At 38.3% G+C, this 53,581-nt stretch carries 41 protein-coding genes and 3 riboswitches; of the genes, 34 read left to right on the top strand and 7 right to left on the bottom strand.

Features of this window, described 5'->3' with window-relative positions; translation table 11 throughout:
- The first annotated feature begins 475 nt into the window (after positions 1–475).
- From EO115_RS07700 to sufU, 7 genes are all read left to right on the top strand, one after another.
- The gene (locus tag EO115_RS07700; RefSeq protein ID WP_126938374.1) at positions 476–895 is read left to right on the top strand and encodes a DoxX family protein; all 420 of its coding nucleotides are present in this window, start codon (positions 476–478) and stop codon (positions 893–895) included.
- A 567-nt stretch (positions 896–1,462) separates the two neighbouring features.
- Entirely contained in the window at positions 1,463–2,716 is a 1,254-nt protein-coding gene (locus EO115_RS07695) for a diaminopimelate decarboxylase (RefSeq protein WP_126938376.1), read from the top strand.
- 537 nt (positions 2,717–3,253) lie between these two features.
- Complete coding sequence (gene sufC / locus EO115_RS07690) at positions 3,254–3,997, top strand: Fe-S cluster assembly ATPase SufC (RefSeq protein ID WP_126938373.1); 744 nt, start codon at positions 3,254–3,256, stop codon at positions 3,995–3,997.
- 9 nt (positions 3,998–4,006) lie between these two features.
- On the top strand, positions 4,007–5,416 hold the full coding sequence (gene sufB / locus EO115_RS07685; protein WP_126938372.1) for a Fe-S cluster assembly protein SufB: 1,410 nt from the start codon (positions 4,007–4,009) through the stop codon (positions 5,414–5,416).
- A 9-nt stretch (positions 5,417–5,425) separates the two neighbouring features.
- Entirely contained in the window at positions 5,426–6,475 is a 1,050-nt protein-coding gene (locus EO115_RS07680; protein ID WP_126938371.1) for a SufD family Fe-S cluster assembly protein, read from the top strand.
- 14 nt (positions 6,476–6,489) lie between these two features.
- The gene (locus EO115_RS07675; RefSeq protein WP_126938370.1) at positions 6,490–7,719 is read left to right on the top strand and encodes an aminotransferase class V-fold PLP-dependent enzyme; all 1,230 of its coding nucleotides are present in this window, start codon (positions 6,490–6,492) and stop codon (positions 7,717–7,719) included.
- A 13-nt stretch (positions 7,720–7,732) separates the two neighbouring features.
- The gene (gene sufU / locus EO115_RS07670; protein WP_126938369.1) at positions 7,733–8,158 is read left to right on the top strand and encodes a Fe-S cluster assembly sulfur transfer protein SufU; all 426 of its coding nucleotides are present in this window, start codon (positions 7,733–7,735) and stop codon (positions 8,156–8,158) included.
- Between the two features lie 109 nt (positions 8,159–8,267).
- Here sufU and EO115_RS07665 read toward each other — a convergent pair whose 3' ends face one another.
- Positions 8,268–8,492 carry a (2Fe-2S)-binding protein gene (locus EO115_RS07665; RefSeq protein ID WP_009353629.1) on the bottom strand — a complete coding sequence of 75 codons (225 nt, stop codon included), beginning with the start codon at positions 8,490–8,492 and terminating at the stop codon, positions 8,268–8,270.
- Positions 8,493–8,765: 273 nt separating this feature from the next.
- Between EO115_RS07665 and EO115_RS07660 the strand changes: the two genes are divergently transcribed.
- Positions 8,766–9,437 carry an HAD hydrolase-like protein gene (locus tag EO115_RS07660; protein ID WP_126938368.1) on the top strand — a complete coding sequence of 224 codons (672 nt, stop codon included), beginning with the start codon at positions 8,766–8,768 and terminating at the stop codon, positions 9,435–9,437.
- Between the two features lie 235 nt (positions 9,438–9,672).
- Here EO115_RS07660 and EO115_RS07655 read toward each other — a convergent pair whose 3' ends face one another.
- Positions 9,673–10,899, bottom strand: coding sequence for an aminopeptidase (locus EO115_RS07655; RefSeq protein WP_126938367.1), 1,227 nt, complete (start codon positions 10,897–10,899; stop codon positions 9,673–9,675).
- Between the two features lie 178 nt (positions 10,900–11,077).
- Between EO115_RS07655 and EO115_RS07650 the strand changes: the two genes are divergently transcribed.
- Genes EO115_RS07650 through EO115_RS07620 form a run of 7 tightly spaced genes read left to right on the top strand, consistent with a single transcriptional unit; the run spans position 11,078 to position 22,739 of the window.
- Complete coding sequence (locus EO115_RS07650; RefSeq protein WP_164724087.1) at positions 11,078–11,578, top strand: helix-hairpin-helix domain-containing protein; 501 nt, start codon at positions 11,078–11,080, stop codon at positions 11,576–11,578.
- Positions 11,575–13,788, top strand: a complete 2,214-nt coding sequence (locus EO115_RS07645; protein ID WP_126938365.1) for a ComEC/Rec2 family competence protein — start codon at positions 11,575–11,577, stop codon at positions 13,786–13,788. Before EO115_RS07650 ends, EO115_RS07645 begins: the two co-directional genes overlap by 4 nt.
- A 10-nt stretch (positions 13,789–13,798) precedes the next feature.
- Positions 13,799–14,767, top strand: a complete 969-nt coding sequence (gene holA / locus EO115_RS07640) for a DNA polymerase III subunit delta (RefSeq protein WP_126938364.1) — start codon at positions 13,799–13,801, stop codon at positions 14,765–14,767.
- A 7-nt stretch (positions 14,768–14,774) separates the two neighbouring features.
- Positions 14,775–16,196 carry a VanW family protein gene (locus EO115_RS07635; protein ID WP_126938363.1) on the top strand — a complete coding sequence of 474 codons (1,422 nt, stop codon included), beginning with the start codon at positions 14,775–14,777 and terminating at the stop codon, positions 16,194–16,196.
- A 17-nt stretch (positions 16,197–16,213) separates the two neighbouring features.
- Positions 16,214–19,834 (top strand): PolC-type DNA polymerase III, encoded by a 3,621-nt coding sequence (locus EO115_RS07630; RefSeq protein WP_126938362.1) that lies wholly within the window; start codon positions 16,214–16,216, stop codon positions 19,832–19,834.
- A gap of 13 nt (positions 19,835–19,847) precedes the next feature.
- Entirely contained in the window at positions 19,848–21,401 is a 1,554-nt protein-coding gene (locus EO115_RS07625) for a gluconokinase (protein ID WP_126938361.1), read from the top strand.
- A gap of 18 nt (positions 21,402–21,419) precedes the next feature.
- A complete protein-coding gene (locus EO115_RS07620; protein ID WP_126938360.1) occupies positions 21,420–22,739 on the top strand; it encodes a gluconate:H+ symporter in 1,320 nt (439 codons plus the stop codon).
- Positions 22,740–22,788: 49 nt separating this feature from the next.
- Here the strand turns inward: EO115_RS07620 and EO115_RS07615 are convergent, their stop codons facing one another.
- The 4 genes from EO115_RS07615 to pflB all read right to left on the bottom strand — a co-directional run bounded on the left by EO115_RS07615 (position 22,789) and on the right by pflB (position 27,357).
- The gene (locus EO115_RS07615) at positions 22,789–23,970 is read right to left on the bottom strand and encodes a sodium/glutamate symporter (protein ID WP_126938359.1); all 1,182 of its coding nucleotides are present in this window, start codon (positions 23,968–23,970) and stop codon (positions 22,789–22,791) included.
- 235 nt (positions 23,971–24,205) lie between these two features.
- The gene (gene pflA / locus EO115_RS07610; RefSeq protein WP_126938358.1) at positions 24,206–24,979 is read right to left on the bottom strand and encodes a pyruvate formate-lyase-activating protein; all 774 of its coding nucleotides are present in this window, start codon (positions 24,977–24,979) and stop codon (positions 24,206–24,208) included.
- A 6-nt stretch (positions 24,980–24,985) separates the two neighbouring features.
- Positions 24,986–25,225: an autonomous glycyl radical cofactor GrcA3 gene (gene grcA3 / locus EO115_RS08525; RefSeq protein ID WP_126938357.1), complete on the bottom strand. Its 240-nt coding sequence runs from the start codon at positions 25,223–25,225 to the stop codon at positions 24,986–24,988.
- Between the two features lie 2 nt (positions 25,226–25,227).
- Positions 25,228–27,357, bottom strand: a complete 2,130-nt coding sequence (gene pflB, locus EO115_RS07600) for a formate C-acetyltransferase (RefSeq protein WP_164724086.1) — start codon at positions 27,355–27,357, stop codon at positions 25,228–25,230.
- Between the two features lie 329 nt (positions 27,358–27,686).
- On the opposite strand from pflB, the gene EO115_RS07595 reads away from it, so the two are divergent.
- From EO115_RS07595 to EO115_RS07510, 19 genes are all read left to right on the top strand, one after another.
- Positions 27,687–31,244 (top strand): YadA-like family protein, encoded by a 3,558-nt coding sequence (locus EO115_RS07595; RefSeq protein ID WP_164724085.1) that lies wholly within the window; start codon positions 27,687–27,689, stop codon positions 31,242–31,244.
- Positions 31,245–31,378: 134 nt separating this feature from the next.
- A riboswitch (TPP riboswitch) is annotated at positions 31,379–31,486 on the top strand.
- The gene (locus EO115_RS08410) at positions 31,486–31,650 is read left to right on the top strand and encodes a hypothetical protein (protein WP_164724084.1); all 165 of its coding nucleotides are present in this window, start codon (positions 31,486–31,488) and stop codon (positions 31,648–31,650) included. Its footprint overlaps the riboswitch before it by 1 nt.
- Positions 31,651–31,832: 182 nt before the next feature.
- Positions 31,833–33,350 carry a putative porin gene (locus EO115_RS07590; protein WP_126938355.1) on the top strand — a complete coding sequence of 506 codons (1,518 nt, stop codon included), beginning with the start codon at positions 31,833–31,835 and terminating at the stop codon, positions 33,348–33,350.
- Positions 33,351–33,477: 127 nt separating this feature from the next.
- A riboswitch (TPP riboswitch) is annotated at positions 33,478–33,586 on the top strand.
- Positions 33,587–34,031: 445 nt separating this feature from the next.
- The gene (locus EO115_RS07585) at positions 34,032–35,543 is read left to right on the top strand and encodes an S-layer homology domain-containing protein (RefSeq protein ID WP_126938354.1); all 1,512 of its coding nucleotides are present in this window, start codon (positions 34,032–34,034) and stop codon (positions 35,541–35,543) included.
- A 256-nt stretch (positions 35,544–35,799) separates the two neighbouring features.
- Positions 35,800–35,907, top strand: a riboswitch (TPP riboswitch).
- Positions 35,908–35,983: 76 nt separating this feature from the next.
- Positions 35,984–37,288: a phosphomethylpyrimidine synthase ThiC gene (gene thiC / locus EO115_RS07580; protein ID WP_126938353.1), complete on the top strand. Its 1,305-nt coding sequence runs from the start codon at positions 35,984–35,986 to the stop codon at positions 37,286–37,288.
- Positions 37,289–37,479: 191 nt separating this feature from the next.
- Entirely contained in the window at positions 37,480–38,316 is an 837-nt protein-coding gene (locus tag EO115_RS07575; protein ID WP_126938352.1) for an Rpn family recombination-promoting nuclease/putative transposase, read from the top strand.
- A gap of 492 nt (positions 38,317–38,808) precedes the next feature.
- A complete protein-coding gene (locus EO115_RS07570) occupies positions 38,809–39,126 on the top strand; it encodes a hypothetical protein (protein WP_126938351.1) in 318 nt (105 codons plus the stop codon).
- Positions 39,127–39,349: 223 nt separating this feature from the next.
- On the top strand, positions 39,350–40,075 hold the full coding sequence (gene rpsB, locus EO115_RS07565) for a 30S ribosomal protein S2 (protein ID WP_126938350.1): 726 nt from the start codon (positions 39,350–39,352) through the stop codon (positions 40,073–40,075).
- A gap of 122 nt (positions 40,076–40,197) precedes the next feature.
- Complete coding sequence (tsf, locus tag EO115_RS07560; protein WP_126938349.1) at positions 40,198–40,881, top strand: translation elongation factor Ts; 684 nt, start codon at positions 40,198–40,200, stop codon at positions 40,879–40,881.
- A 76-nt stretch (positions 40,882–40,957) separates the two neighbouring features.
- The gene (gene pyrH / locus EO115_RS07555) at positions 40,958–41,677 is read left to right on the top strand and encodes a UMP kinase (RefSeq protein ID WP_126938348.1); all 720 of its coding nucleotides are present in this window, start codon (positions 40,958–40,960) and stop codon (positions 41,675–41,677) included.
- A 12-nt stretch (positions 41,678–41,689) separates the two neighbouring features.
- A complete protein-coding gene (frr, locus tag EO115_RS07550; RefSeq protein ID WP_126938347.1) occupies positions 41,690–42,250 on the top strand; it encodes a ribosome recycling factor in 561 nt (186 codons plus the stop codon).
- The gene (locus tag EO115_RS07545) at positions 42,250–42,522 is read left to right on the top strand and encodes a hypothetical protein (RefSeq protein ID WP_126938346.1); all 273 of its coding nucleotides are present in this window, start codon (positions 42,250–42,252) and stop codon (positions 42,520–42,522) included. The genes frr and EO115_RS07545 overlap by 1 nt, the downstream gene beginning before the upstream one ends.
- The gene (locus EO115_RS07540; protein ID WP_126938345.1) at positions 42,494–43,261 is read left to right on the top strand and encodes an isoprenyl transferase; all 768 of its coding nucleotides are present in this window, start codon (positions 42,494–42,496) and stop codon (positions 43,259–43,261) included. Before EO115_RS07545 ends, EO115_RS07540 begins: the two co-directional genes overlap by 29 nt.
- A 1-nt stretch (position 43,262) precedes the next feature.
- Positions 43,263–44,081, top strand: a complete 819-nt coding sequence (locus EO115_RS07535; protein ID WP_126938344.1) for a phosphatidate cytidylyltransferase — start codon at positions 43,263–43,265, stop codon at positions 44,079–44,081.
- Positions 44,082–44,105: 24 nt separating this feature from the next.
- Positions 44,106–45,266: a 1-deoxy-D-xylulose-5-phosphate reductoisomerase gene (locus tag EO115_RS07530; RefSeq protein WP_126938343.1), complete on the top strand. Its 1,161-nt coding sequence runs from the start codon at positions 44,106–44,108 to the stop codon at positions 45,264–45,266.
- Positions 45,260–46,279, top strand: coding sequence for an RIP metalloprotease RseP (gene rseP / locus EO115_RS07525; RefSeq protein ID WP_126938342.1), 1,020 nt, complete (start codon positions 45,260–45,262; stop codon positions 46,277–46,279). Before EO115_RS07530 ends, rseP begins: the two co-directional genes overlap by 7 nt.
- 9 nt (positions 46,280–46,288) lie before the next feature.
- Complete coding sequence (gene ispG, locus EO115_RS07520; protein ID WP_126938341.1) at positions 46,289–47,365, top strand: flavodoxin-dependent (E)-4-hydroxy-3-methylbut-2-enyl-diphosphate synthase; 1,077 nt, start codon at positions 46,289–46,291, stop codon at positions 47,363–47,365.
- A gap of 19 nt (positions 47,366–47,384) precedes the next feature.
- On the top strand, positions 47,385–49,121 hold the full coding sequence (locus EO115_RS07515; RefSeq protein WP_126938340.1) for a proline--tRNA ligase: 1,737 nt from the start codon (positions 47,385–47,387) through the stop codon (positions 49,119–49,121).
- A gap of 282 nt (positions 49,122–49,403) precedes the next feature.
- Positions 49,404–52,976: an autotransporter outer membrane beta-barrel domain-containing protein gene (locus tag EO115_RS07510; RefSeq protein WP_164724082.1), complete on the top strand. Its 3,573-nt coding sequence runs from the start codon at positions 49,404–49,406 to the stop codon at positions 52,974–52,976.
- 188 nt (positions 52,977–53,164) lie between these two features.
- On the opposite strand, the gene EO115_RS07505 is transcribed toward EO115_RS07510, so the two are convergent.
- Positions 53,165–53,581 (bottom strand): transposase (locus EO115_RS07505; RefSeq protein WP_164724081.1); only part of this gene is annotated, 417 nt, incomplete at its 5' end.

The following is a 53,581-nucleotide window of genomic DNA, read 5'->3' as shown; positions in this document are numbered from 1 at the left end:
CATATATGACTCACCCTTTCTTAATTGTGTGGTTACTTTTATGATACGGTTTGAGTTTGTATATGTCTATTTTATTGTAAAAAAAGAATGTTGGCGACTACTCTTATATGAGTAGCCCCAACATTTATTATAGAGCCCAAAGGTAGATTTAGGAATATGTCGTGCTCTTTTTGCGTTGTCATTACTTTAGCAAAGGGGAACACCATAGACTTCTACGAACAACTGCGTTCAAAGGTGTATAAATGATTCTTAAGATTACGACAGATTCCTCTATAAACTGATCAAACTAAGAGCGATCCGGAATATGTCGTATTTTTTGATATTAGCCTATATGTGACATTATTTGGTGTTAGTATAAAGTATATGAACACCATAGATGTAAGCTTTCAATCGTGGTTAGGATAGTAGAAGATAGTGTGGTATACTTAAGACTCTGATTAATAATAAAAAACTATAAGAAAGGAAGGATTTTTATATGATTCATTTTTTATTGCGTAGTAAACCTACGTATGTTAATTTTGGTATGTTGGTGTTACGATTAGCTCTTGGTATTTCTATGGCCTACCATGGATATTTAAAGTTCTTGAGTGGAGCAGAAGGTTTATATAAGGTAGGTTCAATGTTAGCGCCTTTGGGGGTAAGTGGCTCCTATGAATTACTGGGTACTTTTGCAGCTTTTAGTGAACTATTAGGAGGCATATTAGTTGCTTTAGGACTATTTACTCGGTTAGGTAGCCTACTATTAGTGGGAGTTTTATTTACAGCTACTATGTTACATGTAGACACAGGGTTCTTTTCCTGGGATTATCCGTCTCAAATGGGATTTGCGGCTTTAGCAATTTTCTTTATGGGCGGTGGACGCTATAGTATAGATGCAGCTCTATTTGGGAAGTAACTTGTTGTACTATGTAGCCTGTGGAGATCTAAACTGTATATGGCAAAGGGAAGCCCATGTCATACTCCTTCTCAAACGGTATTTCATAATATTTGTTGAGGAGCATGCCATGGGCTTTTTGTGTTTGTACAAATTAGATAGTAAGGAACGCCAGAAGTCTACTGCGCTCAATTGTGTTTCTTAAGGGGGAGCACGCCTTGGGCTTCTTGTATTTGTGTGATTTAGGTAGTAAGGGACGTCACAAGGCTACTACGTGCAACTTCTTTTTTTAGGTAAAGATTGTATTTTATAAGGTATATATTTTATTTTAATATATACATTCTATAGAATCTTTACAATTCTATAGAATGTATGTTACAATACGTTACGGTATTCATATACTATCGGTATTTGAGGACACATTAGTATCTCCATCTTTCATAGAGAGGAGATCTTGTTATAGTTTAGACTCAACTGTGTGAGCCTTATACTAAGATATTAAACATTGAATGCCTATTGTTTGACATATTGCTATGTTACAGAAAGAGGCTGTTGCATAGTGTATTACAAATAGATTGAGGAGTTATGATGAACGCAAAAACAACACCATTTACAAAAGAACAATTAGAAACGATTATTGCCCAATATCCAACGCCATTCCACATATATGATGCGAAGGGCATTATGGACAATATGTGCGCATTTTTAGATGCTTTCAGCTGGGCCCCTGGATTCAAACAATATTTTGCTGTGAAAGCAACACCAAATCCATACATTATGAAAATGATGAAAGAAATTGGTGTTGGTGCTGATTGCTCATCTATGGCAGAATTAATTCTAAGTGAAAAGGTAGGTATCACTGGAGATGATATTATGTTTTCCTCTAATGATACGCCATACGAAGAATATAAAAAAGCAATAGAATTAGGTGCTATTATCAATTTAGATGATATTACGCACATAGCTTACTTGGAACAGCATGGTGAGTTACCAGATCGATTCTGCTTCCGTTACAACCCAGGTTCTTTGAAAGAAGGTGGTAACACCATCATCGGCCTTCCAGAAGAAGCCAAATATGGGATGACAGAAGAACAGATTATGGAAGCCATCAACTACCTAAAAGGAAAAGGTATCACTAACTTTGGTTTACATACGATGGTAGTGTCTAATGAATTAGATATTGATGGATTAGTAGGTACAGCTGAATTAATGTTTAACCTAGCATTACGTGTGAAAGAACAAACGGGTGTTGAAGTATCCTTCATCGACCTTGGCGGTGGTATTGGTGTTGCCTATAAACCAGAACAAACCCCAGTAGATTACAAAGTGCTAAGTGCAGGCGTTAAAGAAGCGTATGATCGTTTGATTCTAGGTACAGGTCATAGTCCTATTCAATTAGCGTATGAATGTGGTCGTATGGTAACAGGACCTTATGGTTATTTAGTAGCTACGGCGATTCATAAAAAAGATATTTATAAACATTACATTGGTTTAGATGCATGTATGTCTAACTTGATGCGTCCAGCTTTATATGGATCTTATCATCATATTACAGTGATGGGTAAAGAAAATGAACCTGCTACAATGACCTATGATGTAACTGGATCTTTATGTGAAAATAACGATAAGTTTGCCATTGATCGTCAATTGCCAAAAATAGATATGGGCGACCGCATTGTGATTCATGATGCAGGTGCACATGGACATGCAATGGGCTTTAATTACAATGGTAAATTGCGCTCCGCTGAATTGTTATTACATGAAGATGGTAGCGTTACAGAAATTCGCCGTGCAGAAACGCTTGATGATTATTTTGCTACGTTAGATTTCTCTAAGTTATAATAGATATATTTATATGTTATCTGTAGAGTGAATTTCGTATACGGTTCATGAATGTAAATAGTATACATAGTGTACGTCGAATTGGAGGCAACTACTATTGTAGTCGCCCATGATGAGGAGTAGGTCTATGTATACTATTTTTTATTAAAGTTTTAGAATAAATTATAGTTATATCCCTAAAAATTAAAGGGAATAGCATTTACAATATTGAGAAAATTCAGTATAATAAATATTGTTGAGTCTCTTGGTAGAGAATTAAAATTTCAATATACTATAAATGAATAGGTGATATATAAAATTATCATCAATATCATAGTAAAATAGTAGAAATTAGCTTGCGGTTCCAGTCTATACACGGTATAATACAGATAGTATATTTACTATTTTAGATGTAAGCCAAAGTGGCGTTCTCATACTATGAATATGACAGCGGATTACACTTTGGTGGAATCCGTTTTTTTACGGCATTCGATACAATCTAAGACCTAACTAGTCTTCTTTTTTATATAATAGCTTATTTGATAAGGAGTGACATACGTGGCAGAATTACTTCGCGTAGACAATGTACGTGCCTCTATTGAAGAGAAAGAAATCTTAAAAGGCATCAATTTAACAATTAATAAAGGTGAGATCCATGTAGTAATGGGCACGAATGGTGCAGGTAAATCTACATTGGCCAATGTAATCATGGGCAACCCTGCTTATGAAGTAACAGAAGGTTCCATCGTATTCGACGGTGAAAACATTACAGAAGAAGCTGTAAACGATCGTGCAAAAAAAGGCATTTTCATGTCCTTCCAACATCCAATTTCTGTACCTGGTATTACAGTAGAAAACTTCATCCGTACAGCTAAAAATACAATTACTGGTGAAAACGTACGTGCTTTAGCTTTCAAAAAAGAATTGAAAGCTAAAATGGAAGAGTTATCCTTCGATACATCCTATGCAAATCGTTATGTAAATGAAGGCTTCTCTGGTGGCGAAAGAAAGAAAAATGAAATTCTTCAAATGTCCATTTTGAATCCTAAATTGGCTATCCTTGATGAAACTGACTCTGGCCTTGACGTAGATGCTGTTCGTATCGTATCTGAAGGTGTAAATCGTTTCCATAATGAAGAAAATGCAGTGCTAATCATTACTCACCATAATCAAATTCTTCAAAAATTACAACCTAACTATGTACACATCTTAATCGATGGTCGTATTGTAAAAACTGGTGGCCCTGAACTAGTTCGTGAAATCGAAGAAAAAGGCTACGACGCATACAAAAATTTAGCATAGGAGGATCTCATGGAAGCGAGAAAGAAAACTCAAATTGAGGAGATGGATCGCGGCGTCTATGACATTCGTAATGAATTTGAATTCTCCTATAAATCAGAAGCTGGTTTAACAGAAGATATCATTCGTGAAATGTGGGCCAATAAAAATGAACCACAATGGATGTTAGATTTCCGTTTAAAATCTCTTGAAATTTACAATAAACTAGATGTGCCTAACTGGGTACCTGATATTAGTGCTTTAAATATGGCCGATATCGTTACCTATGTAAAACCTAAAATTGATATGAAAGAAGACTGGAATGAAGTTCCAGATGACATTAAAGAGACATTTGACCGTCTTGGTATCCAAGAAGCTGAAAAAACTTCTTTGGCTGGCGTAGGCGCTCAATATGACTCTGAAGTTGTATATCATAGTATTCAAGAAGACTTGATTCGTCAAGGCGTTGTGTATACTGATATGCAGACAGCACTACACGAACATGAAGATATTGTAAAACAATATTTCATGACATTAGTGCCACCTACGGATCATAAATTTGCGGCTTTACATGGTGCAGTATGGTCTGGTGGTTCCTTCGTATATGTGCCAAAAGGGGTGACTGTGGATATTCCATTGCAGTCTTACTTCCGTTTGAATGCACCAGGAGCAGGTCAGTTCGAGCATACGTTAATCATCGTAGAAGAAGGGGCAAAAGCACACTTTATCGAAGGTTGTTCTGCTCCAAAATACAATGTAGCTAACTTACATGCTGGTTGCGTTGAATTATTTGTAAAAGATAATGCTACTTTGCGTTATTCTACTATCGAAAACTGGTCTAAAAATATGTACAACTTGAATACAAAACGTAGCCGAGTTGGTAAAAATGGTACTATTGAGTGGGTATCCGGTTCCTTTGGTTCTGCTGTATCTTGCTTGTATCCTATGAGTATCTTAGCTGGTGAAGGGGCGCATTGTGAATTTACAGGCGTTACATTTGCTGGTGAAGGTCAATACTTAGATACAGGAGCGAAAGTAATTCATGCGGCACCACATACAACAAGTAATGTAAACTCTAAATCTATTTCTAAGAGCGGTGGTACAGCGATTTACCGTGGTGTATTAAACATCGGTAAAAATGCAGACCATTCTAAAGCAACCGTATCTTGTGAATCTTTGATGTTGGACCAAGAATCTCAATCCGATACCATTCCATCTATCACTATTGAAAATGATAATGTCGATTTAGGACATGAAGCAAAAATCGGTCGTATTTCCGATGAGGCTATTTTCTACTTGATGACTCGTGGTATTAGTGAAGAAGAAGCGAGAGCTATGCTAGTGCGTGGTTTCGTGGAACCAATTTCTAAAGAATTACCATTGGAATACGCTGTTGAAATGAATAATTTAATTACCTTAGAACTTGAAGGTTCTATCGGTTAGGAGGTTAAGATGAGCAAGACATTACATTTTAATGAATTGCCTAGACCGACTTTCCGTTGGTTAAAGGTAAATCATACAGAAGGCAATGTATGGGCTGGTACGGAACGTGCAACGGTAACAGTAGAAGGATCCAAGCACATTGTAACAGACATTACAAATAAAGAATTATTAGAGTCCTCTTATGAAGGTGTTCATGCTGGTGCGTTGCGCGATGCATCTCATCACTTTACACATGGCTATCACATTCAAGTGCCAGCCGGTGCTAAAGAAGCATTGACGATTGTCCTTGATGTACAAGGTGCTGTCAGTGAAAGAACACGCCTACAAATTGAAGCTGAAAAAGACTCTACCTTAGAATTAACGCTTTGCTTGAAAGGTGAAGCTACTGATGGTCATGTGGGATTACTTTCAGAAATCGTATCCCACACAGGGGCCTCTGTAGTATTCAAAAAAGTGCAATTGTTGACTGGTAAAGTGCAACAATTTGAACATCGTTATACACGAGTAGAAGAATCTGGTCATGTAGAGTTCATCAACATCGAGTTGGGTGGATCTGAAAACTTCTTGAATTACCAAGAGGATTTAGTAGGTGACTACGCTGAAGTAGAACATGATTTGGGATACTGTGGCAATGATACACAAGTATTTGATATCGCTATGTTAATGAAACATATCGGTAGAAAAACAATTAGCAATATTAATAATTTAGGTGCATTGAATGGATCTTCCAAGAAATCATTCCGTGGAACCTTAGATTTCTTGCGTGGTAGTATCGCATCTGAAGGTGCAGAAGAAGATACATGTTTGTTACTAACACCTCAAGTTAAATCTATCTCTTTACCATTGTTATTATGTAAAGAAGATAATGTATCTGGTAATCACGCATCCAGTGCTGGTCAATTAGATCAAGCGAAATTATTCTATTTAATGAGCCGTGGTTTCAACGAAGAGGAAGCAAAACACATCATCGTAGAATCTATGTTACGACCATTGATTGATCGTATTGGCCATGAAGAAATGGAAGAAGCTGCCTTAGCAGTACTACAACAAAAAATATAATTGAGAGGGATAGTATGAAACCAATAGCAGAGGCATATAAAGATTTTCCAATTTTAACAAGAACCCATCGTGGTAAACGCATTGCATACTTGGATAGCGGTGCCACTACACAAATTCCAGTGCCAGTGATGAAAGCGTTAGAAACACATATGGCAAATCACAATGGGAATCCACATCGTGGGGCCCATGTGTTGGCTATGGAAGCATCCGAGGCCTATGAAGGTACTCGTGATGTGGTGCAACGATTTATTAATGCTCGTAAACGTGAAGAAATTATCTTCACTCGTAACACGACAGAAAGCTTGAACTTAATTGCTCATTCTTACGCTTTGAAACATATTAAGGCAGGCGATAAAATCGTCATTACTGTGGCAGAGCATCATGCGAATCTTGTGACTTGGCAGTTTGTATGCCGTGTGACAGGTGCAACATTGGAATATATGTACCTAGACGAAACTGGTCACATCAAAGATGGTGAAATGGATAAAATTGATGCATCTACTAAAATTGTATCCTTTGCCCATGTGAGTAATGTATTAGGTATGGAGTTTCCTGTAAAAGAGCTAGTGGAACGTGCTCATGCTGTTGGTGCTATCGCTATCCTAGACGGAGCGCAATCGGCTCCTCATCAAGCTATTGATGTACAAGCTTTAGATTGTGATTTCTTCGTTTTCTCAGGACATAAAATGTGTGCCTCTCAAGGTATTGGCGTTGTATATGGAAAATATCACTTACTAGAAGACATGGATCCATTCTTATTTGGTGGGGACATGATTGAATATGTGAAAGAACAAACTACCACATTCAATGAAGTACCTTATAAATTTGAGGCTGGCACACCTAATGCACATGGTGCTGTCACATTGAAAGCTGCTATTGAGTATTTGGAACAATTTGGTATGGATGCGATCCATGAATATGAACAAGAATTGGTGCGCTATGTATTACCAAAACTAGCGGCTATGCCTCATATTCATTTGCTAGGCAGTGCAAATCCAGAAGAAAAGCATGGCGTTATCGCTTTTACTGTGGATGACGTACATCCACATGATGTGGCAACAATTATGGATAGTCATGGGGTATGCTTACGTTCTGGACATCATTGTGCACAGCCATTAGGTGCATACTATGGTGTACCAGCATCCAACCGTATTAGTATGTACATATATACTAAAAAAGAAGATTTAGATCAATTTTTAGAAGCCCTGAAAACAGTTCGACCAACCATGGGCTTGTCAGAGTAAGGAGAACAATACCATGGAAATGGATCAAGTGTATACAGAACTGATTTTGGAGCACAACCAAGATAAGCGTAATAAACGTTTATTAGATGTTTTTACCGCTAGTGAGCATGGTCATAACCCAAGCTGTGGTGATGATTTAACATTGCAAGTGAATGTGGTAGATGGCATTGTAAAAGATGCTGCATATACAGGTTCTGGCTGTGCTATCAGCCAAGCATCGGCATCTATGATGATTGATGTCATTACTGGTAAATCTTTAGAAGAAGCATTCCAATTAGTGGATCTTTTCTTAGGAATGATTAAAAAAGAAGTGACAGATGAAGAAGAATTAGAAGCCTTAGAAGATGCCATAGCTTTACAAAATATTTCTAACATGCCTGCCCGTGTTAAATGTGCAGTGCTTGCTTGGCATACATTGCGTGAAGCATTGAAGAAATAAAAGGAAGGCTGCTACAGAATGACCTACATTCTTGAGCAGCCTTTTTTGTGTATCTAATAAAAAGATAGGCGATGTATATCGCCTATCCTATCATTTTTATGTTGATTGATTACCATTGTCCTTCTTGGTGCTCTTTTAAGAGTTTCACCACTCGAGGTCCACAACCTTTGCCACCGCATGCGCCGGTACCAGCACTAGTGCGCTCTCTAATTTTAGGGAATGTATCGCAGCCATCTAAGATTGCTTCTTTAATTGCTTTTCTTGTAATACTACGGCAAGTACAAACTTTTGTTAATTTATCTAAAATGGCCGTAGGAATTTGATTATCTTCCATACTGTCCTCCTATATATAGAAACTTTTCTATATATAGTATACTCTGCCATACAAGTATTGTAAAGAACTTTTAATGTGCATATGAAAGACAGTAGGGATATTATCGTATCGTAGTCTAAGAGAAGGCAATGGAGATATATTTAGCAGTAGGCATTGCCTAAATTGGTAGATACTATCGGGTGATATCATAGAAGACGAACCGAACAGTGGAAGTGATACAACAACTATAGATACCACATATAGTATTATGATAGATAATATATAGGAGTTATTATGATTTGTGTAATTTTTGATTTAGATGGAACCTTAACAGATTCTCGTGAGGGGATTCTTAAGTCTATTAAGTATGCTCTAGAAAAAATGGAGCAACCTATTCCCGATGAAAAAACATTGCAATTGTTTATTGGACCACCATTAACAGATTCTTTCCGGGATCACTGCCATATGACAGAAGAACAGATTGAAGAAGCCTATGGATATTTTAAAGAACGCTATGATGCTACTGGAAAATATGAAAATGCTGTGTACCCTCAAATTGAGGCTGCTTTGCAAGCATTGAGAAAAACAGGCGCTTATGTTGGTATTGCTACGGCAAAACCAGAGGAGCAAGCAAAAGATATTATTAAACATTTTAAATTAGACCAATACTTTGAAGTGATCCGAGGTGCGAATCGAGATATTGGTTTAATTCATAAGGAAGATATTTTACGCGAAGCTTTACAAGATATGAATACGATTACTGCACAGAAATATAAAATATCTCGTTGGTATATGGTGGGAGATAGAAAATATGATATGGAAGCAGCTAAACTTCACAACTGTGTAGCTATGGGAGTTTCCTATGGATATGGAAGTGTAGAAGAATTAGAGGCGGCAGGAGCTGATTATATTTGTGAGAATCCATCAGATTTAATAGTGAATATCGCTGTAGATACATTATTATAAATCAGATTTATGAGTAAGCCCATATATTCATAGTTTTGTATCTATTTTTGTGATACAATATATCGAATATATTTTTGTTTATTCTAAAACTATGGCAAAAGAAAATATGTTCGATATATAACCTGTAAGTAGAGTAGAAAATTTTATACGTACATACATATATATTGAAGAGCAATTCTGAAAAGAATAAAGAGGAAGGTTGAAACAAATTCAACCTTCCTCTTTTGGAATACATCTATACTTGTAAACGTCCATCAATCATGATAGGGACTTCTTTACCATCTTTTGTCAATCCCATTATCGTCATATGTTCATGACCAATCATAAAATCTGTATGGGCAAGGGATGTATTTAATCCATGATTACGCAATTCTTCTTGGCTCATACCATCGCTATTTTCCAGGCAAGTAGGATACGCAGCACCTAGTGCTAAATGACACGAAGCATTTTCATCATAAAGGGTCTCGAAGAAAATCATATTGGATTGGCTAATTGGAGAATAGTGATCTACAAGCGCTACTTCACCAAGGTAGCAAGAGTTTTCATCTGTTTCAATTAAATTAGTTAAATACTCTTTACCTTCTTTGGCACCATAATCTACAACTTTTCCATCTTTAAATGTAAAATAAAACTCCTCGATTTGATTGCCATCATAAATGAGTGGTTTTGTAGAATACACAGTTCCATTAGCACCTGCGTAATGAGGAGCTGTAAACACTTCCTCTGTAGGAATGTTAGCATCAAAGATAATCCCTTTTTTAGAGGCTTCTTTACCACCTAACCAAAGGTGACCATCGGGAAGGGCAATTGTCAAATCAGTACCATTTGGACATGTATAATGTAAGGATACTAACTGCAGATCATTTAATGTAGCTGTACGCTGTGCTAAACGGTTTAAATGGGTGGAGAAAGATTCATCTTCGGATACATTCTTCATACGACATAATGTAAAGATTGTATTCCATAGGCGATTTACTTTTTCATCATCAGTAGCTTCATAGCCTAATAGGTTAGCCCAAGTAAGGGTAGCCACAGAGGCAACACACCAAGTAAGACTAGAATCCATGATTGCTTCATGGTAAAATTTAGTTAATTTACTCATGCTGCGAGAAGATAAGGCAATTTTCTCAGAAGGAACGCCTTCGTAAGCAAATGGATTTGCACTAATTAAAGATAAAATACAAGCATTAGAGTCTACTATATGATGGTACATATCGGCGATCCAAGGAGCAGGATTAGCTAATACAGTATCCTTAGCGTGGGTTAAACGTGATTTTGCAGTGATAGTACTGCGCCAATTGATATGTACATCTTTTGCACCTAGTGCATAAGCTTCTTCTACCACAATATATACGAAGTCTTTGTTTTCAACATCTCCGTTGATAACTAACAACTGATCTTGTTGTAAATTAACTCCTTCTTGAAGCAATAAACGTGCATATTCTTGTAAATTTTCTTTCATATAACCTCCCAATATATACTGGTAGTAAATTTTAAAGGATACTACCGATGTATCACGAAATCTAACTAAGAAAGGTCGTGATACTATGAAACTATCAAGTAAAAAACGGAATATACTAATTGTAGTTATATTCCTAGTTTGTGTATGTGGGTACTATTCTATTATAGCAGATACATCGATGAAAGGCGATGCAGAATCAATTACAACAACTCATGAGGAAATTAGTAAAGAACATGGTAACAAAGAGAATCAGGATGCATCCAGTGAGAAGGGAAAAGTCTTAGTCTATGTTACAGGGGCTGTGGAAGAGCCTGGTTTGTATGAATTAACATCACCAGTCACAGTAAAAGCAGCCATAGAAGCGAGTAAAGGATTATTGCCGTATGCCGATGTCAATCGTTTGCATATGGAAGAGACTATTGATGAAAGCACACATCTCCATGTAGATTTTAACTTCCGTGGTAATCCAGAAGAATTGTTGAGAAGACAGAATATTTCAATTAATGATAGTTCAGAAGCAGAATTACAAAAGATATCTGGAATAGGGCCTAAGATGGCGAAAAAAATAGTGGACTATCGAAATGAACATGGACCATTCAAACAATTAGAAGATTTGAAACATGTAAAAGGGATAGGTCCTGCTTTGTATAAAAAGATTGTGGAGAAAGTACGATTATGAGACGTTGGATACCAAAACCAATTGATATAGGGAGCGGTAGCGTAATGGGGATGATATTAGGCATCTCCATAGCTCTTTATCATTATGAATATACTTCTTACTTGGCACAATGGGTTTGTATAGTTAGTATTTTGGGCATTGTATTCCAAATGAGCAAGTCATATTATGAACAGAGAACTGAACCAATTCGGACTAAGATTGCCTATTTGATGGGGATGTCAATGGTTGTCACAGTGTCGCTGGGTATGGGTTACATACGTGCAGATACTGTGATTAACTCGTATCATGAAGAGCGGCCCTTTTACTATGGAACACAGGGAATTTATCATATACAAGTAACTGGATCTCCTCAGGAGACAATGACTGTAGATGGCCTGATGACAGTTGTAGATGGCACTGTAGAAGGTCTCGCCATAGACAAAGAGAATAACTCTGAAACATTGCCAGCAAGTGGTAACATACGTGTTTATGTACGTGGAAGACCTTCTATCCATATAGGCGAACGATATCGGATAGAAGGTGTTGTTAAAGGTTTCACTTACTATGAACAGAGTGGTGCCATATCTATGAAAACGCGACATATTAACGATTCATTAGTAGGAACACTTTATGATGGTCAAATTGTAGGTTCATATAGAATAACGCCAACACGATGGGGGCATATCAAAGATAGTATCTTTGTCATATGGAATACAATGGATGAGATACATCATTGGATTGCTAAACAGTTTGAAGAACACTTAGATCCATCTATTGCTACTTTGGGAGCGTCCCTAGTCTTAGGTGGACAGTATGTCACATTACCAGAAGCAACAGTCAAGTTATTTAGTGAAACAGGCCTCATACATATTTTATCTGTATCAGGGTCACATATTGCACTATTATTTTTAATAATTTCATTCATTGTAAAACCGTTTTGTAAATCTAAGAGAACAGAGTTTTTAGTCACCACTAGTATGATACTTGTGTATTGTACAATTGTCGGATGGAGTCCACCTGTATTGCGAGCAGCTATGATGGGGATATTGGCTGGATATGTAGCTCTACATGGAGGAACATATAGAGCAATACAAGGGTTAGTACTTTCTGCGGTATGCTTACTATTGTGGAAACCTTTGTATGCTGTAGATATCAGTTTTATTTTATCCTTTGGATCCACCTTAGGAATTATTGGCTTATACCCTTATGTATATCGAATTTTTCCACCTAGTACTATTTCAAAAGCAATCGCCTTATGCATATCCGCACAGGTATTAATTTTTCCTGTGGAACTATATTATTTCTATAATGTGAGCTTCTTAAGTATTCTATCAAATCTTATAGTAGGTCCATTACTCGATATGGCAATTATTATAGGGCTTCTCTTGTCTGTACTTAATTCTATTGTTGTATGTACGTGGGGCTGGTGGGTTTTAGGCTTTATTCTGAAAGCAAGTGTAGCTCTTCTAGTGGCTATACGTGATTTAGGTGTATTATGGTCCCCGCCGATGCCAATTTGGTTAGTGTTACTATGGTATATGGGATTATCCTATGTATATTGGCTACTAGCACTAAAAGAACCAATACATCTGAGGTGGAATCGAATGGCTAGTGTTGGTTTGTTAGCATTGGGGGTACTACCACTAATGATATCCTATACGATGACTACAATTCACATAGTCCCTATCGCATTGCATTCAGGACCAGCTTGCATGGTGTATAAAACAGGTCTTCATAGAGAGGCGTATTTATATATAGACGCTAAGAATGGAGATATATCGCAACGTGATATGAAACAATGTGTAAATGTGTTACATCATAATGGATTTCAACAGTGGAATAGTCTATTCGTTGATGCCTATCAAAAGAGAAGTTCACATATAGATACATTGCGTACTTACTATGTGAAGGGACAAGAAAAAGAAGGAATACAATCTAACTGGTTAGTTGTATCTGAACATAAAAAAGATGGTTATGAAATCATAGTAAAAGGTAATCGTATATTTCATCTAAATCCAAGAAAAGAAGAGGAAAAAAGTACTGAAATAGTGTATAATACAAAGAGTAAAGCGAATACAATATATGGACTGACTTCTACAGAACGTTTATTAGAATATCAGCAAAAAGGGGCCAAACATTTTATAGTTTGGAATACATTGCACAGTCGGTTTGATGTGGAAGAAGGGGTATATATTGTAGGTAGTGACGAGGATAATATGTTTACACTATAAGAGGTGAAAGATGGTTACATTACTCTACGGAGATGAGCCACAGTTATTGGAAGAAAAAAAACAGAATCTCTTAAGTACCTATACAGATCGGACCTTGTTTACTTTACGTGAGGAACAAGGTCCTGATTATATTATGGGACAAGTGCAAGAAGTTTCTTTGTTTGGAGAGCCAAGAGTATTTCTACTTACTCATATACCTATCTTTGATAAGTCAAAGAAAAAGGCGAGCTCTGGATGGCAACAATTACGAGAGTTTCTCATACAATATGATGGTACAGATCCTATCCTTATTGTGTACCCTGAGTCCATCGATGGTCGATTGCAAGGGAATAAAGCATTTTTACAAGCTGTAGAATCCTATAAGTTTGAAAAGCTAGAAGGAGAGTCCCTCTTTCAGTGGATTCAAACCTATTGTAAAGAACATGGTAAAAAACTTGATACCCAAGGAATGTCTTACTTACGTGAAGTCGTAGATCTTTGGAAAGATGTTCCCTTAGGATTTTTACGAACTGATTTCGACCGTTTGTTTTTACTATTGGGTACGCATAAAAATATCACTAGAGAATTCTTAGAAGAACATTTGACAGATTTTGGAGACAAAAATATTTTTCGATTCAAAGAAGCTCTTATCAAAAAAGATGCTCGCACTTTGCTAGATTTATTTCCATCTATGTTAAAGAACAAATCTGTTGATATGGCGATGGCTTATGTTCATAATCAAATGCATTTGCAATTGATGGTAAGTGAATGTGCATTTTACGGATTATCACTGCCAGAAATTCAAAAGCTATTTAAGGAAAAGGGGATGCAAGTGAATCCGTACCCTGTTAAACTGGCATACGAAGCTAGGAAACATATTCAGATTCCAGCCGTGGCCCAGTTACTTCGTGAACTATACCGAATTACTTTAGGGAGTCGACAAGGTATGTTTGATATGAGTCAATTTCAAGACGTATGTTTAGCCTATTGTGCAAGTTAGGAGATTTATGAGAAAGCAAAAAATAGCAGCAATCGTAGCCGCATTTGCTCTATTAGGGGGCGCATCTGCAGCAGGAATTTTATGGCCTACAGGTCAAATTATTTATGGGTTACAGCTCAATGGACACTCTATATCTAATCAATCCCGTGAAGATGTAGAACAATATATTAAACAAGTGGAATCAGAAGCAAACACTAAATCCATCACAATTGTAGATTCAAGTGGCGGAAAGAAAACTATGAGTTTGCGTGAGTTGGGGATTACCGTAGATATAGTAGGGACCTTGACCGATAGTATTGATCATGGCTATGAATCTAATGTAGGTGAGTATGTATGGCATCGGATGCAAGCCATAGTGGGTGCAAAAAACTTGCCTATACGGTATAAAATGGATGGACCTACGGTTGAAAATTACCTGTTAGAATATGCAAAATCTATGGGGGAAACAGGATCAAATGCGACAATTACTTTAGAGGGTGATACCATTGTCCATCATTCTGCAAAAGTAGGTCGTAAGTTAGATATTCCAGCTACTATCAAACGATTGCAAGAACAGTTACAAGAAGGAAATGTAGAAACATTGGACCTTGTTATTAATGAAGCTGCACAGCCTACAATTCAGGATAAAGATTTAGAGAGCATTACCAATGTATTAGGGACATATACGACTCACTTTGATAGTTCCAATACCAATCGTGCTCATAATATTCACTTAGCAGGACAAAAAATTCATCAAACGTATATACCAGCAGGTGGTGTATTCTCCTTTAATGAAGTCGTAGGTGAGAGAACTGCAGAAGCTGGCTATGATGATGCGCCTGTGTTTGTTGGAGGACGTCTAGTGCCTGGTATTGGTGGAGGTATTTGTCAAATCAGTTCTACTTTGTTCAATAGTGCTTTATTGGCAGGTATGGATATTGTAGAAAGAGATACACATTTTGCTCCAGTATCCTATATCCCAGTAGGCCTTGATGCGACAGTAGCATGGGGGTATATTGACTTTAAATTTAAAAACCCATACTCACATCCTATTTATGTGATTACCGAAGAAGGTAATGGATATGTGAAAATTTCAATATTAGGAGCTAAAGAGGATGTTCCGCAGTCTGTGTCTATTACGAAAAGTAATGAACGTACAGTTCCAAATCAAGTGATAGAACGCGTAGATCCTAATGCCACAGAAGATGTTGTGGAATCAGCAGGACATGCAGGAATCTCTGTAGATACGACTAGAACAATTACCTATGGTGATGGTCGTACAGCTACGTATACATTTAACTCTTACTATGAACCAGTAGAATCTGTTGTGGTGAAAGCTGGTAAACCTAAGCAAAAAGATGTGAAAGAGGCGAAAGAAGATCAGAAACAAGAGGGGTCTCAAACAAAGGGAAAAGAGCAGCCTAAAAAGAGCGAAAACAATAAGCGATAAAGCATAATTGAGGTAGTATGAAACGATATCATTTGGTACGAAAAGGAAAAGGTCAAGCTGACTTTTACTTGTTTATAAAAGATGGAAAACTGCATATTGATCGTTCCAATCCTACCGATGAAATGATGAGTTTACACATACAAGACGTATATGCATCGATAGTACAGGATTGTAAGTTGGTGGAGACAGAAAAGGGCTATTGTATTCTACCAGTACAAACTGAATGGAATACGATGACTCATGATATAGAGATTGGTGCTCCTGAAAGCTTTGATTTAGATGCCTATGACCAGTATCTAGATGAAATGGACATGTATCTTGATTGCCAAGGAGAGGTTGAATCTTCAGCATATTTAGATAACCTATATGAAGAGCCGGTTGTGCGAGATAAGCCAATTCCAATGGTGCAGATTGAATCAACATCTCCGTATCCTCAGCGTAGAAAAAAAACTAGTACAGATGAGGGAATGCTATTAGGACAAGCATTTGACGAGCCAGATACGCATACAACAAATGATTTTTTTGTTAGAACCGGTGAAATTATCGTAGTATCTGGATCCTTTCACAATTTAGATATTCGTGAGTTACGACCTAAGGAAGATAGTAAAGCTGTACAAAAAGCTCGTGAAAAAGGTGAAGAGCCCAAAAAACGCTATTTGATTACGGGGCATCTGGTAGATGATCACAACAGTTTGTGTGTGAAACGATTTACGAGAGCCTCTGAAGATGGACCACAACTTTTTAAAATCCTAAAATCTGCTAAAAAAGTTCAGATTAAAGGAGAGGTCATCTATGATGAAGAGTATGTAAAGGATTATGTGTTGGATATGGAGTCTGTCCGACCGATTCCATCAGAATCTATAGAAGTACGCACTGAAAATCGTGAAGAAACACGAGTAGAATTACATTTACATACAAAAATGTCTGACAAAAATGCTCTTGTAGCGGTGAAAGATATTGTTAGCCTAGCTAAGGAGTGGGGGCACCCTGCTGTAGCCATTACAGATCACGGTGTTGTACAAGCGTTTCCAGAAGCACAAGCCTATGCCGCTGAAAAAGGAGTTAAAATTCTCTATGGAGTGGAAGGATATTTAATAGACCAAGAAGACCAAAAAACACCTAACCATATTATTATATTAGCTAAAAATATGGTGGGCCTTCGCAACCTGTATAAGATGATATCCATTAGTCATTTGAATTATTTTGACGAATATCCTCGGCTACCTCGAGAAGTCATTCTTGATCACAGAGAAGGCATCATTCTAGGCTCTGCTTGTAAAAAAGGAGAATTGATACAAGCGGTGGCACATGGAGCATCTGATGAAGAGCTACAGGATATTGCTAGATTTTATGACTATTTAGAAATTCAACCTCATGAATACTATAAAGACTTTATAAAGCTAGGACTATTGAAAACAGAAGAAGATTTGAAAGCAATCAATCATCGCATCGTTGATATAGGTCATGCTTTACAAATACCGGTGGCTGCCACGGGAAATGTACACTATTTACATCCAGAAGATAAACAATACCGTGAGATTATGCTAACGGCTTGTGATATAAAAGATGTAAAAGATAAGCCTTGTATGCACATGCGTACAACAGAAGAAATGTTACAGGAATTTTCGTATTTAGGGGAAGACATCGCTTACGAAGTGGTTGTGACCAATACAAGAGCAATTAATGATCGTATTGACCATATCGTGCCAATTCCTAATGGTACCTACTCGCCTAAAATTGAAGGGGCAGATAAAGCTCTTGAAGATATGTGCTATGCAAAAGCTAAGGCTATCTATGGAGACCCATTACCGAAAACAGTACAGGATCGGTTAGATTATGAATTAAAAAGTATCATTGGCAATGGCTTTGGTGTGTTGTATTATATCGCCCATAAATTAGTAAAAAAATCATTAGATGATGGATATTTAGTTGGTTCTCGTGGTTCCGTAGGTTCTTCTTTTGTAGCTACCATGGCTGATATTACAGAAGTAAACCCATTGGAGCCACATTATGTGTGTCCTCATTGCAAATGGAGTGAGTTTTATCTAAAAGGGGAATACGCTGGGGGCTTTGATTTACCACGTAGAGAGTGTCCAGAATGTGGTACACCACTCATAGCGAATGGTCATGATATTCCATTTGCTATTTTTATGGGGTTCCATGGAGACAAAGTGCCTGATATTGACTTGAACTTTTCTGGAGATTATCAGGGACGTGCACATAAATACACAGAAGAACTCTTTGGGCGCGATAATGTCTTTAGAGCGGGAACCATTGGTACGATAGCAGATAAAACAGCTGTAGGATATACATTTAAATATGCAGAAGCTAATGATTTACAAAAACGTCGCGCTTTTATTGAACGTTTGTCTACAGGATTTACGAAGGTAAAGAATACAACTGGGCAACATCCAGGGGGGATTATGGTTTGTCCTCGAGATATGGATGTACATCATTTTACGCCTGTCCAATATCCGGCTAATAAAAAAGAAAGTGGTATTATAACAACCCATTTTGATTATCACTCGATTGAAGGTCGTATGACTAAACTTGATATATTGGGTCATGATGATCCTACTATCATCAGGATGTTAGAAGATATGACAGGGGTACCTTCTACGAGTATTCCTTTCGATGACCCTGATACATTGAGTTTGTTTTCCTCTACGAAAGCATTAGGCTTAACCCCTGCACAATTACAAGGTGACAAAGTAGCAACGTTGGCTGTGCCAGAATCAGGAACAGGATTCGTACGGGCCATGTTGGAAGATTCAAAGCCACAAACGTTTTCTGATCTAGTTCGTATATCTGGATTCTCTCATGGGACCAATGTATGGGTGGATAATGCACAAACATTAATTAAAACAGGTACCTGTAAACTGAATGAAGCCATTTCGACTCGCGATGATATTATGAACTTTTTGCGCAATCATGGTGTAGCTGATAACGTAGCCTTTTCCGTTATGGAAAATGTGCGTAAGGGTAAAGGCATAGAGAAGCGAAATAAAGAAGGTGTAGCGCAAACAGATTATGAAGATCAAATGCGCGCCGCCAATGTACCAGAGTGGTTTATTGCTTCTTGTAAAAAGATTTCCTATTTATTCCCAAGAGCCCATGCTGTTGCGTATGTTATGATGGCATTCCGCATTGCTTGGTATAAGATCAACTATCCGTTGGCTTTTTATGCGTCGTATTTTTCGATTCGTGCGAAAGCATTTGACTTGAAAATTATGATGGGCTCTTTAGAAGAACAGCAACGAGAGTTTAAACGATTAAAGGCATTAGAGGCTAAGTATGAAGCATCTCCAAAGGAAAAAGATTTAATTTCAGCCTTAGAGGTATCCTTGGAAATGAAACAAAGAGGATATCATTTTGCAAATGTAGACTTAGCTACATCTGCCTCTAGACGATTTGCGATTAAAGATGAAACTTCTTTATTACCTCCATTTGTGGCTGTGGATAGTTTAGGTGAAAAAGTGGCAGATTTGATCGTAGAAGAGAGAGAAAAAGCAGACTTCTTATCGATTAAGGATCTGCGACGACGAACGAAGATGTCACAGACCATAGCGAATCGTATGGTAGAGCTAGGGTGTTTACAGGACTTGCCAGAAGATGAACAAATGAATTTATTTGGATAATAGGAGTTATGATATGTCAGAAGTTAGAGAAGCAGTATGGATAGGCGTTGATGTGGGAACCACAGGCGTACGTGCCATGGCATATACAGCACAAGGTAAATCGGTAGCTGTACGAGATGCTTTCTATCCACTAGAAACACCACAATATGATCGAGCAGAGCAAAATCCTCAACAAATTTATGATGCTGCAGAAGAAGTTATCGCTGGTGTAGTAAAAGAGTTACAATATAAATTAGTGACTATATCTGGGATTGCCTTAAGTTCTGTGATGCACAGTTTTATTCCTCAAGATAAACAGTTTGATTTATTAGGGAATATGATTACCTGGGCGGATAGCAGAAGCTCCAATATTGTGCACCGCATGGAACAAGACGAACAGTGTAAGCAATTCTACTTTAGAACAGGCTGTCCGCTACACGCGTCGTATCCATTGGCTAAAATCATATGGGTCAAAGAAAATCAGCCTGAAATCTTTGCTCGTATGGCTCATATTGGATCTATCAAAGATTATATGTTCCGATTGATGACAGGAGAGTGGGTAACGGATAAATCTGTGGCCTCTAGTTCTGGTTTATTTAATGCCTTCACAGAATCTTGGGATTCTGAAATTTTAGACTATGTAGGGATTCAAGAGGAACAACTGCCTAAGGTAGTATCCACAACCTATAGTGGTAAGTTAGTAGCAGGTGTAGCAGAGCGTTTAGGTTTACCTGTGGACACGCCAGTTGTCATCGGCGCCACTGATGGAGTGTTGGTAAATGTTGGTATTGGCGCTGTTTCTAAAGGACAGTTAAGTGCTACTATAGGTACCTCTGGTGCTATCCGTATGCTTACAGAAAAGCCACAAATGGATCCCAAAGGTCGTACTTGGTGCTATAATTTAACGGATACCATGTGGGTGGCTGGTGGAGCGATCAACAATGGTGGCATGATTTTGCGTTGGATGCGTGATCGGATTTTACATTATCATGGTTCACAAATGGAACAATTATCGGTGGACCCTTATGATTTAATGACTATGAAAGCAAGACATGTACCAGCTGGATCTGGTGGCTTGCTATTAATGCCATACTTTACTGGTGAACGAGCTCCTTATTGGAACTCTGATTTGCGTGGTGCATTCGTAGGCTTATCTTTAAATCATAGTCGCTCTTACATGATTCGCGCCACAATGGAAGGGATTTGTTATAGCTTGCGCTTTGTTCTTGATGCATTACGTGAGTTTGAAGAGGTGAAAGATATCCGCATTAGTGGTTCTTTCACTAAATCTGAATTATGGGTACAAATTATGAGTGATATATTCGGTGAACATATCACATTACCAAATAATAGTGAAGGTGCCTCCTTTGGCGCTGCTGTGTTAGGGTTTATTTCTGATGGAACTTTGTCGGATATTAAGGATACAGCAGAGCTAGTACAGCCTGAATGTATCTATCACCCTAAGGAGCAACATCAAGCCGTATATGAAGAACTTTTCTCTATTTATGAAAGTTTGTATATTCATATGAAAGACGATTTGGCACGTCTTGTTCAGTTCCAAAAGGAACATCCATTTAGTCGTTTATAATTTGAAAGGAGATTAGAAATGCCATTAATCATTCTTGCATTAGGAATTATTTTACTATTTTTCCTAATCGTAAAAGTAAAGATGAATAGCTTTTTATCATTGCTATTGGCCTGTGTATTATTAGCCTTTGGAGAAGGATTGCCAATCGATAAGATTTTCCCAACCATCCAAAAAGGCTTAGGAGCTACTTTAGGTAGTTTAACAATCGTAGTAGGCTTTGGTGCTATTTTAGGTAAATTGATGGCCGATAGTGGTGGAGCACAACGTATTGCTACTACTTTGATCAACATGTTTGGTCGTAATAATGTAAGATGGGCCGTATGTTTAACTGGATTCATTGTAGGTATTGCTTTATTCTATGAAATCGGTTTCGTCTTATTAATTCCTTTAATCTTTACCATTGCTAAATCTGCAGATATTCCATTGTTAGAGGTAGGTATGCCAATGGTAGCTGCCTTATCTGTAACACATGGTTTCTTGCCTCCACATCCAGGTCCAACAGCGATTTCTGTATTATTCAATGCAGATATTGGATTAACCTTGGTGTATGGTATTTTAATCGGTATTCCTACAGTTATTTTGGCAGGCCCATTGTTGTATAACACTGTGAAAGACATCAAAACAGATATCCCTGAAGGTCTTCACAATGATAAGGAATTTACAGAAGAGGAAATGCCATCCTTTGGAGTATCCATCTTTACAGCCTTAGTACCAGTTATCTTGATGGCAGCTACAGCGATCGGTAAAATGATGAATTTACCAAAAACATCTGCTATTATGGTAATTCTTAATTTTATTGGTGACCCATCTGTAGCATTGACAATTTCTATTATCATTGCTTTCTATACATTTGGATTTGCTCGTGGTAAATCTATGAAAGAGATTATGGCTACTTCCGAAAAAGCGATTTTAACAGTAGCTATGATTCTATTCGTTGTAGGCGCTGGTGGAGCATTAAAACAAGTATTGATCGATAGCGGTGTGGGTACTTACATCGGTGAACTTGTGATGCAAGTGAATGTATCTCCATTAGTATTAGCTTGGTTAATTGCTGTGGTGATTCGTATTGCTGTAGGCTCCGCTACAGTGGCAGCTATGACAGCTGGCGGTATCGTAGCACCGTTGATTCCATTAACAGGTGTTAGTCCTGAATTGATGGTAATCGCCGTAGGTGCTGGTTCAGTATTCTTTAGCCCACCCAATGATCCAGGATTCTGGTTGTTCAAAGAGTTTTTCGGATTATCTGTCAAACAAACATTACGCTCTTGGTGTATGGTGGAAACAGTCATTGCCGTATGTGGATTAATTGGTGTAGAAATCATTAATTTATTCTTATAATAAAAAATCCCCAGTCCAGTGAATGGATTGGGGATTTTATATTATATATTTACCAATAAAACTGCATGATCCAATGTAGAATAGGTATACCAAACACATTGATTAATACAGTAGCTGTAATAGGAACAACTAGGAAAGCTTTTACGGATTTTCTATAGCGACCACCGAGGGTAGCGATAGTTGCTACTGTGTTTGGTGTGATACCTAAGCCGTGACCAAGTAATGCAGCACCGATGACAACGCCGTCGTAATCTTTACACAGCACAGGGAACACAATAAATCGTGTAAACAGAATAATTGCAATGATTTGTACAACTAAAATTACAAGCATAGGTCCAGTCAAAGAATTTAATGCGATTACAGGTACGCTCATGAACACAGTAGTTAAGAAGATTGTAATACTAATTTGGCTAAACAAGGCAATGGCTTTAGAATTGATGAAAGTTTGGCCCATGGCATCGCCACCATTACGGATAGCAATGGCCAATAACATAGATACGATAAACGTAGGAATGTGCAAACCAAAGGTATCCAATAAGTAATGGGATCCACCAATACCAATGCTGACACAGATAAGAACTAACAATAAGTTTACGATAATCCCAACCGGTGTCGGTGCTGGTGAATCTGGTGGAGGAGGTGCTGTTTCATAGCGATTGAACTTTTCGATTAAATATTGTCCCATAGGACCACCGATGAATACACCGATAATGGTAGTGAACGCAATAATACCATGTGCTACAGTCTCACCGTTTAATGCATTTCCTAAATCATGACCTAAAGCAGATACGAAAGAGTAACTACTTTCAAGAGATAGAGAGCCTAATAAAATAGCATAGTGTTTGTCTAATCCAAATAGACTAGCTAGTCCTAAACCGATGCTGATTTGCATAACCACAAGCAAAGTACTCATGCCCCAGTAACGAGGGATGGCTTTCAGCGAAGATGTACAAATTTGCACGGGCGCTACTAGACCCATTGTGGCAAAGAATGCCACCATAGCGGGAACAAGAACAGCCTTGTCCAAGGTGATTAAAATAAGACCAGAAATTTGTAATAGGAATACAATTATTGCCACGGTTAAACCGCCAATAGCCGGAACTGGGATAGCCCAACGATGCAAGATATTGATGTGTTTGTGCATAAAGGTGCCCAGTAAAAAGGAAAACAGCGAGAGTATGACCGTCTCAACAGGGCCAAGGTGTAATTGTAGCATGTTCGACGATGCCATGAAATGCCTCCTAACTTTAGATACAAAAGACTATGATGGTGCAGAGTTGAGGATTCACTTGAACCTTAAATCATAGCGCGATAGTCTGAAATAATACTCCCTCATTATACAACTATTTATCTAATATGTAAAAGCTATCCATAAGAAATGAATATCAACATATGAACAAAAAAAGCGCACCATCCACGAAGGATAGTGCGCTTTTATAAAAATCAAGAAAAGTATTTGTATGAGCTTACGATTGTGGAGCATCCGTAATAGGACACCACAACCGTCTGCGGTAGTCGCGAATTCCTGATAGGACAACGCGGAGTGCACGCTGTGCGTCAGCTTTTGAGAGGGGAGGAACTCCATCTAAGCGATAGGAGATTCCAAGACTTTCATACTTATTCACCCCCATGACGTGGTACGGTAAACAATCTACGGCTTTCAAATGTTTGAAGGCCCCTAGAAAGAAACCAAGCCGATACCAGCGATCGCGATTATCTGTGATGGTTGGGACTACCACGTGGCGCACCCAAAAATCTGTTCCATGAGCGTCTACAAATTTAGCGAACGCTAGGACTGCATCATTAGGTTTGCCGGTTAGTGTTTCGTGTATAGAGGAATCGATCTCTTTCACATCAAGAATGACTAAATCTGTAACGGAAAGAAGCTTTTCGTACTCACTAGCCTGTTCTTGTGTGTAGCAAATCCCACTTGTGTCGAGACAAGTATGAATTCCTTTTTCCTTGAATAAGGTAAAGAGTTCGATAATAAAAGGGAGTTGCAACAATGCTTCGCCACCAGTAACAGTGATGCCACCAGTGATATAAAAGTCTCGATTCCTTTCAAATTGTGTCCACACATCTGCCACAGTCATTTCTTGGGCATACGTTGAGGGATCCCAAGTGTCTGGATTGTGGCAATAGGCACATCGCAATGGACAACCTTGAAGGAAGAGGACAAATCGCATGCCTGGTCCATCAACGGTTCCCATAGTCTCAATGGAATGAATACGACCTACCATACTAGATTACATGGATTGATGGAAAGTACGAGAAATAACTTCGTCTTGTTGTGCTTTCGTCAATTTGTTGAAATGTACAGCATAGCCAGAAACGCGAATTGTCAATTGTGGATACAATTCAGGATGTTTTTGTGCATCTAGTAATGTTTCACGATTGAATACGTTTACGTTTAAGTGATGGCCACCTTTTTTGCTGTAGCCGTCTAATAACTGTACTAAATTATCTACTTGTTGTTCGTTTGTCATAGTTACTCCTTTTCTTCAGGAATTGTAATATTAGGTTCACGGCACGCTAGATTTTCGCAACCATCTGCCAAGGCATGTTCAATATTGCCTAGGTCCAAGTCTAAATCTAGGTCGCCTAAAGTTACCATCGACTCGCCAGATTTACCAAGGGAATCTGGGATGATGGAGAAGGTATTAGAAATACCATCGCAACAATCTCGCCATGGCATTTTAGCAACGGATGCTAAGGAAGAAATTGCGCCATGTTCATCGCGTCCGTGCATAGGGTTTGCACCTGGAGCAAATGGAATACCTGCTTTACGTCCATCAGGTGTAGCACCAGTGGCATTGCCGTATACCACATTTGATGTAATCGTTAAGAGTGACATAGTTGGTACAGATTGACGATAGGTAGGATGTTTACGAATTTTATTCATAAATCCAGATACCACAGTGGCAGCCAATTGGTCTACCCGGTCATCATCATTACCATATTTAGGGAAGTCACCTTCGATTTCAAAGTCTACAGCAATACCATTATCATCACGAATCGGTTTTACTTTCGCATATTTAATAGCAGATAGAGAATCGGCTACTACGGAAAGACCAGCGATACCTGTAGCGAACCAACGTGTCACCTTGCGGTCATGCAATGCCATTTCCAATTTTTCATAAGCATATTTATCATGCATATAATGAATGATGTTCAAGGCATTCACATAGACACCAGCTAACCATTCCGTCATATCTTCAAAGCGTTCCATGACTTCGTCGAAGTCAAGGTATTCTGAAGTAATAGGGCGGTATTTTGGACCTACTTGTTTTTTCAGCTTTTCATCTACGCCACCATTGATTGCGTACAGTAATGCTTTTGCTAAGTTGCAGCGAGCACCAAAGAATTGCATTTCTTTACCAATACGCATTGGAGATACGCAGCAAGCGATCGCATAATCATCGCCAGAGTTAGGGCGCATGATTTCATCATTTTCATATTGAATAGAAGATGTTGCAATAGAGAGCTTCGCACAGAACTTTTTAAATCCTTCAGGGAGGGAAGGGGACCAAAGTACTGTCAAGTTAGGCTCTGGAGCAGGACCAAGATTTTGCAACGTATGTAAAATACGGAATGCAGTTTTAGACACTAATGTACGTCCGTCAGTACCCATACCACCGATAGACTCAGTTGTCCACACAGGGTCACCTGTAAATAAATTGTTGTATTCATGGATACGTGCGAAACGAACCATGCGCAATTTCATAATAAAGTGATCCACCATTTCTTGGATTTGTTCTTCTGTATATTTACCAGATTTCAAATCACGTTCTGCATAAATGTCCAAGAAAGTGGAGTTACGTCCGATGGACATAGCTGCACCGTTTTGTTCTTTGATAGCGCCCAAATAGCCAAAGTATAGCCATTGGATAGCTTCTTTTACATCAGTAGCAGGTTTGGAGATGTCAAATCCATAGGACGCAGCCATTTCTTTTAACTCTTTTAAAGAACGGATTTGATCTCGAATTTCTTCGCGGTCACGAATGACATCTGGCATCATATCGCCCATGGTGATGTTGAATTGATCTTCTTTGTCTTTGATCAAATAATCAATACCATATAAGGCTACACGGCGATAATCACCGATAATTCGGCCGCGACTATACGCGTCAGGTAGGCCCGTAATAATGTGAGCAGAGCGAGCAGCTCTCATCTCAGGTGTATATACATCAAATACACCATCATTGTGTGTCTTACGATGAGTTTTAAAGAAGCTTTCAAGAGTTGGATCCATTTTGTAACCATACTCTTCGATAGCACTTTTAGCAGTTCGTAAACCACCATAAGGGAACATGGCACGTTTTAAAGGATAATCAGTTTGAAGACCTACAATTTGTTCATCTTCTTTAATAATATATCCAGGGGCATGTGCCGTAATATGAGTTGCTACATCAGTATCTGCATCGATGACAGAACCTTTTTGTCGTTCTTCCTCATATAAATCTAATACCCGTTGCCAAAGTCTAGTAGTTCGTTCTGTAGGACCTACTAGAAAAGAATCATCGCCTACATAAGGCACATAGTTTCGTTGGATAAAATCGCGTACGTCCACGGATTTATCCCATACACCTGTATTGAAGTCTTTCCATGCTTGTTGCATAATATACCTCCAAATACACATTAAAACGTAACCCATAGGGTTAACTTTATTGTAATCTATAACGATTATCATTACAATATAATTTTTAGCATGGGTTATATCGTTTTTGAAAGTGGTGTATGAGTAAATGGTCAAACATTTGAAAGTAGTGTATGGCTAAACAATTAAACATAGTGTAAATGTTATGATGAAAGTATGCAATTTTAGCATAAGCTATGAGCATTATCCTATTGATTTACTAGTATAGATTGGGTAAAATTATGAGTATGTTTTACATAAAAACAATTGAGTATATGATGCGTGTGACAATGAAGGAAAAAGGAAGAGTTATGCAACACAAACGATTGACAGTATTGACAGCTTTAGTATTGGCAAGTATTTCTACAATGGGATTCGCCGCAGATACGGATAACTTAGTAGTTGGGGGAGCGCAGACAGGTGCGGATACAAGTACGAATACCAATAACCTTACCGTAGGGGATGGTGTCTGGTTCTATGCAAATGCGAAGAATAATATAATGAATACCACGGGGAGAGGTAGTTTTGGTGCATCTTACAGTTTGGTCTTAGGAGAACGTGCTGGCTATGATGCAGGTAATGGTACAGGTACATCTAAGTATCTTATGCTAATGGGTGACTCAGCAGGGGAAGCTATGTGGGGCACCAATACTCATAAATTTATTCTTGGTGATGGAGCCGGCTGGGCTGGTAGTGGTACATATGCCTATATATTCGGTAAGAAAGCTGGACGTCGTGCAGCTGGTAACTATAACTTTAGTTTTGGTGAAAATGCCTATTCCCAAGACTCTAAATCTGAAGGCAACTATAATTTCAGCTTTGGTGAAAACGCTGCCTACAATAATAAAGGTAGTCGAAATGTAAGTTTTGGATTCCATGCCGGTGAAGATATGACGGGTTCCGACAACTTTGCATTAGGTCATACAGCTGGTAAGGGTGTGACTGGTGACCATAACTTTATCTATGGTCAAGATGCTGGTGCCAACATGTCTGGCAGCCGCAACATCGCCCTTGGACAAAATTCTGGGGTTAATGTAAAAGGTGTGTATAACATTGCCTTAGGCCTGAACGCAGGTCAAGATGTAGATGGATACGTTGTGAATGCAGCAGCCACTGAAGCAGTAGATCGATACGGTCAATCCAAAGGATCCAATAATATGGCATTTGGTAAAGCGGCAGGTTCTCATGTAGCTGGTAATTTCAATATTGCCTTTGCGGAAAATGCTGGTAACTATGTAGGCCATCGATGGACGAATACCATTAATGCAAAAGGTGAGTTGGAAACCACTGATGGAGGTACTGTAGATGGTGCGGAGCACAACATTGCATTGGGCTTTAGTGCAGGTCGATGGATTGCAGGGCAAGATAACTTTGCAGCAGGTGTCAATTCAGGTAGCTGGGTAGCTGGTGAAAGTAACGTAGTATTAGGTAAAGAATCAGGTAAAGAAATAACTGGTAACTTTAATACGGCATTAGGTTACTATAGTGGTAATAAAGTTAGTGGTAATAGTAACTATGTAGCAGGTGCGGAGGCAGGTACCAAAGTAACAGGTAATAATAACTATGCAGCCGGTTACAAAGCAGGTAACAAAATTACTGGTAATGATAACATTACTATGGGTCATGAAGCAGGCAACTCGATTACAGGTAATGACAATATTGCTATTGGTAAACAAGCTAACACCATTGATGGTGGATTAACAGCTACTGAAACCATTGCCATCGGTAAAAGTACAAAAGCACTGAAAACAAATGCCGCTGCCTTCGGTAATGAAAGTGAAGCAAAAGAAGAAGCTAGTCTTGCTTTGGGCTATAAAGCCATCGCCAATGTGGCAAAAAGTGTGGCTCTCGGTAGTGAAGCAGAGACGGTAGCAACCGCTGGGGACAGCACAAAAGGTACTGATAATGCCTATACGACTGATACATTGAACCTAGGTACAGGAACATCTGCTAAGACATATACATTGAACTTTGCTGGTGGCAACACAGTAACAGGTGTAATCAGCGTTGGTAAATCTGATCAAACACGTCGTATCCAACACGTAGCACCAGGTTTAATTAGTTCGACAAGTACAGATGCCATCAATGGTAGTCAATTATATAGCGTAGCAAGTGAAATCAACAATAAATTGGCTAATATCACTGGTGGAAATAGCTGGAATATCTACACAGGTGGATCTGGAGATACTCCTGCATTTACACCAGGAAGTAAAGTAAATACAGGAACGATTGAAGGATTAGATTTTAAATCTAGTGACTTTAAAGTTGTAGAAAAAACAGACGCTAATAATAAAAAATATGTGACCATCGAATTGAACCGTGATGCTTTAAAGAAAGATCCTGACTTTAAAGGACCAAAAGGGGATAAAGGAGAAACTGGTGATCAAGGTGTAGCGGGTCCAGCAGGCCCAGTAGGTCCACAAGGCCCAGCGGGACCAAAAGGTGATCAAGGTGATCAAGGAGTAGCAGGTCCAGCAGGCCCACAAGGCCCAGCGGGACCAAAAGGTGATCAAGGTGATCAAGGAGTAGCCGGCCCAGTAGGTCCAGCAGGTCCAACAGGCCCACAAGGTGCCCCAGGAGCTCAAGGTGAACGAGGTGAAGCAGGTCCAGCGGGTCCAGCAGGCCCACAAGGTGCAACAGGAGCACAAGGTGAACGAGGTGAAGCCGGCCCAGCGGGTTCAACGGGTCCACAAGGCCCAGCAGGACCAAAAGGTGATCAAGGTGTAGCAGGTCCAGTAGGCCCACAAGGTGCAACAGGAGCCCAAGGTGAACGAGGCGAAGCTGGTCCAGCGGGTCCAGCAGGCCCACAAGGTGCAACAGGAGCACAAGGTGAACGAGGTGAAGCAGGTCCAGCGGGTCCAGCAGGCCCACAAGGTGCAACAGGAGCCCAAGGTGAACGAGGTGAAGCCGGCCCAGCGGGTCCACAAGGTGCAACAGGAGCCCAAGGTGAACGAGGTGAAGCCGGCCCAGCAGGTCCACAAGGAGCAACTGGTGCTCAAGGCGAAAAGGGCGAAAAAGGTGATCCAGGAGTAGCCGGTCCAGCAGGTCCACAAGGAGCAACTGGTGCTCAAGGTGAAAAAGGCGAAAAAGGTGACCCAGGTGTAGCCGGTCCAGCAGGCCCACAAGGACCTAAAGGCGAAAATGGTCAAAACGGAACAAATGGCACAAATGGACGTGATGGAAAAGATGGAGTTGCAGGCCCAAAAGGAGATAAAGGAGATAAAGGTGAACCAGGTGAAGCCGGCCCAGTAGGTCCACAAGGCCCTAAAGGCGGTGTAGACGAAGCCGTAGTAAAAGAAGTTCATACACGTATGGACTCTGTAGAAACTAAGTTAGATCAACTAGGTCACAGAGTAAATACATCTGGTGCTTTAAACGCAGCGTTATCAGCTTTAAAACCACTATCCTTTGATGCAGACGATAAATTCCAAATCATGGCTGGTGTAGGTCATTTTAAAGGTTCCACAGGCGCAGCTCTAGGTGTTGGATATTATCCAAATGAAGATATCTTAGTCCATGGCGGTATGGCATTAGGCCATTCTGAAAAAATGTACAACGCAGGTATTAGTCTCAAAGTTGGATCTCGCTCCAAATCTGATGCATACCAATCTACTTTGTATAACCAAGACACAGATACATTCAATGTTAATGTGGATACGCTTTCAGAAAAAGAACAAAAAGCATTGAAACATACACACTACGGACCAATTTCTATCGTGCCAGTGATGAAGACTGAAATCAAAGCATTGGTACAAGAAAACGGTACGTTGAAAGGTCAACTACAAGCATTGGCTGAGCAAGTGAAAGAGCAAACTGAACAAATTCAAGCATTGCAAACAATCACAGCATTATTGTTGAGTCAGAAATAAATATACATCTGATATGACTATAGGTGAATCTATAGTTAGATTATCTATTCATACTGTCAGTGTATAATTCAAAAAAATATAGATGTCTACTCCTAAATTATCTAGAATTATGGTATACCATGATGCAATATAATTTAGGATTGCAAGGGAGCCTATGAGATAGGTTGAGAAAGGGCTATACGTACCTGCCCTTTTGACCTGATCGGGATCATGCCCGCGTAGGAAGCACGCAGACAGCTATGTGGGTATCGATATAACTATCGATACCCTTTTTGTTATGAAATACGATAGGCTCCTTTATGTTGAAAGAACGGCAGAATATTTTATTTCTGCGATTCGACTACATGCAGAAGATGGGGTAGACTTTTATCGTCCAGATTGTTTAGCATATGCTACAGATATCTGACAAGAACGAATCATCTGACAGTTCGTCATGAAAGCATATAGAGACGGTAACTTCAATTTTATTTTCCAACAAAAACTTGACACCGTCGAAAAGTACATAAAATATTGTATTTATCGCTGATTAGTGTTATGATGTCACATGAATTTTTTATTAATTTCACTTTAAACAAGGGAGAGTCAGCTATGAAAAAACAGCTTACAATGTTAGTCGCTGCATCAGTATTGGGTATAACTTCAGGATTTACCGCAAATCCATTTTCAGATGTAACACCTCAAGATTGGGCATATCAAGCAGTAGCACAATTGGCCAAAGAAGGTATTATTAATGGATATCCAGAAGGATATTTTAATGGTCAACATAACATCACTCGTTATGAAATGGCACAAATGTTAGCAAAAGCGTTAGCTCATAAAGATCGTAATGATGCTGAACAAAATGTTATTATCAACCGTTTGTCAAAGGAATTTACTACAGAACTAAGTAACTTGGGCGTACGTACTGATATTTTAGAAAGTAAAATAGGTAACTTTGCAATCAATGGTGATGCACGATTGATGTTTGAACATAATCGTTCTGAATATGATTTTTATGAAACTCTATCTGAACCCACTCCATTAGGTCCAGATGAGTATTATAGACGCAATGCAGGAACTATGCCATCATCAAGAAGAAAAAGACAAATACAAGACCACGATTCAGCTGAAAGAAACTTTGTGTATCCAATAAAAATATATGAATTCCATCCTATGTTTACCTATCGAGCACGATTGCAATTCACCGCAACTGTCAATGATAATACTAAGGCCGTACTTCGTGTGAGCACAGGCGATAAAGAATTTGGATCTAATAAAAGCACCGACATATCCTTTGACCGATTATATCTACAACATAATTTCGGCAAATATGTAACTACCTTTGTAGGGCGTTATGATACTGTTATTGGTGGTGGATTAACCTATGACGGGGATTTGGAAGGAGCAACTATAATAGCGGGTAAGGACAAATTGAATGCATCATTCACATTTGGATACGCACCGGATATGGCTTTTAAAGTAGATACTGGTAAGAGAATTGATGGTTATCCAGAAAGAATCTATCAAAGTAATCTATTTAAAACATCGTATAAAGATAATGCACAGTTAGCTATTTTTCAACTGAATAGTAAAATTGGTCCTCGTGTAAAAATAGGAACCTTTTATACCAAAGTGAATGGTATGAATTTTGGCGAAGCGACTGAAAATACATATCTAGGAAATTACTTTGTTGACTATTATGAAGCAAAAAATGAATCTTTAGACTTCTATGGCATTTATGGAAATATTAAATTGGGCTCTAAACTATTCATAGATGGTGAATTTGCTAAGTTTAAAAACATTAAGGGAGTTAGTTTGAAATCGTATAACTATAAAGAATCCAACAAGTCTTGGACTGTAGGTCTTACATATGGTGACTACGTTCCAGATAAACGTGGCAGTTGGTCTGTGAAAGCACAATATAATTATTTAGGGAAAAGAGGGCCTGTCTTTGCACCTACATTCTGGACACCGGCATACCAAAACTATAAAGGGTGGGCTTTGCAAGGTAAATATGCAGTCGCTAATAATGTTGGTTTAAAAGTACATGCTATGTTAAATCCGAAAGATGAAATGGGGGATACATTATCTAACTTTTACCGTGGAGAAATTAACTATCAATTCTAATCATTAATTCGAATAATGGTTATACCCCTTGCTTTCACCCCACATTTTATACTATAATTTTGAGTTTAAAATTTTCAAAGATATAAAAGTCCATCATTTCATGCTATACTATAAGCAAATAAATATTTTAGATTTGCAAGGGAGTCTATGTAATAGGCTGAGAAAGGACTATGAAGTACCTGACCTTTTGACCTGATCGGGATCATGCCCGCGTAGGAAGCATGCAGACAGCTATGTGGGTATCGATATAACTATCGATACCCTTTTTGTTATATAATACGATAGGCTCCTTTGTGTTGAAAGAACAGCAGAAAATTTTATTTCTGCGATTCGACTACATGCAGAAGATGGGGTAGACTTTTATCGTCCAGATTGTTTAGCATATGCTACAGATATCTGACAAGAACGAATCATCCGACAGTTCGTCATGAAAGAATATAGAGGCGGTAACTTCAATTTTATTTTCCAACAAAAACTTGACACCGTCGAAAAGTACATAAAGTATTGTATTTATCGCTGATTAGTGTTATGATGTCACATGAATTTATACGATAATATATGATGATAATGTGCATGGGTATAGGTATAGGTATAGGTAGAAACTTTGTAGAATATTTATCATAAAATCTGTTAGACATCATATTTTTTATTAATTTTACTTTAAACAAGGGAGAGTCAGCTATGAAAAAACAGCTTACAATGTTAGTCGCTGCATCAGTATGGGGTATAACTTCAGGATTTGCCGCAAATCCATTTTCGGATGTAACTCCCGATGATTGGGCATATCAAGCAGTAGCAGAATTGGCCAAAGAAGGTATTATTAATGGATATCCAGAAGGATATTTTAAAGGTCAACATAACATCACTCGTTATGAAATGGCACAAATATTAGCAAAAGCGTTAGCTCATAAAGATCGTAATGATGCTGAACAAAATGTTATTATCAACCGTTTGTCAAAGGAATTTTCTACAGAACTAAGTAACTTGGGCGTACGTACTGATATTTTAGAAAATAAGATAGGTAACATTGCAATCAATGGTGATGCACGATTAATGTTTGAACGTAATCGTACTGAATATGATTTGGATGAAGAGCCATATTCTGCGGCTAATTCATTAGGTACAAATATCAATAGATATAATGAAACACCATCAGAAACGTATGGAACAAGACAAATTCGACCAGAATCGGCACATGAATATGCTCCGCCTAATCCACCTAAAACATATGTTACACCCCCTATGTTTACATATCGTGCACGACTGCAATTCACCGCAACTGTCAATGATAATACTAAAGCCGTACTTCGTGTAAGCACAGGCGATAAAGAATTTGGATCTAATAAAAGTACCGATGTATCCGCTGACCGATTATATCTACAACATAATTTCGGAAAATATGTAACTACCTTCGTAGGACGTCATGATGCATTTATTGGTGGCGGATTAACCTATGATGGAGCTTTAGAAGGGGCAACTATAATAGCCGGTAAGGATAAATTAAATGCATCATTCACATTTGGATATGCTCCGGATATGACTATGAAGGTTGCTACTGGTAGGGATAGAGACTATCCAGAACGAATCTATCAAGCTAATCTATTTAAATCATCGCATGAAAATAATGCGCAATTAGCTATTTTTCAAGTAAATAGTAAATTTGGTTCTCATGTAAAATTAGGAGCTTTCTATACAAAAGTAAATGGCATGGATTTAGGTGAAATACTTGAAAATTCGGATGTACAAATGGCTTATGTTGATTCTTCTGATATGGTAAATAAATATTTAGACTTCTATGGTGTCTATGGAAATATTAAATTGAGTTCTAAAGTATTCGTAGATGGTGAATTTGCCAAATTTAGAAACATTAAAAATTATGCCTATGATGAATATAACATTAATGAATCTAATAAGGCTTGGACTGTAGGACTTACATATGGTAACTACATTCCACATAAACGTGGCACTTGGTCTGTGAAAACGCAGTATATTTTTTTAGGGAAAAGAGGACCTGTTTTTGCACCTACATTCTGGACGCCAGCAAATCAAAACTATAAAGGGTGGGCTTTGCAAGGTAAATATGCAGTCGCTAATAATGTTGGTTTAAAAGCATATGCTATGTTAAATCCGAAAGATGAAATGGGGGATACATTATCTAACTTTTACCGTGGAGAAATTAACTATCAATTCTAATGTTTAACACGAAAGTGTGCTCGTTGGACTTGGTTAGTTAGAATAGTGGATTGGTATCCTTTGTACTAATGATGAATAAGCACAGTTGTTAGGGTTCAAAAATAAAAAAAGTGTAGATTTATTAAGGTAGATAGTCATTTATTCATATAAAGGGGAATAAACATAGAATGCTAGTTTATACCACTTTGAAAATAAAATACAACGATTTACTATAAAAGTCCACCATTTCATGCTATACTATAAGCGAATAAATATTTTAGGATTGCAAGGGAGCCTATGGGATAGGCTGAGAAAGGGCTATAAGTACCTGACCTTTTGACCTGATCGGGATCATGCCCGCGTAGGAAGCACGCAGACAGCTATGTGGGTATCGATATATCTATCGATACCCTTTTTCTTATAAAATACCGATAGGCTCCTTTGTAGAGAAAGGAGCCTTTATGTTTTACACACAAATGCAAGCAGCCCAAAAAGGAATTATCACCGATGCAATGAAAGTAGTGGCAAAAAAAGAAAGCATGGATGTTGAAGTGTTACGGGATTTGGTGGCAAAGGGACATGTTACAATACCATGTAATAAACACCATACTTCTTTACAACCTGAGGGTATAGGACAAGCTTTACGTACAAAAATTAATGTCAATTTAGGTACATCAAAAGACTGCACAGATTACGAAGAAGAAATGAAAAAAGTGAATCATGCAGTAGCCTTAGGGGCTGAATCTATTATGGATTTATCTACTCATGGTGATACACGTGTATTCCGTCGATTGTTGACGAAAGAATGTCCTGTTATGATTGGCACAGTTCCTATTTACGATAGTGTCATTCACCATCAAAAAGATTTAGGCGAATTGACAGCAAAAGATTTTATTTCTACGATTCGCCTGCATGCAGAAGATGGGGTAGACTTTGTCACATTACACTGTGGGATTACGCAGCACACAGTGGAACAGATTAAACGTCATAAACGTAAATTAAATATCGTCAGCCGTGGTGGCAGTTTAGTATTTGCTTGGATGTCTATGACAGGACAAGAAAACCCATTCTATGAATACTACGATGAAATCTTAGAAATCTGTGCTGAATATGATATGACTATTTCCCTTGGAGATGCATGCCGTCCAGGTTGTTTAGCGGATGCTACAGATATCTGCCAAATCGAAGAGCTTGTTCGTCTTGGGGAGTTAACAAAACGGGCTCGTGAACGTGGTGTACAAGTGTTGGTGGAAGGTCCAGGCCACGTACCATTAAATCAGGTACAAGCCAATATGGAAGTACAACAAACTATTTGTGATGGAGCTCCATTTTATGTACTAGGACCATTAGTGACAGACATTGCACCTGGTTACGACCATATTACAGCAGCCATCGGTGGTGCTGTGGCAGCTATGCATGGAGCTGCGTTCCTCTGTTATGTGACACCAGCAGAACATTTGGCTTTGCCTGATGAAAACGATGTAAAAGAAGGAATTATGGCTTTCAAAATCGCAGCTCATGCAGCAGATATTGCTAAAGGGATTCCGAATGCGAGAGAACGTGATGATCGCATGGCGGAAGCACGTCAAAAACTTGATTGGGAAGCGCAATATGCAGTGGCATTAGACCCAGAAAAAGCACGTCGCATTCGTGAAAGCCGTGCTCCAGAAGAAGGACACAAAGAAGCTTGCAGTATGTGTGGAAAATTCTGTGCCGTACGGAGTATCAATAAAGCCTTAGAGGGAGAGAAAATCGATATATTATAAATGAGAAGTAAAACAGCCAACTCCGTAGATGGGGTGGCTGTTTTTGCTTTGTTAGGAACTATTGACTGTTAAGAGTGTTTTATAGGAGTTTAGCGCACAATATCGAATAATTAAATAGATAGTTTTAAAGTATTGCTCTATTTTATAGTGTTTTGTTATAATTTTATTAACAGAGAAAGCTGGTATATCTTATGTATATCAAACCCTTTGAAGAACTTACATTTCAAGATAATTTTATCTTTCAAAAAGTTATGTTAAAGAAAGATATATGTAAAAGAGTATTAGAGCGTTTGTTAAACATTTCGATAAGAGATATTGTGTATATTCAAGAGGAAAAAACGCTAGATATTCGGTTAGATACAAAAAGTGTTCGTCTTGATGTGTATGTCAAAGATACGAAAGGGACCGTTTTTAATATTGAAATGCAAACTAGTAGAAATATGGAAGAACTAGTTAAACGAACTAGGTTTTATCAGAGTGTGTTAGATATGTATCATCTACAAAAAGGTGAGAGGTATGTGAATTTAAATGATACATATATCATATTTATATGTACATTTCCTTTGTTTATGGGTGGACTATCAAAGTATACATTTAGAAATATTTGTGTCGAAAATAATAGTATAGAACTAAAGGATGGGGCTACAAAGCTGTTTCTAAGTACAAAAGGAAATAATGAAGGTATACCAAAATCGCTGCAACGATTTTTAGAGTATATAGATGGTCATAGTGCAACGGACTCATTATTAAAGGATATTGATAAAGCTGTAGATGAAGTTAAACATTCTAAACTTTGGAGGGAGGAATATAAAATGATTATGATGGAACATTATAATTATTGGGATCAAGGAAAAGAAGCCGGTAGACAAGAAGGAATAAAAGAAGGGATAAAAGAAGGTAGCTTAATAGTAAAAACAGAGATAGTTCTAAGGATGCTTAAACAACAACTGCCCATGGATATGATTGTTTCATTGACTGAACTTACTGTTGAAGAGATTAAGAGTATTGAGAAGTCATATGGAGATTAAGTGAAAGAAAGGGGCTAGAATATTATTGCATTATATATATGGTTAATACGTGTATATCTAATCTACAATTTAGGAAAAGTTGATCGCATTAGGTCAACTTTTTTATTTAGGGATTATAATGGTTACTTTGTATAGAAGAGATATGCATTTTGCGTATAAGCTAGAGTATTCTTATGCTTGAAGTTATTATGTTTTTGTGTAATGAAACTAGTGTGTATACATGAGAGTAAGATTTGAGGAGAGTGGCTGTATGAGGTGTATGATGAAACAATGGAAACTCTTATAATGAAATTTGCTAAACTGAATTATTATTTCTAAGGAGCATAGAACTATATCATAATTGCAACATGTCTATCGTAAAAAAGAATGATTATAGTTTGTAAATTCCCTTGTAGTATCATTAGAGGTATGTTACCATATAAGCATATCGAAGGATATAGATATAGATTGAGCGATAGAATTAAGATATATAAGTTATACAAGGAGAATACAATGAAACAATTTATTATGGCAATATTAGTGGCAATTATTAGTACATCTAGCGTAATGGGGGCCGTTTGGTCTCAAACTCGCGTACAACACACAGGATTAGAATCCACTGTGAAAGCATCTGCACAAGCAGCACAAAGTGATACAGTAGTACCCAAACGCATAGGCAATACAGAGTTTAAACACACAACGACGGTTGTACCGGTGCAAGCGAATCAATCAGTGTACCGAGCACAAGAAAACAATGTGGTACCGAAACGAGTAGGCAATGTAATCACAAAACAATCAACTGCTGTTGTGCCAGTACAAATTGCAGAATAATACTAAGGGATGCATTCCTATGTTCTTAAACTTCATGGAACACGAGTATAGAATACCTAATCTAAGTTTTTAGATTAGGTATTCTATACTTGCTTTCACCCCACATTTTATGCTATACTAACCAAGTATGAATACACACGCAACTAGACTAACAGTTCTGTGCGCAATTTCGCGTTTGCTGAGGGATGAGAGTTGCGGAGGTTTTTTAACAGGAGGTGCCAAGATGGCAGTAGTATCATTAAAACAATTATTAGAAGCAGGTGTTCATTTCGGACATCAAACAAGAAGATGGAATCCTAAAATGGCTAAATTCATCTTCACTGAGCGCAATGGTATTTATATCATTGACTTACAAAAAACTGTGAAAAAAGTTGAAGAAGCATATGACTTCTTACGCAGTGTAGCTCAAGAAGGTAAAACAATCCTTTTCGTAGGTACTAAAAAACAAGCTCAAGAAGCTATTAAAGAAGAAGCTCTTCGTGCTAATATGTTCTTCGTTAACGAACGTTGGTTGGGCGGTATGTTGACTAACTTCAAAACTATCGAAGCTCGTATTAAACGTTTAAAACAATTGGAAAAAATGGCTGAAGATGGAACTTTCGAAGTTCTACCTAAAAAAGAAGTAATTCGTCTTCGTCATGAATGGGAAAAATTAGAAAAATATCTTGGTGGTATCAAAGATATGCCTAACATGCCAGGTGCCCTTTTCGTAGTTGACCCTAAAAAAGAAAAAATTGCTATCGCAGAAGCTAAAAAATTAGGTATTCCTGTTGTTGCAACAGTAGATACTAACTGTGATCCTGACGAAGTTGATTTCCCAATCCCAGCAAATGATGATGCAATTCGTGCAGTTAAATTATTAGCTGGTAAAATGGCTGACGCTGTATTAGAAGGTCGCCAAGGTGAACAAGACGCATTCGGTACAGAAAGCGCTTCTGAAGAAGCTTAATTGTCTTAGATCATTATTTAACAATATATATAGACATAGTCTTAATTGATAAATAAGTAATAACGGTGTAAAATTAAGGTAAGACTAAGGTCTTACCTTAATTATCTGTAGGAGGAAAAATCATGGCTCAAATTACAGCAGCTTTAGTAAAAGAATTACGCGACATGACTGGCGCAGGTATGATGGATGCTAAAAAAGCATTGGTAGAAGTTGATGGCGATATCCAAAAAGCAGTAGACTTCCTTCGTGAAAAAGGTTTGGCAGCGGCAGCTAAGAAAGCTGGCCGTATTGCAGCAGAAGGTGTTGTTGCATCTTACATTCATGGTGGCGGACGTATCGGTGTATTAGTAGAAGTTAACTGTGAAACAGACTTCGTTGCTAAAACTGATGATTTCCAAGCTCTTTGCAAAGATGTTGCTATGCAAATCGCAGCTGCTAATCCAACATACTTAAAACGTGAAGACGTTCCAGCTGACGTAATCGAACACGAAAAAACAGTATTGATGGAACAAGCTAAAGTAGAAGCTGAAGAAGATGTAAAAGCTGGCCGTAAACCAAAACCAGAAGCAGTTCTTGAAAAAATGGTGGCTGGTCGCGTTGAAAAATTCTATAAAGAAAACTGCCTATTAGAACAAGTTTTCATTAAAGACGGTGAAAAAACTGTACAAGCTATGATTAATGAAGCAATCGCTAAAATCGGTGAAAACATTAACGTACGTCGTTATGTTCGCTATGCTTTAGGCGAAGGTATCGAAAAGAAACAAGATGATTTCGTTGCAGAAGTTATGGCTACTGTAGGTAAATAAGTACGGAGATAAGAGAACACCGCAAGTGTTCTCTTATTTTTGAATTATTTGTTAGACGCGTCATAAGGAGAAGGTCATGAGTGAACGTAAATTCAAACGTATCGTATTAAAACTAAGTGGTGAAGCTTTAGCAGGAGATCAAGGGTTTGGTATTAATCCACAAGTAGTAGAACCATTAGCACAAGAAATTGCAGAACTTTCCAAAGAAAGTGGTATTGAGATTGCAATCGTTGTAGGTGGTGGTAATATTTGGCGTGGCCTATCTGGCAGTGCTAAAGGCATGGACCGAGCTTCTGCAGATTATATGGGGATGATTGCCACAGTAATGAATGCAATTGCATTACAAGACGCTCTTGAAAATGCAGGTGTAGCGACACGCGTTCAAACTGCGATTGAAATGCAAGAAGTAGCTGAACCATATATTCGTCGTCGTGCTATTCGCCATTTAGAGAAAGGTCGTATTGTGATCTTTGCTGCAGGTACAGGCAATCCGTATTTCTCTACAGATACAACAGCTGCTTTACGGGCTGCAGAAATTGAAGCTGATGCAATTTTAATGGCGAAAAAGTTTGCTGATGGTGTATATGACTCTGATCCAAAAACAAACCCTAATGCAGTGAAATTTGATGAATTAACGTATATGGATGTGATTAGTAAAGAGTTGAAAGTCATGGATTCTACATCTACTACGTTATGTAAAGATAATAACATTCCAATCGTTGTGTTTAGTATGGATATTCCTGGCAATATTACACGTGCTGCTAAAGGAGAAGCTATCGGTACTATCGTAAAATAAAAGGTGATACTAATGGAAATTAAAGAGATTATTACTCGCGAAGAAGCGCGTATGGATAAAACAATTGAAGCTTTAAAACATGAATTTGCTAATGTACGTACAGGTCGTGCTCATACGTCTTTGTTGGATTCTGTGATGGTAGATTATTATGGAGCGCCGACTCCTGTTAATCAAGTTGCTAATGTATCTGCTCCAGATCCACGTATGATTTTAATTGCACCATGGGATAAAACTATGATTGGTGCAATTGAAAAAGCAATTTTGACATCTGATTTAGGATTAAACCCTAATAATGATGGTGATTCTATTCGCTTAGCAATTCCGCAATTAACGGAAGAGCGTCGTAAAGAATTAGTAAAAGTAGTAAGCAAAAAAGCAGAAGATGCAAAAGTTGCAATCCGCAATATTCGTCGTGATGCTAATGATGCAATTAAAAAAGAAGAAAAAGCGAAAACAATTACTGAAGACGTGTCAAAAGATGGACAAGAGCAAGTTCAAAAATTGACTGACAAAAAAATCAAAGTAATTGATGAACTTCGTGATACAAAAGAAAAGGATGTTATGTCTGTATAATGGAACATACATCAATTTTGGGATTTCCATGGCAGCTTGCACAGTCTCTTTTGCAGGCTGCCTCTATCCCTTTTACTACAAAAATAGAAAAGAACTATAATCGATTCTTTTCCGTTTCTTCCGAAGAATGTTATGTAGGCCGAGTCATAGTATTGGATGGTATATGGGAGATTGTTCTCTTCCATCCTATGGTAGCCAGTCATGTGGCAGAGTCGTATGTGGTGCGGTCGAATGAGGTACAGTATGCTAAAAAACTTATGGAAGAAAACTAAACATAAAGAGCCCCAGACTATCGATCCTACAAATATTCCTAATCATATTGCCATTATTATGGATGGAAATGGGCGTTGGGCAAAACGACGCGGTATGCCGCGCAGTATGGGCCATCGCGCAGGAGCTGAAGTTCTTAAGGATATAGTAAAAGCTGCACAAGGCTTTGGGGTAAAAGCCTTAACGGTATATGGGTTTTCTACTGAAAACTGGAAGCGACCAGAAGAAGAAGTTAGCCTATTAATGGCACTTATAAAAGAATATTTACTATCTAATGTTAAGAGAATGCATGCCGAAGGAGTTAGAATTCGATTTATTGGGGATATTTCAAAGCTTTCTTCTGAATTGCAAGACATCATTCATGAATCAGAAGCATTAACTGCAAATAATAAAGGGATTACCTTGCAACTAGCTATTAACTATGGGGGAAGAGATGAGCTCACAAGAGCGATGAAGCGTATCACTCAGGATATTGCTAAAGGTAAACTCAGTGAAGATGATATTAATGAAGTATTGATTTCTTCTTATTTAGATACACAAGAATTTGATCGTGTAGACCTATTAATTCGGCCAAGCAATGATGCACGCATTAGTAATTTTCTATTATGGCAGTTGGCATATGCGGAATTTTGGTTTACCCCATTACATTGGCCAGACTTTACCCCGGCAGTGTTGGAAGAAGCTATCTATGCATACCAACAAAGGGAGCGTAGATTTGGTGGTTTAAAAGAGGAGAAATAATATGTTAAAAACTCGCCTTATAACAGCCTTGATAGGTATTGTAGTATTGGCAATAGCCATTTCATATGGAGGGTTTATCTTCAATTTGATGATGTCTATTTTGGCATTCATAGGTTGGGTAGAATTTGGGTCTTTGTGTAGACATATGAAAGTTAAAGTCTTACCTATATGGGGGCTCATATATGTAGTTTTAGTGTGCGGATCATTACTATTTGGCCAATATGCACTGGCATTTTTCTTTGCCATTGGAATTATATTAGGTTTGGGAGTTTTCTATACATTTGGTAATTCTAAAGTAAGTATACAATCTATATGTGCTACGGTGAGTGGAATTCTCTATGTGACCAGTGGTTTCGTGGCATTGATGGCGATTCGTGATACTGAAATATATAAGAATACTACATATTATGCAGAACAGTCTTCATTTGGAGAGTCTGTTATTTGGTTGCTTTTATTATCTATATGGGCGAGTGATACATTTGCATATTTTGTAGGCAAGAAATGGGGCTCTAGACGTATAGTGCCGGATATTAGTCCTAACAAAACCTTAGAAGGATTTATCGGCGGATTTATCGGTTGTCTTCTTACAGGTTGGATTGGATCTATATGTCTAGGATTACCTACCATATTAGGTACTGGTATCGGTATTATTGTAGGTATTATGGCTCCACTAGGCGACTTATTTGAATCGAAGTTAAAACGATTGGCCAATAAAAAAGATTCTGGCAGTGTATTGCCAGGTCATGGTGGTGTATTGGACCGATTCGACAGTGTATTATTTGCGACACCATTAGTGTTGGCATATATTCTTATGCTGTAATGATTAGCTCTTAGGGAGGCTTATATGAAAGCGATTAGTATCTTGGGCTCTACGGGTTCTATTGGAACACAAACCTTAGATGTAGTTCGTCAACATCCAGATCAATTTAAAGTAGTTGCTTTAGTCACGCATCGCAATATAGACTTATTGGAAAAGCAAATTGCAGAGTTTATGCCTGCTATGGCCGGTGTCGTAGATGAACAGGCCTACGCTATATTGAAGGAACGGTATCAAGGGTCTACAGAAATTATTGGTGGTAAAGAAGCTTTGACTATAGCAGCTACTTTACCAGAAGCAACGATGGTGGTAACAGCCGTAGTAGGAGCTGCAGGCATCGAGCCAACAATGGCTGCGATTCGAGCAAAAAAGACTATCGGACTGGCCAACAAAGAAACATTAGTGGCTTGTGGCTCATTAATTACAGAAGCAGCTGAACAATATGGTGTTTCTATACTGCCTATTGATAGTGAGCATAGTGCGATTTTTCAATGTTTAGAAGGGCAAGATAGAAATAATGTTGAGAAATTAATTGTCACTGCCTCAGGTGGTGCTTTACGTAATTGGAAATCGGAAGACCTCTATGGAGCCACAGCCAAGGATTGTCTAGCTCATCCAACTTGGAACATGGGAAGTAAGATTACGATTGATTCTGCCACTCTATTTAATAAAGGTTTAGAAGTCATTGAAGCGCATTGGTTGTTTAATTTCGACTATGATCATATTGATGTAGTGGTACATCCACAAAGTATTGTACATTCTATGATTCAAATGAAAGACGGGGCTATATTAGCACAATTAGGAAATCCAGATATGCGAGAACCGATTCAATACGCAATGACCTACCCAAAACGATATCCATTACAAATGGAACATTTAGACTTTACCAAGGGATTGGACCTCCAGTTCATGGCACCTCGTTGGGATGATTTTCCAGCTCTTCGATTGGCTTTCACAGTGGGGAAAGAAGGCGGTTATGCACCAGCTGTATTTAATGCAGCTAATGAAATGGCTGTCTACGCATTGCTGGATGGAAAGATTACCTATGGACATATATATGAGATAGTTTCTACTGTTCTTAGTCGCATGAACAATGGTGTGCCTACATCGATTGAAGATGTGCTTTCTATGGATGCATGGGCTAGATTAGAAGCTACGAAAGAAATACAAAGGAGAAGTGCATGTTAATTACTATACTAGGAGCTGTCTTCGTATTCGGTGTTATTGTTATGATTCATGAATTAGGACATTTTCTGACAGCCAAAGCCTGTGGCATGCGTGTTGATGAATTTGCTATTGGTATTGGTCCCAATGTAATTCAAAAACAAAAAGGTGAGACATTATATTCAATTCGCCTGTTGCCTCTAGGAGGATTTAATAAAATTGCAGGTATGGACCCATCTGAAGATGCAGGAGAACGAGGATTTAATAATAAACCGGTATGGCAACGATTCATAGTTATTGCTGCTGGTGCTACATTTAATTTTTTGTTAGCTATTGTTATCTATTTTTGTATCTTTGCTTTTCATGGTACGACAGTGCCATCACATGAGCCTATTATTGGTGATACTGTTGCTGGAAATCCAGCTTCTGAGGCTGGTATCCAACAAGGTGATAGAATTTTAACTATTAATGGACAATCTATTCAAGAGTGGAAAGATATAACCCAGTCTTTGCAAGGTCATAGCAATCATGTAGTATCTGTTACACTTGATAGAAAAGGTGAAATCATTTCTACTACAGTGATTCCTCGGGAATCTGGTGATAGAGCTGTGATTGGTATTAATCCACTAATGGAAGTAAAACAATACAGTATAGGTGAATCCGCCGTATATGCAGTGACACATACAGGGTCTACCATTATGGAAATGTTACAAGGATTATGGAATATTGTAACAGGTCATAGTAAAGGTGATGTTGCGGGTCCAATCGGGGTTGCACAAATGGCTGGTCAAGTGGCTCAACATGGTTTTATTAGCTTGCTGTTATTTACGGCTTTACTAAGCTTAAATCTAGGTGTCATTAATCTATTGCCAATTCCAGTATTGGATGGTGGCCATTTAGTATTGTTAATCCTAGAAGGTATTACGGGTCGTAAATTGCCAGAAAAAGCGTTACAATACATCCAAATGACTGGCGTAGGGTTATTATTATTAGTGTTTGTATATTCTACATTCCAAGATATTCTACGATTATTTTAGAGGTATACTATGATAGAACGTAAACCGACAAAAGGTATTCAAGTGGGTACCGTACATATTGGAAATCACGCACCAGTTAGTATTCAATCTATGATTACTACGAACCCTATAAAAGTGGAGCAATCTATTGAAGAAATTAATCGTCTTGCTACAGCAGGATGTGAATTGGTCCGTCTAGCCGTTCCAGATATGGCAGCAGCAAAAGCTATTAAAGATATTAAAGAGCGCGCGATGATTCCATTAATTGCGGATATCCATTTTGACTATCGGTTAGCACTGCAAGCTATTGACAGTGGGATTGATGGGCTTCGTATTAACCCAGGTAATATAGGTAGTATCGATAATGTGGTAAAAGTCGTAGAAAAAGCTAAACCTAAATTGATTCCTATCCGAATTGGTGTCAATGCGGGGTCCTTACCACAACATGTATTAAATGCTCATGGAGGACATCCTACAGCTGATGGTATGGTAGAGACTGCTTTGGAACACATTCGTATTCTGGAATCTTTAGAGTACGATCAAATGAAAGTTTCTATTAAAGCTACAGATGTGCCTTTAATGATTGAAGCATATCGTAAGTTATCTAGTAAAATCCCATATCCATTGCATCTAGGTGTTACAGAAGCAGGTACTATTAAACAAGGAACGATCAAATCTGCTATTGGTATAGGAACACTTCTAGCAGATGGTATTGGTGATACAATCCGTGTATCTCTAACTGGAGATCCGATCCATGAGGTAGAAGTAGCCAAAACTATTTTAAGCTCTTTGGAGCTACGTACATTTGGAGCAACCATGATTTCATGCCCTACTTGTGGACGATGCCAAGTGAACTTATTTAATATGGCAGATATTGTGGAAGAGCGGTTGAAATCTATCAAAGCACCAATCCGTGTGGCTGTTATGGGTTGTGTCGTTAACGGTCCAGGAGAAGCACGAGAAGCAGATTTTGGTATTGCTGGGGGGAATGGACAAGGTATCATTTTCCGAAAAGGAAAAGTACTAAAAACGGTACCTGAACAAGAATTAGTAGATACCTTGTTTGCTGAAATCGATCAATATCTTTTAACGTTAGAAGAAAAGTAGAAATATAAAGGAGTATGTTATGTTAGCAAGTCGCTTATACGCACCAACATTACGTGAAATGCCATCCGATGCTGATGTAATTAGTCAACAATTAATGTTGCGCGCTGGCTTTGTTCGTAAAGTGGCTGGTGGTTTATATACCTATTTACCATTAGCATGGCGCAGTATTCATAAAATTAATGAAATCATCCGTGAAGAAATGGAAGCTATCAATAGCCAAGAAATCATGATGCCGATTTTACAACCTAGTGAACTATGGGAAGAGTCTGGTCGTTGGGCTGCGTACGGCGCAGAAATGATGCGCATTTCTGATCGTCATGGCCGTGAATATTGCTTAGGACCAACTCACGAAGAAATGGTAACTAATCTAGTACGAGGAGAAGTTAACTCCTATCGCCAATTGCCATTGAGTTTATATCAAATTCAAAATAAATATCGTGATGAACGCCGTCCACGCTATGGATTGATGCGTAGCCGTGAGTTTATCATGAAAGATGCCTATTCCTTTGACATCGATGAAGAAGGTATGAGTAAATCTTTCTGGGATATGTACGAGGCATATACGAATATCTTCAAACGTTGTGGCTTAACATGTAAACCTGTTGAGGCAGATAATGGTGCTATTGGTGGTTCTGGCAGCTTTGAATTTATGGCATTGGCAGAGTCTGGTGAGGCGGATGTGATTCACTGTACAAAATGCGACTATGCTGCTAATATTGAAATTGGCCAACCAAAAGCATTGGAAGTAGATACAGAAGAAGCTAAGGTATTGGAAACAGTATCTACACCAGATGCTAAATCAATTCAAGCGGTAGCGGATATGTTGCAATTGTCATTGGAAAAAACAATCAAAGCAGTCGTCTACAACATTGAAGGCAAAGTTATTCTTGCCATCGTTCGTGGTGACCATGAAGTGAATGAAATCGCTGTACAACGTGCTGTAGAAGGTGGTATTGAGCCAGAAATGGCAACCCCAGAAGATTTAGCACATGTAGGATTAACAGCGGGTTTCATTAGCCCAGTGGGACTTTCACAATCAGAAGACTTCGCTATTGTAGTGGATGAAACAGTGATGAATTTACATAATGTATGTGGCGGTGCTAACACAGCAGATGCGCATTATGTCAATATCAATCCTAACCGTGATTTCAATGTAGATGATATTATCGTGGCACCAATCCGTTTGATTACCCTTGATGACCCATGCCCTAAATGTGGTGGTCAACTTCGTATCGACAAAGGAATTGAAGTAGGTCAAGTATTCAAATTGGGTACGAAGTACTCTGAATCTATGAATGCCACAGTATTGAACCAAGGCGGTCGCCCAACTCCATTCCAAATGGGTTGCTATGGTATCGGTGTAGGACGTACATTGGCAGCTGCTATTGAACAAAGCTATGATGAAAATGGTATCATCTGGCCAGTAGCCATTGCTCCATTCGAGGTTGTCATTGTTCCAATTAATGCAAAAGATGAGGCCTTAATGGAAGTGAGCGAACGCTTGTATAAAGAGATGAAACAAGCTGGCGTTGATGTCCTATTGGACGACCGTAAAGATCGTGCCGGTGTTAAATTTAAAGATGCCGACCTTATCGGCTATCCTGTGCGTATTACAGTAAGTAAAAATACCATCGAATCTGGTGAAGTAGAATTACGTGTTCGCAAAGATGGTTCTACCAGCACAGTAAAAATCGATGAAGTGACGACGTCCGTACAAGGATTGCTACGTCTATTAAAAGATGGATATGGTATGTAATACCTGAAATTTAATTGCATAGAGATAGAAAGAACGACTCATTGAGGATTCCTTGATGAGTCGTTTTGTCATAGGTAAAAGAGGAAAGAATGTGTATTTATAGAAACCAATATACTCAAAAGCGAAACTATACGTATACTATTTAGTCATATAGCATGAAAAGTGTATATTTTAACTAGATAAAGTCATAAAAAAGGAGTAGAATGAAGATAACTGATTGATAATTTCATTTACAGGTAGTTTATTTCAAGTTGTTTATTTCATAGGATGGGGGATATTGATATGAAACACAAACATTTAGCTTTACTAGTATTGGCGGCGATTCCTTTGTTAGCTAGAGGGGAAGGCTTTACTGTAGATACGGTAACTCGAAATGATTGGAAAACGGTGGATACGATTTCCCTCGGTGAGAAATTAGCTGCGAATGGTGGCACTATTACTGAAAATAGTGCTACAAACATTAAGTATGAGTATAAGTATGCTGATGGCACTATCTTAGGGACGAAAAGTAAGTATATAAAGGACGGCAATACGGTTAATGAAATTATCACGAATCGAAATATGACGGCTTCCAATGACATTCGGACGAAACCGACTACGGAAACGACAATAGTATCGGATGGGACGATTCATTTCATTCATGTAGATGATGGCACCTCTATTGATTGGCAAGATGGGGTACATGTGTATAACTCCAACAGTAAGTTGGTTGATCGCTCAGAAACGATTCTTAATTTTGATGCGAATACAAATTTCAATGTTACGACCCATAAAACATATCATGGAAAATTTTATCCTATGTTCAATGTAGTAAAAGTGGTTGGAGAAGGTTCGGGGAACGACGTGACAAAGCCAGTGTCTACGGTGAACTTTTTAAAGAAAGTAACTATGGATACCCACGCGCAAACGATTAATCCGGGAAATTTAAAGTCCTATGAAAAGCGTGTGAATGGATTCTTTCAACAGACGAATCAAGGGGGAGAATCCCATGTGCATTTTCATGATGATTTGACCATGCATATGGAGTCCACTACAAATAATTTGGAGGTGGCAGCGTTCCGCCTAGAAAATAATGGGGAAAATCGGTATCACACTGTGTCTACTAAGGATACGATTGAAGCCGAAAAAGGTGGATCTAGTCTTACCTTTGATGGAAATGTGACAAGTCATATCTCAGGCAATACGGATACAGAGATGCGCTTTTTATCTAATGTGAACTATCATGGCGGTGTTCACGTGGCATCAAAAGAAGGAAAGAACTTTGTATCTACCATCACTAATGAATCAGCGAATAACACAAAGGATACATTACATGTCAATACGGATACAGAAAACCATGGCTTCTCCGAGTTTAATTTGAAGGCTAATACGGATTTGGTTACAAAGAGCGCTGGTGGTACTGTTTGGGGCATGTATGTCAATGCTGAATCCCATGGTGAAAATCGAATCACCCTTTCCGGTGCAAAGAACAACATTTCTACCACTGGTAAAGATGAAGTCTATGGCATTGAAGTATCTTCTAGTTTGAATGATACAACTGGGGCAACCGATGCTAATGAAACGCCTAGTAAAAACTTGGTAGACCTACAGAATACAACGGTTACCACTGATTCTACATCTACAGGGAAACCGTGGGTCTATGGTGTGAAAATGAGCGCTGAGAATGGCGAAAATACAGTGAATCTTACACATAGTGATGTGAAAACAGCATCCAACTACGTGGCTAGAAGTATTGATATAGGATCTGAGAATCAAGGTACAAATACAGTCACCTTAGATACTACGAATATCACTACAAAAGGTGCCTACGGCTATGGCTTGAACTTGGTAAGTGCGAGAAAAGCCGGTGCTGGTAGTAACTCCATTCATTGGAAAGGCAACAATAGTATCATCACTGAGGCGATGGCGAATGGATATGGCATACGAGTTGAAAAAGATAAAGCGAATTCGGGAGCTGGTACAATCATAACCTCTGATGCAGATTCGTCGTTAGCGATTAAGGTAGATACAGAAGGATCAGGAACTGGCATCTCACAAATACACTCCGATCCTAATAACAAAACGAATTCCAGTTTTAACGGTGATGTATCTATCACTATGCGTGGTAGCGGAAAGTATAAAACAGCTGTGCTTGCAAGAGCTGATGGTGAAGCTACTAGTGATGCATCATCGAATACAATTACTTTCAATAAAAAGTTAAACATTGATGGTAATCCAACAGACCCTGCCTTAGTAGCAGGTGGCAAGAATACAACTATTACTGTATCCGGTAAGGATACGACAACCATCGTAGGTAATGTATTTGCTGCGAATGGAGGAAAAGTTGATGTTAACCTATTGACAAAGGACTCCTATCTCATTGGCAAAGCGGACAACGCAGGTACTGGTAACATCCATGTGAAAGTAGATGGTGGCAATTATTGGAAAATGACTGATAACTCTAACATCAATCGATTGGACCTATCCAATGCAGGGGAAGTAAGATTCGGCGATACAGAAGTTCCTTTAACATTGACAGTGGATAGTATCACAGGTTCTAATGGTACACTACATATGGGTGGTAACGTAAGTTCTGGAAAGACTGATTTATTACGAATTACACATAGTAGTGAAGGGGAACATGGTATTTATTTCCGCAATATGTCAGATTCAAAATCTACAGGCACAGAAGTGCTTAAACTTGTGGAGAGTTTGGGAAAAGAAGAAGACCATACTGCTGTATTCTCATTGAGAAATGAATCAAATAACGTGCCAGTTCCTACGGATGATACAAAACCTAACAATGCGAAAGCTGTCATTGAAAAAGGGGCGTACTTATATACATTAGGTAGAGCCACTGACTCTAAAATTGTTCCTATTAATGACACGAATAAAAATAATTGGTATTTATTCCCTATGGAAGAAGATGGAAAAGGCAAACTAACGCCTGGTGCAAAAGCAAGTATGCAATACAACCACTTACTGTATAATATGCAACTTGGTACCATCGAAACCTTGGTACAACGCTTAGGGGAGATTCACCTTCATAAAGACATAAAACGGTCTAATGATGTGTGGGCTAAGTATGTAAGTGGTAAGTATGAAGGACTTGAAGGTTCTGGGTACCATCAACGATATTGGGGGATTAAAGGTGGTTATGATTGGGTGCATCCGAGAGAGAAATGGATCCATTATAGTGGATACATGCTTGGTATGATTCGCTCACATGCTAATGTATACGCACAGCAAGGCCATGCACAGATGTCTGGTACTGAAATAGGCTATTATTCCACTCGATTATATAAAGATAGTGATTTCTATGTAGATTTAGTGGGTAAACTTAGACGCTATAGTGGTCAGTTTGAGTTAGTAAATGATTCTAAAGAGACCGTTAAAGCTAGCAATATAAATGCTATGTCATACTTAGTATCAGCAGAATTGGGTAGACGTATCTATGTCAAACAAGAGGAGCATAAAGGGGTATTCATAGAACCAGAAGTTCAGCTTACTTATCAAAGAACAAATGGATATGGAATACAGGTATCCAATGGACTCCATGCCCAAGTAGAGCCGGCACATAGTTTGATAGGTCGCATCGGTATTCGCGCAGGTGTAGATCGTTTTAATAGAACATCTTTTAACCCATATTTAAAACTAATGTATGAAAAAGAATTTTTAGGTAGTGGCCATGTAATGTTTAATGAAAGCAGTCGCTTACATGTATCTTATAAAGGTCATTGGATTACGTATGGTATTGGGTTATCGTATATGAATAAGGCTAGAACAGAGCAAGCCTATATAGAATTACAAGCCTCTACTAGAGATAGAGTAAGACAACAATGGCAATTGAATTTAGGATTGCGTCATACATTTTAGTTTGAATGGGCAAAAAATGGGCAAAATTACCTAAACTATACGAACACTTACGAACATTTAAAATAGTGTAGAACATTAAAAACCGCTTATTCATCGTATTCGCGAACACTTGCGAACACATATGAATAAGCGGTTATTTCAGGCTCTTTGTCAAATGTGGGGGCTGCTCATATAAGAAGTTCTTAGCGCTAGCTATCTAAATAGCTAGCGCTATTCTTTTTGCTTAATAGAAGTATACGAACTCTGAAACGATCAAAATGACGCAATCCATAACTGATTCTCTTTAATACTTTAATGTTATTATTACACCCTTCTGTAAACCCATTGGAATATGGTAATACAAAAGCATTAACAATTTGAGGGAACCAACTGGTAAAGGAAGTTTTAAAATTACTAAACTCTGGTAGATGACTGTTTTCTACTGTATTTAACCATAATTGTATATATCTTTCTATGTTAGGTATGCTGTATGTCTTAAATATCTTTCTAAAGGCTAATCTAAGTCCATATGCACGCCGTAGGTCATCGGATATACGTAATATTTCTAACAGCTTTATTCGTTCGCTTTCAGTTAATTTACCAGGGTTCTTCATAAGAATCCTTCG

The sequence above is a fragment of the Veillonella sp. CHU740 genome (assembly GCF_003992055.1).
Classification (GTDB): Bacteria; Bacillota; Negativicutes; order Veillonellales; family Veillonellaceae; genus F0422.
The sequence above is the reverse complement of the archived record's forward strand: the minus strand, read 5'-3'. Positions and strand labels throughout refer to the sequence as shown.

Excerpts from the sequence above, each read along its gene's own strand:
- EO115_RS07545 (WP_126938346.1), top strand. The coding sequence starts at position 42,250 with ATGGAACATACATCAATTTTGGGATTTCCATGGCAGCTTGCACAGTCT.
- EO115_RS07585 (WP_126938354.1), top strand. The coding sequence starts at position 34,032 with ATGAAAAAACAGCTTACAATGTTAGTCGCTGCATCAGTATGGGGTATA.
- sufU (WP_126938369.1), top strand. The coding sequence starts at position 7,733 with ATGGAAATGGATCAAGTGTATACAGAACTGATTTTGGAGCACAACCAA.
- rpsB (WP_126938350.1), top strand. The coding sequence starts at position 39,350 with ATGGCAGTAGTATCATTAAAACAATTATTAGAAGCAGGTGTTCATTTC.
- EO115_RS07615 (WP_126938359.1), bottom strand. The coding sequence starts at position 23,970 with ATGGCATCGTCGAACATGCTACAATTACACCTTGGCCCTGTTGAGACG.
- rseP (WP_126938342.1), top strand. The coding sequence starts at position 45,260 with ATGTTAATTACTATACTAGGAGCTGTCTTCGTATTCGGTGTTATTGTT.
- EO115_RS07510 (WP_164724082.1), top strand. The coding sequence starts at position 49,404 with ATGAAACACAAACATTTAGCTTTACTAGTATTGGCGGCGATTCCTTTG.
- EO115_RS07540 (WP_126938345.1), top strand. The coding sequence starts at position 42,494 with ATGCTAAAAAACTTATGGAAGAAAACTAAACATAAAGAGCCCCAGACT.
- EO115_RS07695 (WP_126938376.1), top strand. The coding sequence starts at position 1,463 with ATGAACGCAAAAACAACACCATTTACAAAAGAACAATTAGAAACGATT.
- EO115_RS07530 (WP_126938343.1), top strand. The coding sequence starts at position 44,106 with ATGAAAGCGATTAGTATCTTGGGCTCTACGGGTTCTATTGGAACACAA.
- EO115_RS07675 (WP_126938370.1), top strand. The coding sequence starts at position 6,490 with ATGAAACCAATAGCAGAGGCATATAAAGATTTTCCAATTTTAACAAGA.
- EO115_RS07665 (WP_009353629.1), bottom strand. The coding sequence starts at position 8,492 with ATGGAAGATAATCAAATTCCTACGGCCATTTTAGATAAATTAACAAAA.
- EO115_RS07635 (WP_126938363.1), top strand. The coding sequence starts at position 14,775 with ATGAGAAAGCAAAAAATAGCAGCAATCGTAGCCGCATTTGCTCTATTA.
- EO115_RS07595 (WP_164724085.1), top strand. The coding sequence starts at position 27,687 with ATGCAACACAAACGATTGACAGTATTGACAGCTTTAGTATTGGCAAGT.
- EO115_RS07645 (WP_126938365.1), top strand. The coding sequence starts at position 11,575 with ATGAGACGTTGGATACCAAAACCAATTGATATAGGGAGCGGTAGCGTA.
- EO115_RS07575 (WP_126938352.1), top strand. The coding sequence starts at position 37,480 with ATGTATATCAAACCCTTTGAAGAACTTACATTTCAAGATAATTTTATC.
- EO115_RS07630 (WP_126938362.1), top strand. The coding sequence starts at position 16,214 with ATGAAACGATATCATTTGGTACGAAAAGGAAAAGGTCAAGCTGACTTT.
- EO115_RS07515 (WP_126938340.1), top strand. The coding sequence starts at position 47,385 with ATGTTAGCAAGTCGCTTATACGCACCAACATTACGTGAAATGCCATCC.
- EO115_RS07570 (WP_126938351.1), top strand. The coding sequence starts at position 38,809 with ATGAAACAATTTATTATGGCAATATTAGTGGCAATTATTAGTACATCT.
- holA (WP_126938364.1), top strand. The coding sequence starts at position 13,799 with ATGGTTACATTACTCTACGGAGATGAGCCACAGTTATTGGAAGAAAAA.
- sufB (WP_126938372.1), top strand. The coding sequence starts at position 4,007 with ATGGAAGCGAGAAAGAAAACTCAAATTGAGGAGATGGATCGCGGCGTC.
- pyrH (WP_126938348.1), top strand. The coding sequence starts at position 40,958 with ATGAGTGAACGTAAATTCAAACGTATCGTATTAAAACTAAGTGGTGAA.
- EO115_RS07660 (WP_126938368.1), top strand. The coding sequence starts at position 8,766 with ATGATTTGTGTAATTTTTGATTTAGATGGAACCTTAACAGATTCTCGT.
- EO115_RS07650 (WP_164724087.1), top strand. The coding sequence starts at position 11,078 with ATGAAAGGCGATGCAGAATCAATTACAACAACTCATGAGGAAATTAGT.
- EO115_RS07620 (WP_126938360.1), top strand. The coding sequence starts at position 21,420 with ATGCCATTAATCATTCTTGCATTAGGAATTATTTTACTATTTTTCCTA.
- tsf (WP_126938349.1), top strand. The coding sequence starts at position 40,198 with ATGGCTCAAATTACAGCAGCTTTAGTAAAAGAATTACGCGACATGACT.
- EO115_RS07700 (WP_126938374.1), top strand. The coding sequence starts at position 476 with ATGATTCATTTTTTATTGCGTAGTAAACCTACGTATGTTAATTTTGGT.
- EO115_RS07590 (WP_126938355.1), top strand. The coding sequence starts at position 31,833 with ATGAAAAAACAGCTTACAATGTTAGTCGCTGCATCAGTATTGGGTATA.
- grcA3 (WP_126938357.1), bottom strand. The coding sequence starts at position 25,225 with ATGACAAACGAACAACAAGTAGATAATTTAGTACAGTTATTAGACGGC.
- EO115_RS07535 (WP_126938344.1), top strand. The coding sequence starts at position 43,263 with ATGTTAAAAACTCGCCTTATAACAGCCTTGATAGGTATTGTAGTATTG.
- thiC (WP_126938353.1), top strand. The coding sequence starts at position 35,984 with ATGTTTTACACACAAATGCAAGCAGCCCAAAAAGGAATTATCACCGAT.
- ispG (WP_126938341.1), top strand. The coding sequence starts at position 46,289 with ATGATAGAACGTAAACCGACAAAAGGTATTCAAGTGGGTACCGTACAT.
- pflA (WP_126938358.1), bottom strand. The coding sequence starts at position 24,979 with ATGGTAGGTCGTATTCATTCCATTGAGACTATGGGAACCGTTGATGGA.
- EO115_RS07655 (WP_126938367.1), bottom strand. The coding sequence starts at position 10,899 with ATGAAAGAAAATTTACAAGAATATGCACGTTTATTGCTTCAAGAAGGA.
- frr (WP_126938347.1), top strand. The coding sequence starts at position 41,690 with ATGGAAATTAAAGAGATTATTACTCGCGAAGAAGCGCGTATGGATAAA.
- pflB (WP_164724086.1), bottom strand. The coding sequence starts at position 27,357 with ATGCAACAAGCATGGAAAGACTTCAATACAGGTGTATGGGATAAATCC.
- EO115_RS07680 (WP_126938371.1), top strand. The coding sequence starts at position 5,426 with ATGAGCAAGACATTACATTTTAATGAATTGCCTAGACCGACTTTCCGT.
- EO115_RS07625 (WP_126938361.1), top strand. The coding sequence starts at position 19,848 with ATGTCAGAAGTTAGAGAAGCAGTATGGATAGGCGTTGATGTGGGAACC.